This window comes from Halorubrum alkaliphilum, assembly GCF_017873815.1.
GTDB classification, from domain to species: Archaea; Halobacteriota; Halobacteria; order Halobacteriales; family Haloferacaceae; genus Halorubrum; species Halorubrum alkaliphilum.
This window is the reverse complement of record NZ_JAGGKQ010000003.1, coordinates 168,675-213,630: the sequence shown is the minus strand read 5'-3', so window position 1 is coordinate 213,630 and position 44,956 is coordinate 168,675. Positions and strand designations below refer to the sequence as shown.

Genomic DNA, 44,956 nt, shown 5'->3' with positions numbered 1-44,956 from the left:
TCGATATGAACCACGTCGGCATCTCGGATCTCTTGACGGATCTGCTCGTACTCACAGCGACCGGCGCGCGCAGCGCGCTCGGTCGCGTGCCACGCAGATGCACCCGAGAGTTTGAGTCCATGCAGCTGCTCGAAGCGGTCAGCGATCTTCCGGTAGGGAAGGCGGTGATCGTACCGTGACAGAGCTGATTGAGCGATGACGTTCACCCCGAACTGCCCCTCATCGGGGCAGTCGGGGTGAGCCGCAACTGTCTCTGTTCCACAGGAATCGCACTGGTAGTAGTGGCGGTTGTACCGGGTGATTTCTGGGGGCTGCGGATCAGGGATCTCCTCGACGAGTCGGGGGCTGACGCCCACCGACTCGTCGAAGTGGTCGCCACACTCAGGACAACAGTCACAGGTGACTTCGATTTCTTCGTCGGGATCAGCTGTAGAACGCCACTCCGGATCGTGACCGTCCTTCCGACCGGGAGTGCCGCCGTCAGTTCGGACATCGTCATCTTCGTCATCCTGCGAGGTCGGGGACTCGTCGGTCCCCGACCGTCGCTTGCTGGGTGGAGTGTGTGGATTTTCGTACTTTCGGAGGCGTGTTTCGAGTTCTTCGATCCGCTCTTGCTGCTGCTCTATTCGTTCGTTCTGTTCCTCGATCCGCTCATTTTTCTGGTTGAGCTTTTCTTCCAACTCGTTGATTCGCTCCTCCATCTGGAGAAACCGCGAGAGAAGTTCATCCTTGGTGAGATCGTCCCAGCTCATCGATCCCACCTCGGAACGGCGACAGCAGGGCCAACGGGATGGTCTCCGCTGCTCGGAGACCATCCCTGAGAAGGCATTCCCGATTCCTGCTGACGGACCATGTGTCCCCCGCGTGTCTCTATCTACGAGACAGTGACGAAATCAGCCCGGGCTAAACACGTACACCGATCCGAAAGCGCGAGTAGCTCGTCACGATCGATCGTTCGTACGTGACCCGAGTCAATGAGACGGTGAAGGACCGGCGGTGCGAGGAGCTTTCGCGTCGCGAACTCGGCCGAGGAACGGAGCACGTCTCCGGCCCCGTCCTGTTCGTACTTTCGAGCGAACTTTCGGTAGGAGAAGTCACGGGGAGCCCACATCGATTCCGTTGTCGCAGTCCGTTCAATTAAACGACCCGGAAGTCGGCCGCGATGCGAAACGCTATACGACCGGTACTGGAATCAACGGTACGACAGGATGGTCTCCGGATCGCTGAGGCGTTTCATCGATCTGTTTCGACGCGGCGTTGATACCGTGTCGAACGAGGGCGTTGATCGAACGGCTCTACTGGTCGTTCGATACGTGAGCTGGCGAGTTCGGTTTCAAGAGCGGGTGGCAGATCTCCCACCACGGCTCAATCGGCTCGTTGTAGCCGTCGTCATCACGTGGGTTCGGTGGACGACGAGGGTACTCCGAAGGATACTGCCGGAGAAGTACACGGACGCGGATCCGTACGCGGTGTTATACGTCGACCCGGACCGGATAACACGAGTTTCCGGCCTCCATGACGAGAAACGACGCGGCTGGGTCGTCGACGGGGAGTGGGACGAGACGCAGGAGCGCTTCCAAGACCAACCCGTTCCGACGGCGATCAAGCAGCGTTTCGAGGACGGGTTGGAATGGAAAGAAACGGCCCTATGGGCGGAATACGACGCTCCGGAACGGTTCGAGCGCGAGTGCGCGAGGATCGAGCGGCTTCACGACCGGATCGCCACCGACGGCTATCGGAGCCAACGAGAGCTACTCAAGACGGATCCCGAGGCCGCATGGTCGGGAGTCAATGCGACGCTCACGCCACTGACCAACGAGGTCACGGTTGATATCGGAAGGGACGGGAGAATGCTCTGGAACATGTTGGGAAAACACCGTCTGTCGATCGTGAAAGTATCCGACGTGGAGACGATCCCCGTGTTAGTGTTCAGCCGGCATCGCGACTGGCAGCTGGTTCGCGAGGAGGAGATCGCTGGCGGGGAGGACTCCACGTCGTCTCGGACGCATCCCGACCTAATCCCTACCGCTGAAACCGATGGCAGTGACGAGTGATGACGATTTAAGACGGATATCGGAGATATGAGGACATAGGAATGCGCCTCGGGCAAACATCCGTCGTCTATCTCGTCTCGAAGTTCGGCGGGTCGATCCTCGGCTTCTTTGCGACCATCTACTTCACTCGGACGCTCGGCGAGGAGATATACGGCTTCTATGCCGTTACCCTCGCGCTCGTCTCGTGGCTGGGGATCGTCAAAAGCGTCGGCTTCGGGCAGGCGATCGTCAAGCGGATGAGCGAGGAGGAGGAGCCGGACGCGTTCCTCGCGGCCGGGACCGCAGTCAAGACCGCGCTCACACTGGTCGTTGCCCTCGGCGTCCTCGTCTTTCGAGGTCAGGTGAACGCCTACGTCGGCCAACCCGTCGCCGAGTTCGTCGTGTTGTTGCTCGTCGTCTCGATCCTCAGTGGTCTCGTTAACTCCGCGCTCAAGGGGAGCCACCGCGTCCACGTGTACGCACCGCTCAGTACGGCGAAGCAGGGCATACAGAGCGTCGTCATGGTCGGGCTCGTCTACGTCGGCTGGGAGCTCTCCGGAATGCTGCTCGGTCACGCTATCGGTGCCGCACTGATCGCCGCGGTCGGCCTCTGGTTCGTGAAACCTGCGTTCGTCGTTCCGCGATGGCGACACGTCGCTAGCCTCTTCGAGTTCGCGAAGTTCTCGTGGCTCGGCAGTATACAAAAGAAGACGTTCAGCGACATGGACATACTCGTTCTCGGTCTGTTCGTCCCCTCGGGGCTGACCGGGATCTACGCCGTCGCCTACGCCCTCTCGGAGTTCCTCGACATATTCAGTAACGCGATCCGGAACACCCTGTTCCCCGAACTCAGTAAACGCGCTGCGGACGACGACGACGACATGATCCGGATGCTCACCAACGACGCGCTCTCGTACGCCGGACTCTTTCTGATCCCAGGGATCGTCGGCGGTACGATTCTCGGCGACCGACTGCTACGTATCTACGGCGACGGATTTGCGGTCGGCGCACGGGTCCTCCCGATCCTTCTCGTGGGCGTGCTCGCGTATTCGTACGCCAAACAGCTTCTCAACACGCTCAACGGGATCGACCGTCCCGACCTCGCGTTCCGGGCGAACGCGGCGTTTATCGGCTCCAACCTCGTTTTGAACCTCGTTTTGGTCTACTCGATCGGGTGGGTCGGCGCGGCGATTGCGACCGCGACCTCCGCTGGGGTCGGTCTCCTGTTCGGGTTCTACTACACACGACAACACGTCTCGTTCACGATCCCCACCGGCGAGATCGCCCGACAGTGGGTGGCTGCACTCCTCATGGGTGGGGTGGTCTACGCCGCACGCTACCTCGGCGAGGCGAACTGGGCGTGGATAGCCGACTACAACGCGGTCTTCGTCGTCGGACTCGTCGGGCTCGGCGCCGTCGTCTACTTCGCGATCCTCTTCGGTATCTCGACGGAGTTCCGTACCACCGTCGCGAACAACCTCCCGTTCGAGATCCCGTACCTCAGGGACCACGGCGACCGGTAGCACGCGCGATCCGCATACGCGAAAAGGGTTTTATCCCGCTGTGAACACCTGCCGATATGATCCGGGGCGACTGTTTCCACTGTGGGGAGGCGTACACCAAACACGGGATGTCCCGCCATCTTCGGGCCTGTCTGCCCGAGTCACCGGGTGAATCGACGCTCCATCTCCGGGTCGCCGGCGCGAGACGAACCGACTACTGGCTCCACCTCGCGGTCGAAGCGGACGCGACGCTTGCGACGCTGGACTCGTTCCTCCGCCGGTTCTGGCTCGAGTGTTGCGGCCACATGAGCGCGTTCACGGTCGGCGACACGTGGTACGAGAGGCCGTACTCGGACGACGATCCCCCGATCGGGTCGGGAACGACCCGGCGCTCGATGGACGTCTCGATCGGGTCGGTCGCCGGATCGGCCGACGGGGAGTTCGACTACGAGTACGACTTCGGCTCGACGACGGCACTCGAGATCCGCGTCGTCGATGCCGACGGCTGGGCCGTCGAGACGCTCGCGGACCGGGTAGCCGACTCAGTCGCAGTGGACGACGAGAAGACGACCGACGCCGGAACGAGCAGCGTCGGAGAGGCTGACGACGAGATCGTCTTGCTCGCCCGCAACCGGCCGCCCGAGATCGACTGCGGATCCTGTGGCGCCCCGGCGACGAAGGTCTGCGAGACGTGCCTGTGGGAGCGCGGTCCCGACGCGTGGCTGTGTGAGGCGTGTGCGAGCACCCACGAGGACGACTGTTCCCGTCCCTCGTATCTTCCATACGTTAACTCGCCGCGAGTCGGTGTCTGTGGGTACACCGGATAACGCTCAGTCGTCCGTCGACGCCTCGGCGTCCGTGCTCTCTCCGACGTTCGAATCCCCCCCGGTGTCTGCGCCCTCCTCGACCTCCTCACGCAACACGTCACGCCGCGCAAGCCCGTACAGATACCCGAGCCCGACAGCTCCCGTGAACACCAGGATCGCCACGAACTGCTTCGCCTGACTCAGCGACGGCCCGAACACTGCCCTCCTCGCCCGAGACGGTAGGGCCCTCGTGAACAGGTCCTTCAAAAAGGCGCTCTCGTTTCCCTGCGCTCCGGGATACAGTAGCTCCATTACGCGCTTCGAGAAGCCCTGCCAGAACGACCGAAACAGGAGCCACCGGAACTCGCCACGATACTCAAAGAGCGTGTGGTGGACCACGGCGTCCTCGACGTAGGTCACGCCCTTCCCGTACTCCTCGCGGATCCGAATGCCGACGGGAGCTTCGTGCGCTTGGATGTGTCGGTCGCCTTTCCGACCCGTATTCACGTCGTAGCCGCCGACATCGAGAAAGACCTCCCGCTTGTACGAGACGTTCGAGCCGTAACCGTTGCGGATCTCCTCACCGTCCTCCGCGAACCCCAGTTCCGTACAGCCGACGAGCCAGTAGAACTCCTCGGGGAAGAAGTCGGGCTTCTCGGTCGTCCAGTCGGGCGCGACGTACCCCGCGACCGCCACGGCGTCCGTCTCCGCGTACGTCTCGACGTGGGTCGCGATCCAGTCCTCCTCGGCGACCCCGTCGTCGTCGATGAACGCGACGATCTCGCCGGAGGCCAGCTCCGCACCCTTCGTCCGGCTGAACGAGATGCCGCGGTTCTCGTCGTTGTCGTGGATCACGACGTTCTCGTGTCCCCCGAAGTCGTCGACTGCGCGTTCATACACCCGTGGGTTGCCGTCGATCACTAACACGACCTCGATCGGGTCGTGTGTCTGCGCGAGTGCGCTCTCGACGGCCGCAGTAAACACGTCGTAGCGCTCCATCGTGTACGTACAGACGACGACGGAGACGTTCATGATCGGGAGTTGACCGAAACGGCGAATAAGGATTGTGTTTCGGGGAGGGTCGTCGCTCTCGTGACCGCCGGCTTGGCCCGGTGACACGATCCATCGATCCGGGAGCGCTGCTCCCGCCACGACGCTGACGCCGTCGATTACGGCGTCGTTCGGCTCACTCCTCGGCCGGGGATCGGTTCGCGATCCGCGAGGCGAGTTCCCGTGCGGCCGCGACGTGGTCGTCGGCCTCGCGGTCGCCCGTCCCGTCGATCGCCGAGAGCAACTCGCCGATCTCGCCCGCCCGCTCCCGGATCACGTCGTCGTCGAGGTCTCCTGCCGCGATCTGGCCGGCAAGCGCCTGTGCCTCCCCGAGCCGCCAGCCCGCCTCACGCTCGACCGGACGCTCCTCGGTGGCGACGAGGTGGTCGTGAAGCGAGGCGATCGGGTCGAAGTCGTCCCCGCCCGGCGGGCCGTCAGCGATGTCGTCGCCGCTCTCCTTCTCAGTCATTCGTCATGGATGAACACGAGGCGCTTCTCGTCGGTCGTGGCCAAACAGAGTTCGATCCCGTCTCTGGTCGCGCCGATCTGTTGCCAGCCGTGGTCGCTGACGAACAGCGTCTGGAACACGCCGAGATCACAGTCGGGGTTCGGACAGCCGACGCCGGCCGCGTTCTTGTACACGGTCGTCCCGCCGCCCGAGCCCTGTCGAACCAGTCCGTCGGTCAGCGATCGCAACTCCTCGTCCGACATCGGCCCCTCCGTGTCGTGTTCTCCCATACATTCGATTTCGAGGTCGGCGGTATAAAAACGACCCGCCGGTTCGGCGGCGGTCGGGAAACGATCGCCGGTTCGGAAGCGGCAGCGGAGCGGTCGCCGGTTCGGAAGCGGTAGCGGAGCGGTCGCCGGCTCACCGACGGTCCCGCGTCGGTCAGTGGCCCCAGCGCCGCCCGTCCTCGTCGTACCGGGCGTCGGTGATCCGGTCGTGTTGGCCCCGCGTCATCGAGACGTCGGCCGCCCCGAGGTTCTCGTCGAGCTGGTCGACCGTCCGCGCGCCGACGATGGGCACGCAGGTGAACTCCTGCTGGTCCATCAGCCAGCGCAACGCGACCTGTGCGGGCGTGGCGTCGAGTTCGTCTGCGACTGCGCGGACCTCGTCGAGCACCTTCCAGCCGCGCTCAGAGAGGTAGAACCGCTCGAAGCGCTCGTCGAAGCTGCCGCGGGAGCCGTCCGGTGCCTCCACGGACTTCGGGTCGTCGGGGTCGGCGCGGGTGTACTTCCCGGTGAGAAAGCCGCCCGCGAGCGGCGAGTACGGGCAGACCGCGAGGTCTTGGTCGGCGACGACGGAGAGGTACTCCTCGACGTCCTCGTAGTAGCCGGCGTGGAACAGCGGCTGTGTCACCTCGAAGCGCGCGTAGTCGTTCACGTCGGACTGCCAGAGCGCCTTCGTGAGCTGCCACGAGGCCATCGTCGACGCGCCGAGGTAGTTCACCTTGCCCTCCTCGACGAGGGCGTCGAGCGTCGCGAGCGTCTCCTCGATCGGGGTGTTCTCGTCCCAGCGATGGATGTAGTACAGATCGAGGTAGTCCGTGTCGAGTCGGTCGAGCGTCCCCTCGATCTGGTTCCGAATGTGGGTTCGCGAGAGCCCCGAGCCGTTCGGGTTCGAGTCGTCGAAGCCGAAGTACACCTTCGAGGCGATCACGTACTGCTCGCGATCGCGCTCGGCGAGCCAGTTCCCGATGTACTCCTCGCTGGTGCCGTTCGGATCGCCGTAGACGTTCGCGGTGTCGATGAAGTTGCCGCCGCGGTCCGCGAACGCGTCGAGCAGTTCGTGGGCGTCCGCCTCGTCGGTTTCGAGGACGCCGCCCGTCCGCCGGCCGAAGCGCCACGTGCCGAAGCAGAGTTCAGACACCCGCGTGCCCGTGGAGCCGAGCTGTCGATAGTCCATATCCGGTTCGACTCCACCCGTAAATAAAAGCGTAGCCGTCGGTGGGGATCTCGCCGGTGGATCAGTCCTCGCCGGGTAGCCGGCGTTTCACTCGGTCGGCGTGGGCGTCCGCGAGCCGTGTCGGCTCGGGGAGCTTGTAGCCGGCACAGGTTGCGGCGACGAGGTCAACGGTGGTTTCCGCCGACACGCGATGCCCGGGACTCACGTACAGGGGGTTCACCCGTCGGCTGTTCGGGTACTGCCGGGACTGATACGCGTGGCCGATGACCGTCCCCGGCTCCGCCGTCTCAACCCTGTTGTCGGCGCGTATCGGGGTTTGCCAGTCTGCTGGGCGCTCGTCGACCGACTCCACGGGCTCGCCACAGAGGAGCCGCTTTGCGACGCCGAGGCTCGGCAGATCCCGAATCACGCCGATATGCGTCGCGATCCCGGCCTCCCGGAAGTGGATCCGACCGGAGCCATCACAGACGAGGAGGTCTGGTTCCACGGAAAGCGCGTCGAGCGCGTCCAGCATCGGCGCGCCCTCCCGAAAGGCCAGCAGTCCCGGGACATACGGGATCGAGAGCGGCGTGACCGCGTGAGCGTACTCGATCACCGCCCCGTCGCGGATCGCCACGGCTGCGGAGACGGCGCGGTCGTGATCGGTGGTCCCGTCGTCTCCCGCTCCGTCGTCTCCCGCTCCGTCGTCTCCCGCTCCGTCGTCCCCGGCCTCGTTTTTCGTCTCTCCCGTGAGAAACGCCTGATCGATCCCGACGACGACCGGCGCGTCCGGATTCGACCCGTCCGACTCCGGCGTTGCCTCCGGCAGCCCCGTCGTCAGGTCGAACGCGTCGTCAATCGCGATGTCGGCGGGCTCGAACCCGAACTGGTCAGTAAACGCCGCACTGGCTGCTATCTCGCGCTGGAGTTCCGTCATCGACTCGTGGGAGAGCGACGGATCGGGCCGAAACTCGGGTCGCGGCGTCCGGGCCATCTACCGCCGACCCGGGCCGCCGGGACCGCCGGGGCCACCCGGACCGCTGGGACCACGGATCCCGCCACCCGATCGCATCCCACCGCGGCCGCGCGCGGAGTTCGCGAGGCTCTCGTTTCGTCGACCGAAGGCGAGGCCGACGACGAAGCCGAGCAGGTGTGCGAGGTGGGCGATGCCGCCGAGTCCCACGGCGGCGGCGAGGCTCGGGTCGACCACGAACGCAACGGAGATCGCCGCCGTTCCCCACGTGAGGTATTTGAGCTTCATCGGGATGATGAAGAACAGCAGGATCTCGAGGTTCGGCCGCCAGATAGTGAGCACGCCGAGGATCGCGAACGTCGCGCCGCTGGCCCCGAGCACCGCCACCGGCGCACCCGTGAGCACCCCCACCAGCGCATGGCCGATTCCCGCAACCACGCCGGCAACGAGGAAGAAGCCGAGAAACTTCTTGGATCCGACCGCGCGCTCGACGAGCGGGCCAAAAAAGAACAGCACGATGCTGTTCGCGATGATGTGGAACAGTCCAACAGGATCGTGCGCGAACACCGCCGTCACCCACGTCCAGACCTGCCACAGTGCGTTCGACTCGAGGACGAACAGTTGGTTGTGAAGCTCCCCGCCGCCGACGGCGAGCGCAACCCACTGCCCGACCATCGTGAGCCACATAGCCGCGAGCAGAACGTACGTCGCGTTTCCGCGGAAGTACCCGACTATCCCGCCGGTGCTCGTCGCCCGACTCGCGCGGCGCTTCACGCGCCCCGCGATCCCATCGGTATCGGCAGCGCGGTTCCCGCCCTCAACGCTGTCGTCGAAGCCGCTGTCGAAGACGGCCTCGGGATCGTCCCACTCGGAGAGTCCGGGACAGTCGTGGTTCTCCGGCAGCCGATGCTCCCCACAAAAGGTCTTTCCGCACCGCTTACACTGGTACGGGAGGTTCTCGTACTCCCCACACTCGTCGCACGTCGCCATTACCCGGAGTTACGGGGGCGCTCGTAAAGCGGTTTGGCTCTCGGATGACGGTGCCAACACTCTATACGCTTCGCCTTCCTCAACCGAGTAGCGATGCTCATCGGGATCGTCTCCGACACTCACGACGACCTCGCCGCCGTCGAGGCGGCAATCGACCTGTTCGAATCGGCCGGCGTCGACGCTATCGTCCACTGTGGCGACTTCGTCGCACCCTTTTCAGTGACCCCGTTCGACGTCGGCGGCGACGACGCGCCCGACTTCTACGCCGTCCGCGGCAACAACGACGGCGAGTGGGCCGTCGAGTCGACCGTCGAGTCGTTCGGCGAGTATCTCGGCGAGGCGGGAACGCTCTCGTTCGAGACGGACGCGCGGGTCCAAGGTGGGAGCGAGGGGGACGCGGTCGAGATCGCGGTCACCCACGGCACGAGTTCCGTCGTCGTCGACGCGCTCGTCGACTGCGGCGACTACGACTACGTGTTCCACGGCCACACCCACGCACACGGGGTCGAGGAGCGTGACGGCACCGTCCGCGTGAATCCGGGCGGGATGCTGATCCCGGTCGAGGGCGCGGACGACGCGTTCCACGCCGCGACGCTCGACACGACCGTTTCCGGCGTTGGGGCGGTCGAACACCACCAGTTGGGTTTATAAAAGGAACGCGGGCGGTTCGTCTGCGAGTCCTGCCCGACTACCCCTCGTGCCCGGCCATCTCCATCAGATCGGCGAACTGCTCGGTGTCGAGCGCATCCTCGTACACGATCCCGGTGAGCATGCCGCCGGGATACGTGTCACCGTTCATCACGTGGTTCACCTTGTGACAGTGCATCGCGTAGATGCCCGGGTCGGCGTCAGCGGTGAACTCAAGCGTCTTCCGTTCTGCGGGCGACAGCGGAACGACATCCTCCTTGTGTCGGGTCGCCTCCGGAATCGTGCCGCCGTCCTTCTCGACGACCTCGAACCGGTGGTTGTGAGTGTGCATCGAGTGGGACTGATAGCCGTTGTTCGTGACGTGGACGCGGACGCGGTCACCCTGCTCGACTATCATCGGTGAGCCCTCTTCGGGATGGAGACTGTAGGGGGCACACCTGCCGTTCACCGTGAACGCGTCGGGGTTGCGGTCGCGGTGGGAGAAGTCGACGTCGCCGCCGGCGGTCGACGCCGACAGCCGGGTGTCCCAGTCTTTCACCGTCATGAAGAACTCCTTGTCCGGCGGCTCGTAGTCGACGGGGTCGACGCGGAGGATCCCGTACATCCCCAGATCGAGGTGGTTCTGCGTCTGGAAGTGGCAGTGGTAGAGATGCGTCCCGGGGACGTTCGCGGTGATCTCGTAGGTCTCCGACTCACCCGGCGCAACCTGTCTCCCCGTCGTCGTCGGCGCGCCGTCGTCCATCCAGCTTTTTTCTAGCGCGTGGACGTGGAACGTGTGGGGACGGTTGTGCTCGGAGTTATCGTAGGTGATCTCCATCTCGGTCCCTTCCGTGACGCGGAGTATCGGGCCGGGGACGCTCGGCTCCGTGTCGGTGGTCTTCCATCCCCACACCTCGGGGAGCTCCCACGGTCCACCGCGAGCGTCGTTGCCGAGGAGCTGGTGACGACACGGTTCGGTCGAGAGCGTTACCGCCCCGTCGGTCTCGTCGAGATCGATCGTCTGCGGCGGCGCGGTGTACGAATAGTCCGTCTCGACGGCCGTCGAATCGCCGGCCGACCAGTCCGAAACCTGCTCGACGACCGTCTCCTCGCCGCCGCCCGCGTTCGCGTTCGCGTCGCCTCCGTCCCGGCCGCTCACCTGCGGTCCGGTACATCCCGCCAGTCCAGCGGCTCCGACCGCTGCCGCCGCCGAGAGAAAGCGCCGTCTGGATACAGTACGTCGATTGGACCCGTTCTCGTTGCTCATTACGGTCCGAGATGCGAGCCCAGTGCGGTTAAAAAGGGTTCAGGATGCTCTCCACGTAAGAACGCGGGTTCGAGGCGTAGTGTTTATCCTATCCAAATGCCAACTTCACCGTCACCGTTCCTCACGGAGGTCGCCACCGTTTCTCACAGACGTATGGGACGGACGCCCACGACGCCAGTCGTGGGTCACTGACCCGGAGCTTTATCGCTCTGCCGACGAAGCGTTCCCCATGAGACACGCGCAGGGGCCGCTCCTCACGATCGACCTGACAGAACGGACGGCCACGACGGAGCCGATCGACGACCGTCTCGCCGAGTTCGTCGGCGGTCGAGGGCTCAACACCCGGCTCGCGTACGACCGGATCCCGGCCGACGTCGACCCGCTCGGCCCGGAGAACCGGCTGTTCCTCTCGACCGGTCCGATGCAGTACTCGACGACTTCCTACACCGGGCGGATGGCGGCCACGACAGTCTCGCCGCTAACGAACGGGCTCTGTTCATCGAATGCGGGCGGGTTCCTCTCGCGGAACTTCGTGGGCGCGGGCTACGGTGCGGTCGAGATCGTCGGCGAGAGCGACGAACTCCTCGCCGTCCACGTGCGGGAGGCCGACGCCGACGGAACGCCGACCGTGGAGTTTGAGGCGGTCCCGGACCTCGCGGACGCCGAGGTCCCCGCCGTCTCCGACCGGTTCGCCGACACGCACGGACTGGAGGCGGAACACGTCGCCTGTATCGGTCCGGCCGGTGAGAACGAGGTCCGGTTCGCGTCCGTCATGACCTCGGACACGCGGGCGTTCGGCCGCGGCGGCCTCGGCGCGGTGTTCGGCGCGAAGGACCTGAAGGCGATCACATTCGAGGGTGACGGCGTGGCGCAAAGCGCCACGGGCAGCCGGACGGCGTCCGGCGACGCCGACGCCGACATCGATATCGAGTGGCCCGACGACGCGGGAGACGTCCACCGGGAGGCCGCGACCTCCGACTCGATCATGAAGCGGCAGGGGACCGCGAGCGTCACCGAGCTCGCCAACGAGGTGGACGCGCTTCCCTCGTACTACTTCTCGGAGACGTCCTTCGAGGGTGCGGCAGGGATATCCGGGGACCGCGTCGAGGAGAAGAAGTACAAGAAGGGGACCTGTTCGCAGTGTGCGTTCGCCTGTAAGCTTCCGACGCGCGACGAGGTGCGGGGGATCGAGACGGAGGGCCCGGAGTTCGAGACGGTGATGGCGTTCGGTAGCAACGCCGGCGTCGACGACGTCGTCGACGTCATGCGCTCGAACGAGCTGTGTGACGAACTCGGGATGGACACCATCTCCTGTGGCGACGTCGTCTCGATGTACCTCGAATCCGAGGGCGAGTTCGGCAACGCGGAGCTGGTCCACTCGCTCGTCGAACGGATCGCCCATCGTGAGGGCGTCGGGGACGTGCTTGCCGAGGGCGTCCACCGCGCCCACGAGGCGTTCGACGTGGACGACTGGACGGTCAAGGGGATGCCGTTCCCGGGACACGACGGTCGAACGTTGAACGGACAGGGGCTCGGATTCGCGACCTCGAACCGCGGTGCCGACCACATGTACGGCGAGTTCTACCCGTACGAGTACCCGCTCGTCGGCAAGGACGAGGCCCTCGATCCGACCGGGCTGGCGGGGAAACCACCTAAACTCGTGGCCAAGGAGAACCGGAACGCCGTGCTCGACTCCGCGGTGATCTGCAAGTTCTCGCGAGGGGTCGTCACCGACGACCGGCTCGCCGCCCTGCTCGACGGAGACTACGAGGACCTACTTGAGCTCGGCGGCCGGATCGTCCAGTTGGAGCGCGCGTTCAACAACGCCCGCGGCTTCGACCGCGGCGACGACGAGCTCCCCTACGACATCGACGGGTTCGACGAGGCGCTGTCGACCTACTACGAGATCCGCGGTTGGAACGACGACGGGACGGTCCCGGGATACGACGACGGCGCAGTGGCCGGGGTCGCGGACGACTGACGGGCCGTGCCTCCGCCTCCATTGAGAACGGCTGACGAGGAGGTTCGCGCCGGTGACGAAAACGGCTCTTTGTGTCACCCGTGTCCTTTTGCGGGCCCCGGTACAGCACCCGAGCATGGACAGACGTGGGGTTCTCGTGAGGGCCGTCGGGGCGATCAGCGGGGCCGTCACGCTCGCCGGGAGCGGTGGCTGCGTCGAGCGGATCGGCATCGTGAACCCGTCGCTTGCCGAGCGTGAACGGCCGGACCGGCCGGAGTCGCTCACCGAGTCATCCGTCGTCGGGTACGTGGCCGAGTTCGAGGCGGCGCGTACGCACAACGTCTACGCCGACGCCGGGGCGACGGCCGTCGACCTGACGACGACGGCGACGTTCGACCATGAGACCGACGGCGGCTATCACGTCACCGCACGACACGTCGGGACGGTCCATCGTGAGGAGGACGGAGGCCACTCTGCCGACGAGATCCGTTCCCCTCCCGTCCCCTATCGCGTCACCGACGAGGAGACGATCCGGCTCTCCGTCGAGCGCGAACGTGTCGAAACGAGCGCAGTCCCGGAAAGCGCGGACGACGCAGTCCCGGAAAACGAGGCCGAGGGGGGGTCCGAGGACGGCAACGACGCGAACGCGGAAGACGGAAACGACGAAACCACCAGTACGCCGCTCGGCGTCCGCCTCTGTAACGTTCTCGACCGCCCACGCGAGATGGACGTCGAGGTGATTCGTCACGAATCGTCGGAAGCGGTATCACCACTCGTTGACGGGGCGACCATACTGGACGCAACCCGGACGGTCAACGCACGGCGGGCGATCGAGTTGCGGGGGATCACGGCGGTACCAGGGACGTACCGCGTCATCACGCGCGTCTCGGAGGACGGTCTGACCGGCGAGGGGCGGATCGACGTCGATCTCCCGGGGGTCGATCGGGAGCCGAACGTCGACGTGCTATCGAGCTCCGAGGGACTGTCAACGCGGCCGCTCGCGGCGTTCGACTCCGATTTGTCCTAGGCGTTCGACTCCGATCTACCCCCCCGAACGTCCGCGATCAGCGTCGATCACCTCGCTATCGTGGAACCGGAAACACGCCCCCCCGTCGTCGCTCTCGACGATATCGACGTTCCAGCCGTGTGCGTCCGCGATCTCCGCGACGATCTTCAGGCCGAACCCGGTCCCGTCGTCGTCGGTGGTTACGCCCGCCTCGAACACCTCCTCGCGTCGATCCGGGTCGATGCCCGGGCCGTCGTCCGCGACGTAGAACCCGTCGCCGTCCGGGAGGGAACCGACCGTGACGACCACGTCGTCGCCGGCGTGCCGGACCGCGTTTCCGAGCAGGTTCTCGAACAGCTGCGCGAGTCGACTTCGGTCGGCCGAGACGATCACGTCGTCCGCGACGACGATACGGTCCGGATCCATGCCGACGGTCGTTCGCACCTCCTCGACCAGCGTCGCGAGCCGAACCGGCTCCGCTTCGTCGACGACGTTCCCCTGACGAGCGAGCGTCAACAGATCCGCGATGATCGCCTCCATGCGGTCGAGCGCGCTGGCGACCGTCGCGAGCTCGTCGTCCGCACCGTCGGTCGTCTCGCGAGCGATCTCGACGTGCCCCGCCGCGACGTTGAGCGGGGTCCGGAGGTCGTGAGAGACGAGGCTCGCGAACTCCTCGAGCCGGTCGCGCTCGCGAGTGACGTCCGCCTCGCGGGCGCGGAGCTGTCGTTCCCGCTCTATCCGGACGAACACCATCGTGACGCTCGCCCCCCATAGCCTCGCGACCGTCCGGTCGGGCGCGTCGAGCGCGTCGGGCTCCGCCGACCCGACGTTCAACACCCCGTACCGACCGAGCGGGACGATCAGCTCGCTTCGGATCGGCGTGTCGGGATTGTGACGGTCGGGATCGTCGTGTACGTTCGGGACGTATCTGGGTTCGCCCGTCTCGAACGCCTCCCACGAGAGGCTGTTCTCGCCGGCGGTATACGTCGGGTGTTCTCCGATCAGGTCGTCGGACGCGTCCGTCCACGCCGCCGGTTCGAGGGTGTCCGTCTCCTCGTCGTGAAGCCAGATGGCGGCGATCGAGAGACCGAGCACGCCGTCGATGTACTCGACGGCTGCCTTTGCGGCAGCCTCCCTGTCGGTCGTTTTCAGCAGTTCCTGTGTCGCGCCGTGGAGCGCCGTGAGCGTCTCGGTCCGACGGTGGAGCTCGACGTTTCGGGCACGTTCGCGGCTGAAGTCCACGACGGTCGTGACCACCCGCGTCTCCCCGTCGAGATCGACCGGCGTTAACCCGATCCGAACGGGGATCGTCGCGTCCGCGTCGGCATCGTCGCTCTCATCGATATCGTCGTCCGCATCGGTATCGGCTCCCTCGCGGTGACTGGCATGACGGGCGTACAGGTCCGGCCCGTCCGCGATCGACACTGCAGTCGGGTCCCGAAAGTACCGGTCCCACGAGAACTCGTCGGGATCCCCGGAGTCGACCAGCACGTCCGCGACGTCCCGTCCGACCAGAGCCTCGCTCGGCCGGCCGAACACCGCCTCGACGTGCCCGTTCCCGGACTCGATCGTTCCGTCTTCGTCGACGACCAATGCCGCATCCGAGATGGCATCGAGGATCCCGGCATCGTGATCGGGTGGCACGGTCAGTCCTCCGTCGGTTCGTGGACGTGGCCACACTCCGGACAGCGGACCTCCTCGCCACGGAGATCGGCCGAGGAAGCGCGCACCTCGCGCATCACCTCGCTGATCCGGTCCTCGGCCTCCAGTTCGTCGGCGACCGCGAGGTCGACGCCCTCGACTTCGAGGAGGAACTTCGCGACTTCGGTCACCTCGTACATCATTTCGTCGAGGTCCTCGGCGGTGAAGAAGCCGGACATCGCGCCGTAGAGGAACGTCGCCCCGGACTTGGTCACCTTCTCCTCGAAGGAGTATCGAGCCTGATTGACCGCCTGCGGAGTGTACGTGTCCGTCATGAAGGGAACGAGTTCCGGGAGGTTTTCGCCGATCTTCGTCATTTCGACGCCGGTCTCCGTCCGGAAGTCCGCACAGAGCCGCGCGATGGCCCACTCCCGGGCCGTAACGTAGGTTCGGTCCCGGAGGAAATCGTTAACGCGCTCGTAGCGTGCGCCGTCCATCTTCTTGAACCGCTCGTACTTTCGGACGTCCGGCGGGAGATCGTCGCCTCCGGTTCCGTCCGCCTTGCCGGCCTCGTCGACGCCGCCGTTCTCGTCCGCGTCGCTCGCGTCCGCCACGTCCGCGTCGCTGCCGGCCCCCTCATCGTCGGGGACGTCCGCCGGAGAGCCGGAGGAGTCGTTCATATCGACACCACTCGGCGTGTGAACAAAAGGGTTGTCGGTGCCGCCGGCGAACGCTTTTCTTCCCCGGCCGTGAGTGGGTGCGTATGAAGGTACTCTGTGGGGTCGGCGGAAGCGACGACTCGATCCGCGCCCTCGATCGGGCGGTCGATCGGGCCGCGCTGGCCGACGACGATCTCACCGTCGCGGTCGTCGAGAACCCCGACTCCTCGACCGATACCGATGACATGGTCAAGCGTGCGGAGGAGGCGATCGCCGAAGCCGGGATCGACGCCGAGGTCCGCCGAGTCGAGGGTGATCCCGGTAGCCGACTGGTCGAGATCGCCGAGCGCGAGGCGTTCGACGAGGTCGTCCTCGGAGGCGGCACCACCAGTCCCATGGGAAAGATCACGATCGGGCCGATAGCCGAGTTCGTCCTGTTGAACGCCAAAACCTCGGTCACGCTCGTCAGATGAGCGACCGACGGTATCCGGACGAGGTGACGGAGGACTTTCCGGCACCGCCGGTGACGTTCGTCGACCGTGAGGATCGGGAGATCGAGGTTCGCCCGTACGACGGCTCGGAGGCAGCCTACGAGGCGCTCGTCACGATGTACGACTCCTTCGATCCGGCCGACCGAGCGCAGGGGATCCCCCCCGGCGGCGAGACGCGGATCCGCGACTGGTTGGACGCGATCCTCGCCGAGGACTGCCTCAACGTAATCGCGTGGTGTGGCGACGACGCCGCGGGCCACGCGACGCTCGTCCCCGACGAGGCGGCGGTGTACGAACTCGCCATCTTCGTCCACCAGACCTACCAACGCGCCGGTATCGGGACGCATCTCATCCGTACGCTGCTGGGCCACGGACAGACCTCAGGAATCGAAAAGGTGTGGCTCACCGTCGAACGGTGGAATCGGGCCGCGGTCTCATTGTACGAGAAGATCGGCTTCGAGACCTCGAACGCGGAGAGCTTCGAGTTGGAGATGGCGCTCCGCCTGAACGACGCGGAGTGAGCGAGATGTGGAGTGAGCGAGACGGGAAGGATAGCCGGCTCGGGTCCCGATCGAACGAGCCCGTGCCAACCGGCAGTCGTTGGCGGCGATCTTCAAGGCTTTACGTGCGGGCGGCGAGCGCTCGAACATGAGTCATCGGATCCTGCTGTTGGGCGCGCCGGGCGCAGGTAAGGGAACCCAGAGCAAGAAACTCGCCGAGGAGTACGGGATCGATCACGTCACGACCGGCGACGCGCTCCGCGCGAACAAGGACATGGAGACCGAGTTCGGGACGCCCCGCTCGTTCATGGAGGCGGGCGAACTCGTCCCGGATCCGGTCGTCAACGAGATCGTGAAGACCGCGCTATCGGACGCCGACGGGTTCGTTCTCGACGGCTACCCGCGGAACCTCGATCAGGCCGAGTACCTCTCCGATATCACCGACCTCGATGCGGTCGTCTTCCTCGACGTGGACGACGAGGTGCTCGTCGATCGACTAACCGGTCGACGGATGGATCCCGAGACGGGCGAGATCTATCACGTCGACTTCGACTGGCCCGACGACGAGACGATCCGGGAGCGACTCGTCCAGCGCGAGGACGACCAGGAGGACACGGTCCGCGATCGGCTGGAGGTATACCGGGAGAACACCGAACCCGTCATCGAGCATTTCCGGCAGGAGGGCGACCTCGTCGAGATCGACGGCGAGGCGACCCCCGAAGAGGTCTTCGACCGGATCCGCGACGTCATCGAGCCATAAGGCAGTCATCGGGTCACAGGATCGAGCGGGTCGATCTATGATACCGACCGTGTAGACGACGATCCTACAAGGTTCTTAACCATCGGCTACGAACTGTGTTGTAATGAGCAAGGTCGAACGGCGGGTTCGGTCGCTGGTCCGGGAGGACAGCGAGATGCGGGACGCACTCGGGGTCGTCCTCGATCGCGCCGACGACGGCGAGGTCCAGTGGGTGGACGTCCGCGACGAGATCACGAGCGGGCAGTGGGGCCGGCTCATCGAGAAGGAAATCCTCGTCGACGGGGAAACCGGCTTCGCGATCGCCGACCTCGACGGGATCGAGGAGGGGTTGGAGGAGGACGACGACCTCACGAGCGGCGGCGACTTCGAGACGCCCGAGACCACGTCGTGGACGAAGTGGGACAAGCTGGCGCTGGTCGCGACGCTCGGCGCGTTCGTCGGCTACGCGGTCGCGCCCGTCCGGAACCTGATAGCCGGCTCCATCGACCTCGTCTTCGGGCCGTTGATGGGGATCGTTCCTTTCTACGTCGTCATCATGGTGCTCGCGCTGGCGACGGGGCTGTACTCGACGCTTCTGCGCGCCGGCCTGATGGACATGGAGAAGATGAGCATGTATCAGGACCGGATGAAGGACATCCAAGAGCGCCGCAAGGAGGCGAAGGAGCGCGACGACGACGAGGCGCTCGACGCCATCCAAGAGGAGCAGATGGAGGCGATGGGCGATCAGCTCGGGATGTTCAAGGAGCAGTTCCGCCCGATGGTGTGGATCATGTTTCTCACCATTCCGGCGTTCCTCTGGATGTTCTGGGTCGTCGGCTACCGCGGCGCGGAGGCCGCCTACCCGGCGATCGCTGCCCAAGAGCTCGTCGTCCCATTCGCCGGAAGCATCACTTGGGAGACGGGGATCATCGGGCCGATCCAGATGTGGATCGTCTGGTACTTCTTCTGCTCGATGGCGTTCACCCAGCTCGTTCAGAAGAGCCTGAACATCAGCATGTCGCCGACGTCGTCGTAACGAGCGGACTCGGTTCGACGGCGTTTATGAGCCTGCGTGGCTTCGTTGAAAACCCGTTTTCAGATACAATACTGTCTGAAACACCCGTTCGGTGACGAGTGCGTAGTGATCGATTCCGGGAGTGGGTCTCTCAAATCGGCAGCAACGTGATCGTATTTAAAAGGACTGTGAGCGGCTGCGACGATCGTTTATAAATGAACACCGCGGTGGCGCGCCGGCTGCCAGAGAATCTTCGATTCTCGCTGGAGCCCGGAACGGCGCTTTAAGCGCCGTTCCGGCGAGGCTGGGGAGGCGTGAGGTGCGGGTGCTGTGCGGGGTGGGGCTCAAAGGGGCAGCCTGCTCCGGGAAGACGGGTGACGCAAGCACTCAAAAGGGCGAGCATAGCGAGCCCTTTTGAGCGCGCAGCGAGCCCCTCGACCGGAGCAGGCTGGGGCTTTGGAAGTCTTCACCGACGATTTGTCGCTAACCGCTTATAAATGAACAGCTGGAGAAGCAGAGCCGCTCACCACAGCACCATCTACTTATAAACAGCCGCCAGCAACACCAGTACCCCACTTATAAACACCTACCAAACCGTATTGCGAGACCCACTCCCGCCATCACTCACGACCGCGTCTGTACTGGCCGCAGGGAGAGAGAAACGTCACTTTCTACTGATTTCAACGGAGCCACCTGATCGGAACTTCACACCGTCGGTCACGGATCGCCGCTGACGACACGAACACGCTCAATCGACCTCTCGTATTTATAAGCGCTAGCGGATCTACGTCGACCGCGGTCGGCCGCTACCCGTCGTCGTCAGGGATATCGTCGGTCTCTCCGGCGGCGACCTCCTCGGCGACCGCCTCGAACGCGGCGAGGATCACGCGTTTACAGGCCTGCCCGTCGGTGGTCCAGTGATGGGCGTAATCCAGCATATCGTCGTAGATATCCGGCTTACAGCCGGCCGCCTGCGGGTGGCCGCCGCCGTTCACCTTGTCGGCGACCTCGTGGGCGTGCTGGAAGTCCTCCGATCCGCGGATCGAGGCCGAGCCGGCGGGTTTGACGATCACGGCGGCGTCGGCCCCCTGCTCGCGTAACGTCTCGGCGACCTCGTTCTGTGAACACCGGCCGTACGTCACCGCGACGCGCCAGTCGCCCACCTCGTGAGTGATCGCTCGGTCGACCGCGGCATCGATTCGGGCCGCCTTCTCGACCCGACGGGACTCGACGTATTCGAGAACCGTTTCCGGGAGGTCCGCGCCGTACGCGCCGACGACGGTCGCGTACTCCTCGCTGCCGGCCCAGTAGGAGTAGTCCGCGAGGTCGTCCGAGCGGGGGTCTTCCTTGATCCAGAGGTCGTGGTCGCGCGTGACGACGGCCAACTCGCTCCATCGGTCCTCGAACTCGTACGGGAGCGACCGGAGCGTCACGTCCGCGGTACACTCCTCGTCTGACTCGCCGATCGTCAGGTCGACGCCCGCCTCCCGAACCGCGTCCGCGACCGACTCGTCCCACTGGTGGTGGTCGAACCACCGGATCGACGCGGTCGAGCCTGCGAGTGATTCGAGTTGGTCGGCTATCAGCTCGAACTCGTCGGGACAGAGGTCACAGACGTACAGATCGATGTCGTCGTCCGCGTACGCGACGACGCGTTCGAGCGCGGTGTCGAGCGAGTACGGCCCCGCCGGCACCAACCCGACCGAGGAGAGCGTGTGAGGGTGTTCGGTGGGATCGTCGACGTTGCTTTCGGCCCCCGCACCATCATCCTCGTCGTCCTCAGTTCCTACACCATCATCCTCGTCGTTCCTTTCTTCCTCGTCCCCGTCAGCCAGTCGCTCGGCGATGGCTGCCTCGAACGCCTCGACGTCGAGCGCGGCGTCGTACGTCTCGCGGATCATCGCCGCACAGGCGAGTCCGTCGGCGTCGCCGTCGGCGATCACGACCGCCTCGCTGCCCTCGATGGCCTCGCGCGCGCGCCGCTCCGCACGCTCGTCGTCGAGCGAATCGGGATAAAAGAACCCCTTGCCCGGGAGGCGGGTGTACCGCGATCGGGCCATGCCGGCCTCGTCGATGAGATCGTCGTCCATACCACCAGCGCGGGCGGCAGGCGGAAAACTCCGCCGCTCTCGGTCGACGAGGGGGGTTCGGTTACCCCGTCCGTGTGTCGGCGGGTCGCTCTCGCGCGCCACACGTGAACGTCGTCGTGTCGGGGCGGGGCCCCGAGCGCCCCGCCGCCATCGGGACCGCTGTCGACGCAGCCGTCCGTCCGCGCGTCCGAGCAGAGCGGCGAGCGGCGTCTGTGGACTCGCTCGCGAATCGATCGTCGGCGTTCGTTTCGGCTCGGTTCGTCGTGTCGGTTGGTGCCGGGTCGGTCGGTGTCGTGTCGTTAGGTGTCATCATCCGGTCGTATGGGTGGTCGTGGTGGTGGTCCCGCGTTCGATCCGTTCGTCCGTCGAGTCGCCGTGCGCCCGCGTACTGGTACTGACATCGTAACCGGAACGTCCGGCGACGGGATAATAAACATAACGATAGATCATGATAATGTACGATATGTTGTCTTATCTCCTTAATTGGTTGGTGCTACCGCGAACCACACTTGCTTTCGGTCGAGCGTCCTCGCGGACCGATCCGTTATATTCGTGCGGGTGCCGTGCGTTCCCCCGTGAACGAGCGCGACGCCCTTCGACGACTCGCCGCCGACCTCCCGCACGCTGGCGACGACGCGGCCGTCGTCGACGACACGGTGATCACGACGGACATGCTCCACGAGCGAACCGACTTTCCGCCCGGGTCGACCCGGTACACCGCCGGTTGGCGCGCGGTCGGCGCGTCCCTCTCGGACGTGGCGGCGATGGGGGCCGAAGCGACGGCGGCGGTGGCCGTCTACGCCGACGAGGCGTTCGACCCGACCGAGCTGGACCGGTTCGTCGCCGGCGCGGTCGACGTCTGTGAGACCGTCGGCGGCGAGTACGTGGGCGGCGACCTCGACACCCACACGGAGTTCACCACCGCGACGACCGCGATCGGATCGGTGACGGCGGCGGGAGCGGTGTATCGCTCCGGGGCGAACCCCGGCGACGCGGTCTGCGTCACCGGGGAACTCGGGCGGTCGGCCGCGGCGCTTCGGCTGTTCGAGCGCGGAACCGAGGCCGCGGTCGACCGTGCGAACGACCTGTTTCGCTTCACGCCGCGGGTCGCCGACGGTCGCGTCCTCGCCGGATCCGCGACGGCAATGATGGACTCCTCGGACGGCCTCGCCCGGTCGCTTCACCAGCTCGCGGAGGCGAGCGAGGTCGGCGTCTCGCTCGACCGCGACGCCCTCCCGGTTCATCCCGCCGTCGACGACGTGGTGGAAGGAAGCGGCACCGACGACGCCACGAGCGACACCGCCGACCGGTTCGAGCTGGCGGCCCATTTCGGCGAGGACTTCGAGCTCGTCTGTACGGTCCCGCCGGACGCCATCGAAAGACTTCGCGAGACGTGTCCCGCGGGTCTTACCCGAGTCGGGACTGTCACGCGTGCCGATGGAGGCGTCACCGTCGACGGTGACGCGCTCCCCGATCGCGGATACACGCACGGCTGATAGTCGGGAGCGACGGGACGCGATCAAAACCCGGTATCAGCGTCTCAGTTTCGTGGCTCGTCTGCGTCGACTTCCGACTCCTCCAGCTCCACGTCTGTTTCGACCTCCTCGTCCAAGTCGATATCGAGATCGTCGTCCTCGAGATCGGCCTCCAGATCCGACTCGTCGAGGTCCGTCTGGAGGTCGTCGAGCTCGGCGTCGATCTCCTCGTCGGTCGCGGATTCGCTCTCCCCGGTGTTCTCGGCCGGCGGGTCCGCCTTTCCGAGCTCGCCTTTCAGCGTCTCCAGCTCGGAGTCGACCTCGCTGTTCGTCGTGAGCCCGTCGAGCTCGCGGTCGATGTCGTCCTTGTCGGAGAGCGCGTCCTCGAAGGCCCCCGAGTCCTGAAGCTCGTCCATCGCTTCCGCGCGCGCCTCCATCTCCTCGGTCCGCTCCTCGGCCCGTTCGATGGAACGGCCCACGTCCTCCATCTCGTCGCCGACGCCGGTCATCGCCTCCGAGACGCGCGAGGAGGCCTCGGCCGCCTCGTAGCGGGCCTTCATCGTCTCCTTTTTGGTGCGGAACTCCTCGATCCGGTTCTGGAGCTCGTTCTTCTTGTCGACGAGCTGTTCCTGCGTGCCGTTGAGCTCGGCTATCTGTCCTTCCAGCTCCTCGATCTGGCTCATCTTCGATTTCTTCTTTTCGAGGGCCTTCCGCGCGAGGTCGTCCCGGTCCTGCTGGACCGCCTCGCGAGCCTGTCGGTTGTGCTTCTCGACGTTCTCTTCGAGCTTGCGCTTCTGGATCTCCAGCCGCTTCTTCTGGGTCGTCAGGTCCGCGATACCCTGTTTGACGTCCTGGAGCTCGTCGCGCATCTGTTCGTACGAGTAGTCGAGCGTCTCCGTCGGATCCTCCGCCCGGTTGAGGAGGGCGTTCATCTTCGAGCGGATGACGTAGGAGGCGCGCGAGAGGATTCCCATACCCGTCATACACGCTCCACCCGTTAAAACCTCATGTGGTTCGTCCGCCGGAGACCGTGGATCGTGCGGGATCCGAACGTCCGGATCGAGAGAGCCGGGAAACTACCTGAACACTTATTCGGCCGGTTGTCCGATCCCCGGGTATGGACCTCGGCGTACTAACCGTTCCACTCGGCGATCAGTCGATCGACCAAGCGTTCGCGTACCTCTCCGACCTCGGGGTCGACGCGGTCGAACTCGGCGTCGGCGGCTGGCCGGGGGAGGGACATATCGACCGTCAGGCGTACCTCGACGACGACCGCGCGCAGGCGGAGCTCGACGAGCTGCTCGATGAGTACGACCTCCGGATCTCCGCGCTGGCGACCCACAACAACCCGTTACATCCCGAGGAGGAGCGGGCCGACGATGCCGACCGCGAGCTGCGTGAGGCGATCGAGCTGGCCGACCAGCTCGGCGTCGACACGGTCACCTGCTTTTCCGGGTTGCCGGCGGGCGCACCCGGCGACTCGACGCCGAACTGGATCACGGCCCCGTGGCCGAACGAGCACGCGGAGGCCCACGAGTACCAGTGGGACGAGGTCGCGATCCCCTACTGGGCCGACCTCGCGGAGCACGCCGACGCCCACGGCGTCGACGTCGCCATCGAGATGCACCCGAACATGCTCGTCTACGAGCCGACAGGGCTGCTCGCGCTCCGCGAGGCGACCAACGAGCGGATCGGCGCGAACTTCGACCCCTCACACCTCTACTGGCAGGGCATCGACATCACCGAGGCGATCCGCTTTTTGGGCGAGCACGACGCGATCCACCACTTCCACGCGAAGGACACGAAGGTGTACGAGTCGAACGTCCGCCTGAAGGGGGTTCTCGACACGACCGTGTACACCGACGAGCCCGACCGGTCGTGGCTGTTCCGCTCCATCGGCTACGGTCACGACGAGAGCCACTGGAAGGACGTCGTCTCGACGCTCCGGATGGTCGGCTACGAGGGGGCGCTCTCGATCGAACACGAGGACTCGCTCACCTCCTCGCGGGAGGGACTGGAGAAGGCGGTCGACGTCCTCTCGCGAGCCGTCTTCGAGACGGAACCGGGTGAGGCGTACTGGGCATGATGATGACCGACACACCGCTGAAGGTCGGCGTTCTGGGGTATCGGTTCATGGGCAAGGCGCACGCCAACGCGATGGCGCGGCTCCCGATGTTCTTCCCGGACGCGCCGGCGATCGAGCGGCACACGCTCGTCGGGCGGGACGAGGAGGCGCTCGCGACGGCGGCCGACCGGTTCGGCTTCTCGCATACGGCGACCGACTGGGCGGACGCCATCGAGGACGTGGACGTCTTCTACAACCTCGGGCCGAACCACGTCCACGTGGAGCCCTCGGTCGCGGCGCTCGAAGCCGGCGTACCCGTCCTCTGTGAGAAGCCGCTCGCGCCCACGCTTGCGGGTGCCGAGCGGATGCGCGACGCGGCCGCGGCCGCCGACGTGCCCGCCGGCTGCGCGTTCAACTACCGGTTCGTGCCGGCGATCCGATACGCGCGGGGCCTGATCGCGGACGGCGAAATCGGCGAGATCCGACAGGTACGCGGCCGATACCTCCAAGACTGGCTCGTCGACCCCGAAGCGCCGTGGGCGTGGCGAATGGACGAGGAGCTTGCGGGCTCCGGCGCGCTCGGCGACCTCGGCGCACACACCATCGATCTTGCCGGGTTCCTTCTCGGCGACGCGGTCGGCGGGATCGATCGCGTCTCGGGACACCTCACGACGTTCGTCGACGAGCGCCCCGTGCTCGGCGACGACGGGGATATCGAGGAGTATCGTGACGTGACCGTCGACGACGCCTTCAGCGCGCAGGTCGCCTACGAGTCGGGCGCGACGGGGACCTTCGAGGCCTCGCGGTTCGCGACCGGTCACAAGAACGACCACACGATCCACGTCCACGGCTCGAAGGGCAGTCTGAAGTTCTCGCTCGAACGGCTCAACGAGTTGGAAGTGCTCCACGAGGGAACCCGCGGCTACGAAACCGTCCTCGTCACCGACGAGACGGACCCGTACGTCGACCACTGGTGGCCGCCGGGCCACGTGCTCGGCTGGGAGCACACGTTCGTCCACGAGAACTACGAGTTCCTCTCGTCGGTCGCGGAGGGCGAGGAGTTCTCCCCCTCCTTCGAGGAGGCGTATCGGGTCCAGTGCGTGCTCGACGCGATCGAGCGCTCGGACGAGCAGGGTGAGTGGGCGTCGGTCGAATAGCGGGCGGGACCCCTCGTGGTCCGTCTCGCTCCGATCGAGGGTCGTTCAGTCACTCCGTGAGACGCGTTCGAGCACCAGATGGGCGACGACGCCGACGAGGAAGGCGATGCCGAGGTTCGTGAACAGGGTCAGGAGTCCAATGCTCGCTGAAAGCGCGAGGTTCGAGGAGCGCACCACGCTCTTCCCGAGCGACACCGAGACGACCGCGAGCAACACGCCGAGCATCGCCAGCGGGAACGCTCCCAACAGTGCCGTCGTCGCGACGAACACGGCACCGAGATAGAACACGCCCAACACGACGTTGGCTCCACCGGTCCGCGCTCCGAACTCGTGTTTTCCGGCGACGCCGTCACAGCCGTGACACATCGGGATCCCCCCGATCGGGACCGCAACGAGGTTCGTTACTCCCATGCTCGTCGATAGGTCGTCCGGAGAGACGTCCTCGTCGAACAGGTCGGCGAACAGTAGCGAGGTGGCGAGCGCCGCGTTGCCGATCGTCATCGCCAGCTGTGCGAACACGCCCTCAACTGTTCCCCGCGTGAACCCCTGGGCGATCGGTGGCACCGGCGGGAGACCGGGCCACTGTGGCGACGGGAGCCCTGCCGTCCCGACGGCGACCAGCGCACCGGCGGCCAGAACTGCCAACGCGCTGGCGTTCCGATGGCCGACGAGGACGGTCACGGCGGCGATCACCACTCCCACGCCGGCGAGAAACGGGTCCTCGCCCGCGAGCCGGAGACCGGTCTCCAACAGGAGCAGCCCCACGGCGAACTGGACGCCCCGGACGACGGGTTCGCCGATCCAGCGCTCAAGACTCGCCAAGGTCCCCGTGAGTCCGATCGCGAGGAGGACGACCGCCAGAACCAGTCCGGCCAGCGCGAGTTCGGCGTAGGTGAGAGCTCCGGCGATGGCGAGCGCAACCAGTGCCTTCATCGGCTCCACCGAGATCGGCAACCCGTACGCAACCCCCCAGACGATCTGGAAGACCCCGAACGCGAACAACACGTGTGGGAGCGATACGTCTGTGAGGAGCGCGAGCGCGATGACCAGCGGGAGAACCGTAAGCGAATCCCCTATCGCCCCCGTTATCTCCTTCGAGCCGAATTCGAGACGACGGGAGGAAGAGAGATCGGAAAAAAACGGCATCTGAACGGGGTATGGGCCGTACCGACTTGAACGCGTTCAGAAATCTCTCACGGCTTCGCGAACGATATTTGTAACTAGATACGGTTATGAGGTTCCTTCGCCGCTCAGTCGAGCGGGTCGGAGCCGAGGGGGTCTGCCTCGTCCCAGCCGTCGGTGTCGACGTCGTTCTCGCTGTAGCTGGCGAGCGTCTCGGTTCGGGCGAACGCAACGGGCTCCCACACTATCTCCAGATCCTCGTTGCCGGTCGCCTCGGGAACCGTGATCCGATCGCCCGGCCGTACGACGCCGTCGCCGGGCCATGCGCCGAAGGTCACTTCCTCGTTCGGGTCCTCTCCGCGGACGTACAGTTCCTCGGCGGGGACCGGATCGGGGCCGAGCGCGGTGACGACGATGTCCCCGCTCTCGTGTTCGACTTCGAACTCGGCGTCGGGCGGGGCGACCCCGTCGATGAGTCCGAACACCGCGGCACCGACGACGGCGAGCAGCAACACGACGACGCCGACGAGGACGCCGCTTCCCGCCAGCGGGGTGAAAGCGCGGTCGTCGACCCGGAACCCGTTCATTCGTGGGCAACTCCGTCCGGGCTCGTATAAGGGTTTACCCGCCGACTATCAGCACTGATATCAGTCGTTCCGAGAGCGTCTCGGGGGAGCCGTGGGAAGGTCGTCCGGGATCGGAACCCCGTTATTCCGGGCGGTCCTATCGGGAGACGTGACATCGTGGACGACCGATCCGGAGGGAGGACGCGCCCGCGGCCCCCGTGGGTTGACTCGCGCGTGGATCGAGGTACTGGTTCGCCCGCGCCGGTTCTTCACGAACGGAGTGGGCCCCGGGGACCAGGCGCCCGGGCTGACGTTTGCCGCGGTCGTGGCCGCCGCCTACACGATCGGCTGGGTCCTCGCGGATCCGGGCATTGTGCCGGCGATCGCCGAGTCAGTCGCCCTCTCGGCGGTCGTCGTCGTGCTGGTCGTTACTGCGCTGGCGGCTCCGGTCGGACTCCACCTGACCGCGGCGGTGGCGACGGTGTCGTTGATCGTCGCCAGCATCGACGTCGGAGATCGATCGCCTTCCCGGGACCGCGGGGGCGTCAGCGAGACCGTGCAACTGGTCGCGTACGCGAGCGCACCGATGGCGCTCGCCGGACCACCGATCCCCGCGCTCCGGATCGCCTGTGGCGTCTACGCGGGACTCCTGTTGTGTCTCGGCGTCAGCGTCGTCCACCGGACCACCCCGATCCGGACGCTGATCGCCGCGGCCCCACCGGCGGTGCTCGGCTACGGAGTCGGCTATCGAGTCGTCGCCGCGGCGCGAGGGCTGTTCGGCGGGTGAACCGCGTCTCCGACTGAGGGGGACCGGTCGACTTTCGACAACCGTTTTAGGCGTGACCTTCTGGGTACACATAAATGTATCAGCGCGCCATTCGCAGCGTCTCCGTCCGCGATCGTCCCCGTGACAGTCACGAGGAGAACATCGCGTCCGAACGCCGAAACACCGAATCGACCTCAGCGACATGAACTGGGACAACTTACACGACCAGGACGTCGTGTACGACTTCCGTGGAGACTCGCCCGACCAACTCGTCGCCGACCGTTTCTATCGCGGCGTCGTCGACGGATACGCCGAGTTCGGCGTGTTCATCGATCTGGCACCCGGCGTCACCGGACTGCTCCACCGCTCGGAACTCGACCGCCGTCTCGACAGCTTGGAGTGGGAGCCCGGAGACGAGGTGTTCGTTCAGGTGAAAGGCGTCCGTGACAACGGAAACATCGACCTCGCGTGGTCGATCCGACAGACCGAACGCGAGTTCCGCGGCGTTCTGATCCACGACGGCGACACCGAGTACCCGCCGGAGGCGGACGACGAGGGTGACGGATCGGAGACCGACGAGGAGTCCGGTGCCGACGCCGCCGGGAGCGACGACGAAGCGGACGCCGACGCGACAGAGAACGAGGTCGACGCCGAAGCCGGCACTGACGACCACGACGCCGAAGCCGGCACTGACGACCACGACGCCGAAGCCGGCACTGACGCCGAAGCCGGCACTGACGACGAGGACAACCACGAAATCGAAGCTGACGCTGACGACGAGGACGCCGACATCGCGGTCGCTGATGACGATGTCGACGCCGGAGACGAGGACGACGAGCTCGAACGCGTCGCCATCGAGGCCCTCACCGACCGCGTCGGCGACGCGGTTCGGCTGGAGGGCGAGGTCGTGAGCGCGCGTCAGACCGGCGGTCCGACCGTCTTCGAACTCCGAGACGAGAGCGGCGTCGTCGACGCCGCCGCGTTCGTCGAGCCCGGCGTCCGCGCGTACCCCGACGTCGAGATCGGCGACGCGGTCCGGATCGACGGCGAGGTCGAGCGCCGCCGCGGCGACCTTCAGGTCGAGACCGACGCGCTCGCCGTCCTCGACGGTGAGGCGGCCGAAACGGTTCGCCGACGACTCGCGGAGGCGCTGACGGCAGAGGCCCGACCGGAGGGGCTCTCGCCGCTCGCCGGCGACGAGGCGGTCGCCGAGCTCGGCGAGGGGTTGTTGGACGCCGCGGAGGCGATCCGGCGTGCGGTGCTCGAATCACGCCCCGTCGTCGTCCGACACCCCGCCACCGCCGACGGCTACGTCGCCGGGGCGGCGGTCGAGCGGGCCGTACTCCCGTTGATCCGCGAGGAGCACGCCAAAAGCGACGCGGAGTACCACTACTTCACCCGTCGTCCGCTGGAGGATCCCGTCTACGGGATGAACGACGCGACGAACGACGCCACCCGAATGCTACAGGACCGGGATCGACACGACGAGAAGCTCCCGCTGTTCGTCCTCGTCGGAACCGGTTCCACGGTCGAGTCCGCGGACGGGCTCGAACTGCTCTCCGTCTACGGCGTCGACGCGGTCGTGGTCGACGCCGCCGTCGCCGACCCGGAGACCCGCGAGACGGTCGACACGCTGGTCTCGCCGGAGCTCGAATCGGTTGACGACGACCTCTCGACCGGCGCGCTCGTCGCGTCGCTCGCGTCAGCCATCAACGACGAGGTCCGCGACGACCTCGTCCACCTCCCTGCGGTGAGCTACTGGGCGGACACCCCTGACCGCTACGTCGACCTCGCACGCGACGCCGGCTACGACCTCGAACGAGTCGCCGAGCTCCGCGAGGCGGTCGCGCTGGAGGCTTACTACCAGTCGTATCAGGACAAACGCGAGCTCATCACGGATCTCCTGTTCGATGACGGCGGCGACCTCGCCGCACACGTCTCTGAGCAGTTCCGCGAGAAGCTGGAAACCGAGATCGAGACCGCGAGCGCGAACGTCGTCACCGAGGCGGTCGACGGCGTGGAGTTCGCGCTCCTCGACACCGACAGCTACACCCACCGATACGACTTCCCGCCGACGCCCCTGCTGCTCGACGACCTCCACCGTCGTCACGCCGACGGTGAGCCGCTCTCGACGGTCGGGATCGGGACCGACGAACTGTACGTCCGCGCGACCGCGGACGTCTCTGTCCGCGCGATCGCCGAGCGTGCCGCTGAGATCGCACCCGCTGCCGACATCTCCACGGCCGGCCTCCGCGAGGGGAAGATCGAGTTCCTCTCGGGCGAGCGTGACGCCGTGGAGGACGCCGTCGTCGCCGCGGTCGCCGAACAGTTCTAAGCCCGGGCGCGGCCACAACTCTCTCGTTCACGGCTGGCGTACGTCGGGTAATGTCATCTCATGACGCTGAGCTGGTGATAGAGACGTGGCAGCTTCGCGAACGGGTCCTCCCCCGAGTCCCGCCGAGCGGGTGGGGGACGGTCGACCGACTCCGCGAGGCGGTGTGTCTCGCGGTGGCGTGTTCGGTCGACGGCGTCGAGCACGTCGAACCGTTCACGGGCCGGGCCACGGAACGCGAGCGGTTCGATGCGACGGTGACCGCGGAGTCGCTCGACGCCGAACACGTGCGCGTGGTGACGCCGACGTCAGAGCCCGCATCAGCGGAGCCCGCATCCGGCTCGGACGCGACCAACGCCTCGGAGGTGGCGAACGGACGCACGGACGACTTCGCCGAGACGACGGAGCAGTTCGACCTCGAGGAAGCCCTTGACCGTCTGTGACCGGCTCGCGGCGAGCAGTGGGGACCGATCGCTACTCGTTCATCGATGACGGCACTCGCACCACCTGCTTACCGATGTTGTCGCCCGAGAAGAGACCGAGGAAGGCGTCGGGTGCGTTCTCCAACCCCTCTACGACCGTCTCGCGGTGTTCGAGATCGCCGCTCGCGACCCACTCCGTGAGTCGCTCGCTCGCCTCGCCGAACCGGGTGGCGAAGTCGCCGACGAGCAGCCCCTCGACCCGCGCTCGAACGGGAATGATCTGCGGAAGCTTCCGCGGCCCGGTCGGAATCTCCTCGTCGTTGTAGTGGGCGATCTGTCCGCAGACGGCGACCCGCGCGTCGAGGTTCAGCGTCGTGAACACGGCGTCAGTGATCGGTCCGCCGACGTTGTCGAAGTACACGTCCACGCCGCCGGGTGCGGCCTCGTCGAGTGCGGCACGGTAGTCGTCGGTCCGTTTGTAGTTGATCGCGGCGTCGAAGCCGAGTTCGTCCGTGAGCCACGCGGTTTTCTCGTCGCTGCCGGCGAACCCGATCACGCGGCAGCCGTTCCGCGTGGCGATCTGGCCGACCACCGATCCAACCGCCCCCGCCGCCCCCGAGACGACGACCGTGTCGCCCGGCTTGGGCTCCCCGACCTCTAGCAGACCGAAATAGGCGGTTCGCCCGGGCATGCCGAGCACGCCGAGGTACGCCTCCGGGTCGGCGACTGCGGGATCGACCGGCGCTACGTCGTCGGCGTCGAGAGTCGCGTAGTCGGCCCATCGTCCCTCGCCGGTCACGAGGTCGCCCGCGTCGTACGCATCGCTCGCGCTCTCGACGACCTCGCCGACGATGCCGCCCTTCAACGTGTCGCCTACGTCCCACGGTTCGGCGTACGACTCGACGTCACGCATCCGGCCACGCATGTACGGGTCGACCGAGAGGTACCGGGTTCGGACGAGGAGTTCGTCGGGAGCTGGGTCGGGAACGTTCGTCTCACGGAGTTCGAAGCAGTCCACGTCGGGCTCGCCGTCCGGCCGCTCGGCGAGAAGCCACTCGCGGTTGGTGTTCGTCACGCCGTCCGTTCGCGGGCGTGTCTCAAGAGGGTTCGGACATCGGATATCCACACGGATCCGCCAGTGGGCGACGTGCCTCCGACATCGCTCACACAGGCGTTCGCGACGTACCCCCGAACCGACCGAGAAACTGCCGCCACCGAGCTTCAGTACTCTATCGTCCTCGAGTATCGGTTCAACACGAGGACCACGGCTGCTCCGCCGACGGCCGCGGCCGTGAACCGCGGTGCGGCGGCCCGCCACGATTCCCCGCTCTCGGCGAGTCGAAGCGACACCTCGACGAGCGGGGCGCGGAGCGCGCCGACGACCAGGCTGACGAGGAAGGCGACCGTCGCGGCTCGGGCGCGAGCGAGCGCGTACTTCACGGCATGGGCGATGGAGAACACGCCGACGATACCCCCAACGAGAAACGTTGCTACCGGTGGGCCCGTCGCGACGAGCACGTCGGTGCCGCTGCCGAACGCGAGCCCGGCGAGTCCGCCGACGAACTCACGGACGGCACCGGCCATGTAGTCGTACTGACCGAGCACAATCAACAGCAGCGAGCCGGAGACGCCCGGTAGGATCATCGCGCTGACGGCGACCGCGCCCGCAAGGAAGACGACGGGCAAAGAGCTACCGAGCGCGGTCGAGGCGTAGCCCGAAGCGAGAAACGCGAGCAGGAACCCGGCGACTGCGGCCGCCTTCCGGCGAGGCGTGTCGAGTTCGACGCCACCCAGAAGCACCGCCGCGCTCGCGGCGATCAACCCGAAAAAGAAGCCGTACGTCGCGACCGGTCGGGTCATAAGAAGGTAGTCGACACCGGTCAACACTGCGACGACGGCGGTACCGATCCCTGCGACGAGCACGACGAGAAACGCTCCGTCGATCTCGTGAAACGCGGCGCGGGCGTCAGGAACGTTCCGCGGACGGATTCCCGCGAGAACCCGCCCGATCCGCTCCGGGTTGATTGCGGTGACCGCGGCGATGAGCCGTTCGTAGATACCGATTATCAGCGCGATGGTACCGCCGGATACGCCGGGGACCGCGTCCGCAGTCCCCATCGCGACCCCCTTCAGATACAGTGCGACCCACTCTCGGACGTCACCCATCGCGGTAGGAGGTCACACCCGAGGCGAACTCGTCGAGACGCCGACCGTCCCGGCAACGGTCGCGACTCCCACGGACGCCGACGCGTCGATCGCGGCGGCGTCATCCCCGCTCTCGTCGGCTCCGTCCTCGGTCTCGCTTTCGTTACTGTCGTCACCATCGGTTCCGTTCCCTTCGTCCTCCGAATCGATCGGGCAGTCCGAATCGCCGGCGGGGCAGTCGAGGATACGCTCCTCGAGTTCGACGGTCGGTGTCGTGTCGTCCTCACCGATGACCTGTCCCTCGGTCACGTCGACCTCTCCGACACGCTCGGTCGTGTACAGGTCGTCATCGGTGGTCGGCTCCGTCGTGATCTCGTAGGGGCCGGCCGCCCGTACGCTTGTGTTCGTGTACCCCTCGTCGGGCCCCCACTCGTCGTAGCCCGTCGTGGAGTACGGGAGCGTCAGCGTGAACTCGCCGTCCGCGTCGGCCTCGGCGAACTGCGTGTACTCGAACGTCTCGTCGGAGTTCGGCATCTCCATCTCGACGGTCGCCTCGACCTCCTCGTTGGGCTCCGCGCCGCTCCCCTCGACGCTCGTGGACGGAACGCGCTCGAACGTCTTCACCCAGCTCGGCGTGGTGTCACGGAGCTCGTCAGCCCCCAGTCCGGTCGCCTGCTGGTCCTGGAACACCCGCTGGAGGTATCCGGGTGACTCCATGGCGCTGCTCTCCGTCGCGTGAACCAGCCGGTAGTTCTCCAGCGCCTCGACGCGCTCTTCGGGATTCGATCCGACGCCGCCGATCTGTGCCGTACCGCCCTGCTCGTCGACGAACGCCTCCGCCTCCTCCATGGTATCGAACTCGATCACGGACTCCTCCTCGGGGGAGGCCGGGGTCGTCCGCAGGTCGACGGCCTCGCCCGTCTGACTCCGGAACTGCTGGTCATCCCAGTTGACGACGATCGGCTCCGGCTCGGCCGCGCTGCCGTGATACTCGTAGAGTCGGATCATTTGGCTCTCGTAGTAGCGCTGGGTGCTGATCTCAGTGAGCGGCTGTGCGCCACCCTCGACCTCCTCGTACAGCAGCCAGTTGAAATCGTCCTGCGCGACGTCGTCGTCGGAGTAGAACGTGACGGGCGCGTTGAACTTCGCTCCCGGCGTCACCATCTGCCAGTCGACCATCACGTACCGGGTGTCGCCGCCCTCGTCGCTCTGCCGGTTCAGGACTTCGGCTGCTCCGGCCTCGTCAGGTGCAAGCAGATAGTTTGCGGCGTCAGTTGCCCCTTGTTGGAACGGATTCGCGTTCGGTATCCGTTCCGCTCTGGTGGTGATCCAGTGACCGTAGTCCCACCACGACTGGACGCCGTAGGCTCCTTCAGGGTACTCGAAGTCGTCGTCCGCCGGGCGTTCGTACGTTCCGTAGTACTCCATCGGCTCGCCAGCGCCCTCCAGTTCGCCCGGATGGGGCGTCTCGTCGTTCATCCACTGGAGGCTCTCGTCCCACTGGACGACGTCGCCCGGGCCGGTGCCAGCGCCCGCGGCCCAAACCGGAGTCGCCATGAAGAGGAGCGGCGCGACGAGCACGACGAGCACGGCCCCTACCGTCATCACCTGCCACCCCTCGATGTCGCGGAGGTTCCGGATCGACGGGAGCGAGAGCGTGTCGATCACGATCTGAAGGAAGTACGCCGCGCCGATCGCGACGATGACTGCGAGATAGTAGTTGAACCGGACCTGTGTGAACGCCATGCTCGTGATGAACGCCGCCCAGACGACGAAGTAGAGCTCCTCCGTGTCATAGCGGACGAGGAACGTCGCACCGACGATGAAGGCCGTCGCGATCAACAACCCGAGCAGCTGCCAGCTGATGCCGACGACCCCGCCGAGGACTGCGTAGAGGTTCGGCACCGCGTACACCGAGCCGACGACCGCGAAGGCGGCGACCGCGTACAGCGTGTGATTCGTCTCGTCGCTTCGCACGAGCGGACGCACGAGAACGAAGAGGACCGCAAACAGCGCCAGAAAGAAGACGAGGCCGTACTGTGAGAGAACGAACTCCGCGAAGCCGCTGGTCTGTAGCGGCGGGGCGGCCTCGCCGATGGTACGGGTGGTCGCGCCCGCGCCGAAGGCGATCGTGTTTTCGATCTCGCTCGTGACCGTGTCCCAGAGCGGCGTCAGAACGACGGCGACGAAGCCCATCGACACGAGAAGGAGGCCGCCAACTGCGGGCGGGTACGTGTCGACGTCGAGCTCTCGGGAGTCCCACTGTCGTGCGAGCCACGCGAGGAACACTGCCCCGAGCGCGACGCCGAGGGGGAGCACGACTTGGGTGAGCGAGTAGTCAGTGACGCCGAACGAGAAGTCGTCAAGCGGGATCAGCTGCATTAAGCCGGCGACGGTCATCGAGACCGCGGCCGCGAAGGCGATCGGCTCCGGAGTCCGACCGTGGGAGACGTCACTCGTGATCTTGATCGCGACGAAGATCCCCGTGAAGCCGACCATGAGAACGCCCGGCTGCCACGTCCACATATAGAGGCCAAGCGAGCCGCCGGCCGCGACGGCGTAGGCTGCCGGCTTCTTGAGAGCAGCCCAATCCCGGTCGAGGAACAGTTCCCACACCGGCGTCTCCCGTTCGGCCACGGCGAAGGCCGCGAGGAATGTCAACACGGCGAGCACTTGGAAGAAGATCTCACCCGCGTGGTGATCGTTGAACCCGACGAGCGTGTAGCTGAAGAACGTTCCCGGGAGGAGCGCGAGGACCGCAACTCCCGCGACGGCGGCGAAGCGGTCGACGAACCGCCGCGCGATGAGATACGTGGGGACCGCAACGAGGGTGCCGACGATCGCCGACATGAGGAGCATGACACGCATCGCACCTTCCTCACCGCCGCCCGTGATCGGCGTGGCGGCGAAAACGAACACCGCCGTTATCTGGTCCCACAGCGTCCCGAACTGACCGACGTGACTCCCGAAGGGGAATCCCGTCCATGCGTCGAACGGCATGGTGTTCGGGTAGTTCTCGAGGAGATACATCGTCTCGCGGTAGTGATACCACGGGTCGTTTCCGCGGAAGTAGACCTCGCCGTCGACGATGAAGTTGCCGTACGACTGGACCCGTGTCAATAGCATGAAGGCCACGATCCCGAGGAGGGCCGGGACGTGGTACCACTTTTCGAGCAGACCGAGCGCCGAGTCGCTCGATCCGTCGCTCGAATCGCGTTGCTGGCTCATTGTACGATGTGACTGCTAAAATCGCAATAAGCCTTGTTATATATTCGGAGAGCGTCGGTTGGCTGGAAGGCGTTTCCGATGACGTCTCCACGGGTTCAGCCGTCGGTGTCGGAGGACTCAGGCGTGTCGGCGGGAGTTCAGCGGACGGTTTCGATGGTGGCGAAATCGTTTTTTGTTTCGGCCGAGACGCGTCACGTATGTCTCTCGCCCTCCCCTTCGACGCCGAGGACGCCTTCAACGGAGTGTTCCTGTTCGTTACGACTCTCTTGGGGTTCTTCGGAGGCGGGTTTATCGGACTCCTGATCGGGTTTGCCGCCGGATACACCTACATCGACCTGACGCGTCGTGTCGCCGATCTCGAAGCGACGGTCAACGCCCTGATCAGGGAGAAGGAGACGCTCCGGCAGCGACTCGATGAGGTGGACGGCGATCGCGTCGGCGGTGCGACCGACGGCGGCGTCGACGTGACTCGTGAGGGCGTCGCTCGATCGGAGGACGAACGGTCCCGGTAGATATTTGAATCGTCTCCCGTAACGGTATATAAATGCTCAGCGACGTGATGGAGGACTACCTCAAGGCGATCTACGTCCTTCAGGCCGAGGAGGGGCCGCCCGTCTCGACGTCCGCCATCGCCGAGTACGTCGACAAGACTCCACCGACGGTGACCGATATGGTTTCCAAACTCGCCGATCGCGACCTCGTCCACCGCGAGCCATATAAAGGGGTCGAGCTCACCGCCGAGGGCGAGGCGGTCGCGCTGGAGGTCGTTCGGCACCATCGCCTCCTTGAGGCGTTCCTCGCGGACCAACTCGACTACGACTGGAGCGACGTCCACGCGGAGGCGGACGCGCTCGAACACCACATCTCCGAGGAGTTCGAGCGCCGGGTCGCCGAGGCGCTCGGCGACCCCGAGTTCGACCCCCACGGCGACCCGATCCCCGGCGCGGATCTGGATCCGATAGACGAGGGAAGCGGTCTCCGGCTATCGGATCACCCGGAAGGGGATAGACTCGTCGTTACGCGCGTTTCCGACCGCAAGGAGGCGGAGTTGGAGTACCTCGCCGCCGCGGGGGTCACGCCGGGAACGACGATCGAGGTCGTCGATGTCGCCCCGTTCGGCATGATAACCGTCCGAACTCCCGAGGGTGAACAGAGCCTTCCGACCGAGATCGCCCGGTCGATCCGCGTTGAGGACGCGCAGGACGCACCCGACGAGAACGCCGACCCGACCGGGGACGACGCCGACGTCCGGGACCCCGCCTGAGTCGACTGCGGCCTCTACCGAGTCCGTCGAGACGCCTTCCGATCCGTTTCGACACCTAACGTCGTACATCAACGCGGAACCGTCAACAGTGTTCATCACCTTCCGTTCGCGAGCTTTTTCACCGAAACGGGCGTCAGGACGGGTGTGAACACGGTCGGAACGATCGCCGTTGGAGCGGTGTTCGGGTTGGCACTCGCCGCGCCCCCGGGGCCGATGAACGCGGTCATCGCCGAGGAGTCGGTGTTGCGCGGCTGGGTCGCCGGCGCTCGGGCGGGACTCGGCGCGGCGACCGCCGACGTGGTCTTCTTCCTCCTCGCGTACGCCGGCGTCGTCTCCCTCATCGAGTCGGCACCGAGGGTTCAGGTACTCATGATCGCTGCCGGCGGCGTCCTCATGTGTTACTTCGCGATCGGTGCGGCCCGCGGCGCGCGGGCGTCGTTTCGCCCCACGAGCGGCGAGGATCCCATGGTAACGGACGGGAAGGGGTTCCGCAAGGCCCTCGTGTTGGCGCTGACCAACCCGTATCAGGTGCTGTTCTGGCTCACCGTCGGCGTCGGGCTGCTCCGTCCCGGCGACCTCGACGTGCTCGCGCCGCTGCCACTCGTCGGCGACGGGCTGGCCGGAACGCTCGTCGTCACTACCGGCTCGCCCGCGCTGATCGTCGGGTTCTTCCTCGGCGTGCTGGGCTGGGTGACGCTGTTTCCGGCCGGGCTCGTGCTCGCCGAACGGCGCATAGAGGCGTTCTCGCCCGTCGTTGCTGTCGGATCGGCGCTCGTGCTCGCCGGGTTCGGCGTCTACTTCCTCGTCGACGCCGCGACGACGATGCTGGCGTGGTGAGGGGCACCATCCGACATGGATAACGGCTTTCACGTGGCGGCGTGAGGAACCGGTATGTTCGAGAAGTCGACGTGGATCAAGCTCCCGCGAAACGTGCTCGTCGGCCACGGCGTCATCGAGGACCTCGGGGCGGCGGTCGGCGAGCTGTACCTCACCGGGCGACCGCTGATCGTGACGAGCCCGACGCCGAACGAGATCGCCGGCGACCGGGTGCGCGCGCAGTTCGACGACCCCGCGACCGCCGTCGTCGAGGAAGCCTCCTTCGACTCGGTCGAGAAGCTGATAGAGCGGGCCGAGGCGGTCGATCCCGGCTATCTCATCGCGCTCGGCGGCGGCAAGCCTATCGACACCGCGAAGATGGCCGCCGACCACCTCGACGTCGGCTTCGTCTCCGCCCCGACGGTCGCCTCACACGACGGGATCGTCTCCGGTCGCTCGTCGATCCCCGAAGGCGACACCCGGCACTCGGTCGCCGCCGACCCGCCGCTCGCTGTCGTCGCGGACACCGAGTTCCTCGCGAACGCTCCGTGGCGGCTCACCACCGCGGGCTGTGCGGACATCATCTCCAACTACACCGCCGTGAAGGACTGGCGACTCGCCCGCCGGCTCCGCAACGTCGAGTACAGCGAGTACGCGGGCGCGCTCTCGGAGATGACCGCCGAACTGCTCGTCGAGAACGCCGACATGATCCGGCCCGGGTTGGAGGAGTCCTCGTGGGTTGTCGTGAAGGCACTCGTCTCCTCGGGGGTCGCGATGTCGATCGCGGGCTCCTCGCGGCCCGCCTCCGGCGCGGAACACCTCATCTCCCACCAACTCGACCGGACCGCCCCCGGGAAAGCGCTCCACGGGCATCAGGTCGGGGTCGCGTCGATTCTGACCGAGTACCTCCACAGCGGCGAGAACGGCGAGTGGCGGGCAATTCGGGACGCACTCGACTCCCTCGACGCGCCGACGACCGCCGCCGAACTCGGGATCGACGACGCGGAGCTGATCCACGCGTTCACCCACGCCCACGAGATCCGCGACCGGTACACGATCCTCCAAGGCGGGATAAGCGAGGAGGCGGCGATAGAGGTGGCGACATCGACGGGCGTCATCGAACGATAGCGCTGTCCTCGTTCGGACCCGATCGATGGGAGAACCCGAAGCCGACTTATCGCTCCGCTCCCTCCGTCCGGTATGTCCGCAGCCAGCGTTCGCGAGCGCGTCAAGCGCCGCCCCGCCGCGACCGTCGCCCTCCTCACCGTCGTCGGCTACGGCGCGGTGCTCGGCGCGTTCCTCGTTCCCGGTTTTCAGGCCCTGTTCCCCGACCTCTCGCGGTCGACCGTCGATGTCATGACGCACGCGATCGCGGCCGTCAACTCCCTCACGGTCCTCACGCTGTCGCTCGGGTGGTACTGGATCCGCAACGACGAGGTACGGAAACACGCCGCCGCGATGGCCACGTCGTTCGCGCTCATCCTGTTGTTTCTCGCGATCTACGTTCCGCGCGTTGCTGGCGGCGGAACGAAGTACTTCGACGGGCCGGAGCTCGTCGGCACCGTCTACCTCATCATGCTCGCGATCCACATTCTGCTGTCCATCGTCGCCGTCCCCGTCGTTCTCTACGCGCTCCTGTTGGGACTCACACACTCGGTGAACGAGCTTCGAACGGAGACGCCACACGCCACAGTGGGCCGGATCGCCGCCGGGTCGTGGCTGCTCTCGCTCGTGCTCGGCGTGGTGACGTACGTTATGTTGAACCACATCTACGGGTTCACGTACTGATCCTCCGTCGAACACGACGCGTCTTGACGCGCCGCCGGACCACGGAACTGAGCGCGGGAACCGGCCGGGGTTCCGCCATCGAACCGCTTAACGCGCTCCCGAGAGCAGGGGAACGCATGACCGAGTGGATCGGCGACACGTTCACGAGCGACGTCGGCTGGAACCACCTCGAAGCTCTCGCCGACGTCGGCAACCGGATGGCCGGCTCCGACGGGGAGCGCGCGGGGCTCGAACTGACGCGTGACGCGTTCGCCGCGGTCGGCGCGCGCAACGCCCGGATCGAGGCGTTCGAGATACAGGGCTGGGAGCGCGGCGACAGCGCCGTCAGCCGGGACGGAGATACCCTCGCCGCGGGGGACGGTTCCTGTATCGCGCTCCCGCGAAGCCCGGACGCGACCGCGACCGGCGAGCTCGTCGACGTCGGCTACGGGACTCCCGAGGAGTTCGAGTCCGCCGCCGCCGAGATCGAGGATTCGATCGTCGTCGTCTCCACGACCGTTCCCGACGAGTTCGACCGGTTCGTCCACCGGCGCGAGAAGTACTACCGCGCCGTCGACGCGGGTGCCGCCGGGTTCGTCTTCGCGAACCACGTCGAGGGGGGCCTTCCACCCACGGGGAGCATCGGCAGCGAGACGGAACCGATCGGCGCGATTCCGGCGGTCGGCGTCAGCAAGGAGGCCGGCGCGCGACTTACCCGGCGGTACGAGGGCGAGGAAGTGACCGTCGACATCGACTGTGCGACGCCGGACGCGACGAGCGGGACCGCGTTCGCCGAACTCGGTCCCGACACCGACGAGTACCTGCTCGTCTCCTCGCACGTCGACGCCCACGACATCGCGGAGGGAGCGATGGACAACGGGGCCGGCACCGCGACGATAGTCGAGGTCGCTCGCGCGCTCGCGGACCGCGAGGGAGAGTTGGAGACGCGGGTTCGGTTCGCCGCCTTCGGCGCGGAGGAGGTCGGCCTCGTCGGCTCCTCGAAGACGGCCGACGGCGTCGATCCGGGCGCCGTCGGAGCCGTCGTCAACGTCGATAGCAACGTGTTCGGCCGCACCCTAAAACTCGACCATCACGGTTTCGACGAGCTGGAAGCCGCCGGCGAACGGCTCCGTGAACGGTTCGACCACCCGGTCGCGCTCGGCGGGGAGATCGTTCCCCACAGCGACCACTGGCCGTTCGTCCAGCGGGGGATCCCCGGCTACATGGTGTCGGGCGAGACCGAGGACCGCGGACGGGGATGGGGTCACACCGCGGCCGACACCCTCGACAAGCTCGACGTTCGGAACCTCCGGGAGCAGTCGATACTCCTGACTGCGCTCGTCGTCGACCTCGGCCGTGAGGGGGTCTCGGTGGACCGGGGTGACACGGACCGGATCGCGGCGGAACTCGAGTCGACGGGGGCGGCCACGGGAATGAAACTCACCGGCGACTGGCCCTTCCGATCGAAATAGAAGCGACGGACGCTGCCGCCGCAAGCAGTATATAACTGTTCGCGGTCGTACCGAGACGGTATGACCGAGCAGCTACACCTCGACGACGACTCGCTTCTGGATTTCCAGGCGACCGTCGAACGAGCCCTCAACGACCGGGTCGTCCTCGATCGAACGGGCTTTTATCCGACCGGCGGCGGGCAGCCGCACGACACGGGAACGCTCCGCGCCGTCGACGATCCGGACCGGCGATGGCGGGTCGTCGACGTCGAGAAGACGGACACCGTGTATCACACGCTCGAACCCGTTGGTACCGACGAGTCGGCGCTTCCCTCGCCCGGAACCGTGGTGGCCGGCGAGGTCGACTCGGACCGTCGGTCCGCACACGCTCGGTACCACACCGCACAACACCTGCTGTCGGCGCTGCTGCTCGACGCGTTCGACGCCAGAACGACCGGAAACCAGCTGTACGCCACCCACGCCCATCTCGACGCCGCCTACGACCGGTTCGATGACGAGGATCTCGGACGGATCGAGGACCGTCTCAACGAGCTCGTGGACGACGATCGGCCCGTGAACAGCTACACGATGGACCGGGCGGCCGCGGAGGAGTCGCTCGATACCGACCGTACCCGGATCGACCTCCTCCCGGACCCGATCACGGAGCTCCGGATCGTCGAGATCGGCGACGCCGGAGGCGATTCCGCCGGGGAGCCGTACGACCGGACCGCCTGTGCGGGGACCCACGTCGGATCGACGGGCGATATCGGCGAGGTCGTGGTCACGGGACGTGAGACGAAGGGGAGCGACGAGGAGCGGATCCGGTTCGTGCTCGCCGACCACGTCTGAGGGCGGCGACCCGGCCACGCTCGCCCATCCGACGTGGCGGGTAACACGCGCCGACATCGGATCCCGCCGCTTATGTATCGGCCGTTGTAGGTTCGGCCATGAAGTTCTGCGACGAGTGCGGTTCGATGATGAAGTCCGGCGAGGGCGAGGACCACTGGGTGTGTGGCTCCTGTGGCTACGAAACCGGCCGCGACGCCGAGACGGACGCGTGGATAACCGAGTCCCAGGAGGAGTCCGAGATCATCGACGTCAGCGATGCCGAGGACAAGGGACTCCCGAAGACGACGGCCCACTGTCCGGAGTGTGGCAACGATCAGGCGTACTGGTACATGCAACAGATACGTTCGGCCGACGAGTCCGAGACCCGCTTTTTCGTCTGTACCGACTGCGAGCACAAGTGGCGCGAGGACGACCACTGACGCGAACGCCGGCACGAGTGACGACGCGATCCCGAACCACCCACGCTATTTAGTCGCAGTCATCCGAAACGGGGCGTATGCACCCTCCGATCATCCCCACGGATCGGCTCGACGGGTGGCGACAGGTCGAGCGTACGACCGAGCGGCCGTTCGCCGCCGGTCCCGTCTCGGTGACGGCCGGAACCGTCAGATACGAGCGCACGGACCGCGACGAGCCGCGCCCGTTCTTTTTCGCGAGTCGACTCCGGATCCGTCCGGGCGGAACGCCGAACCCCGCGCTCACCCGCCTCGTCGAGAACCGCGCACGAGCGGGGTTCCGCGACCGTCTCGGCGACCGTGACATCGAGGCGGTCGAGACCCGCAGCGAGCGGTCGATCCGCGTCGACGACCCGGATGCCTCCACGGCAACGCTCGTCACGTACCGCGCGCGCTGTGTCCTCCCCGCAGGAGGCGTCCCGGTCGAGGCATTGCTCGCGGTTTGGGAGTCGGGCGAGTATCTCATCGCCGGTGGCGCGTATCGAGTCGACGAGGGCGACGACGTCGATGCCGACGACGCTCGCCGGGAGCTCCTCGGACTGGTTCGCGGCGTCCGCGCCGACTGACCGGGACTGGACTTCGGCGCCGACGGTCTCGATCTCACGGTCGCGTTTCCGGAGCGGACGCTTCTGGAGGCGACGATCCACGCGACGACGAGGGTCGCCGACGCCCACGAGGCACTCCGCGAGTCCGGCGAGCCGCCGGAGACGACTCCCGACTAACAGGGAACCGTTCCCGCCGCCGACCCCACCGGCGGACGGTCCTCTCGGTGTTCGGAGTCGCCGACGACACCGTCGAACATCGGTAGTCGGAGCTCGTATGCGTACAGGAGGTCGAACGCCGCGAACGGGTTCGTGCCGTTGGTTATCAGTCCCGGCGCGTCGACCCGAACGCCGGCGGCGAGCGTCACGAGCGGGTCGCCGTCGAGCGACCCCGCGAGTTCGACGCCGAACTCGTCGCCGGCGGCTGGGTCGGTGAGCACGGAGGCGTGAACGACCGCGTCGATCGTCGCCGATCCGTTTCCGATGGAGAGGGGGTACCCCTCGCCGACGAAACACGTTGTGGGCGGCACACTCGCCCGCTGTGGATCCCCGACACCGCCGTCGGCCGTCCCGCCCACCGCGGATCCGGTCCCGGGCGTGGCGGCGACTGCCCCGATACCCGAGGTCGCCACGAGAACCGAGAGGAGCACGGCAAAGACGAGCGTCGTCGATCCGCCCGATCCCGACGCGTCACGTCCCGGATCCCCGAGTCCCATCGCCCGTGACTACGCGACACCGAACATAAACCTCGGCACCCGGTTATCCGTCCTGATACTCCCCGTCCGCGAGCGGCGACTCGTCGTCGATCAGGTCGTCGTTGACGGTGGTGTCGCCCTCGAGGAGCCCGTCGACGAGCAGCTCCGCCGACGCGAGGTTCGTCGCGACCGGGACGTCTTTCACGTCACAGACACGGAGCAGCGCGGAGATGTCCGGCTCATGGGGTTGTGCGGTGAGCGGGTCCCGGAGGAAAACGAGCCCGCCGATCTCGCCGTCGGCGACCATCGCGCCGATCTGGAGATCGCCGCCGAGCGGTCCGGACGCCTGCCGGTTCACCGGAAGCCCGGTCTCCTCGGCGATCCGTTTCCCGGTGGTACCGGTCGTTATCAGTTCGTGGTCGACGAGAGTGTCCCGGTGTGCGTTCACGAACGCGACCATCTCGTCTTTCAGTTCGTCGTGGGCGATAAGCGCGATCCGCATACGCCGCGTACCTCGCCGCACGACTTAAAAGGTGAGTCGAGGAAGCGCTGCTACCGGAGCCTGAGGCGTTCCACGCGCGGTGTGTGTCGACCCGCCTCGATCG

General features: G+C 66.3%; 44 protein-coding genes. 25 read left to right on the top strand and 19 right to left on the bottom strand.

Annotated elements, in window-relative coordinates; all coding sequences use genetic code 11:
* On the bottom strand, positions 1–752 hold a 752-nt coding region (locus J2751_RS03525; RefSeq protein ID WP_209483199.1), incomplete at its 3' end, for an IS66 family transposase.
* A gap of 561 nt (positions 753–1,313) precedes the next feature.
* On the opposite strand from J2751_RS03525, the gene J2751_RS03520 reads away from it, so the two are divergent.
* The 3 genes from J2751_RS03520 to J2751_RS03510 are packed head-to-tail and all read left to right on the top strand — an operon-like array spanning position 1,314 to position 4,362.
* Positions 1,314–2,054: a hypothetical protein gene (locus J2751_RS03520; RefSeq protein ID WP_209483197.1), complete on the top strand. Its 741-nt coding sequence runs from the start codon at positions 1,314–1,316 to the stop codon at positions 2,052–2,054.
* 41 nt (positions 2,055–2,095) lie between these two features.
* On the top strand, positions 2,096–3,556 hold the full coding sequence (locus tag J2751_RS03515; protein WP_209483195.1) for a flippase: 1,461 nt from the start codon (positions 2,096–2,098) through the stop codon (positions 3,554–3,556).
* A gap of 56 nt (positions 3,557–3,612) precedes the next feature.
* Complete coding sequence (locus tag J2751_RS03510; RefSeq protein WP_209483193.1) at positions 3,613–4,362, top strand: IS1096 element passenger TnpR family protein; 750 nt, start codon at positions 3,613–3,615, stop codon at positions 4,360–4,362.
* Between the two features lie 3 nt (positions 4,363–4,365).
* Here J2751_RS03510 and aglG read toward each other — a convergent pair whose 3' ends face one another.
* The 6 genes from aglG to J2751_RS03480 all read right to left on the bottom strand — a co-directional run bounded on the left by aglG (position 4,366) and on the right by J2751_RS03480 (position 9,239).
* A complete protein-coding gene (gene aglG, locus J2751_RS03505; protein WP_209483191.1) occupies positions 4,366–5,373 on the bottom strand; it encodes a glucosyl-dolichyl phosphate glucuronosyltransferase in 1,008 nt (335 codons plus the stop codon).
* Between the two features lie 154 nt (positions 5,374–5,527).
* Positions 5,528–5,860: a hypothetical protein gene (locus J2751_RS03500; protein ID WP_209483188.1), complete on the bottom strand. Its 333-nt coding sequence runs from the start codon at positions 5,858–5,860 to the stop codon at positions 5,528–5,530.
* Complete coding sequence (locus J2751_RS03495) at positions 5,857–6,129, bottom strand: DUF7385 family protein (RefSeq protein ID WP_209483187.1); 273 nt, start codon at positions 6,127–6,129, stop codon at positions 5,857–5,859. The genes J2751_RS03500 and J2751_RS03495 overlap by 4 nt, the downstream gene beginning before the upstream one ends.
* A gap of 151 nt (positions 6,130–6,280) precedes the next feature.
* Entirely contained in the window at positions 6,281–7,297 is a 1,017-nt protein-coding gene (locus J2751_RS03490) for an aldo/keto reductase (protein WP_209483185.1), read from the bottom strand.
* Positions 7,298–7,358: 61 nt separating this feature from the next.
* Positions 7,359–8,270, bottom strand: coding sequence for an endonuclease V (locus J2751_RS03485; RefSeq protein WP_209483184.1), 912 nt, complete (start codon positions 8,268–8,270; stop codon positions 7,359–7,361).
* Positions 8,271–9,239: a rhomboid family intramembrane serine protease gene (locus tag J2751_RS03480; RefSeq protein ID WP_209483183.1), complete on the bottom strand. Its 969-nt coding sequence runs from the start codon at positions 9,237–9,239 to the stop codon at positions 8,271–8,273. It abuts the gene before it with no gap.
* 93 nt (positions 9,240–9,332) lie between these two features.
* Between J2751_RS03480 and J2751_RS03475 the strand changes: the two genes are divergently transcribed.
* Positions 9,333–9,890: a metallophosphoesterase gene (locus J2751_RS03475; protein ID WP_209483182.1), complete on the top strand. Its 558-nt coding sequence runs from the start codon at positions 9,333–9,335 to the stop codon at positions 9,888–9,890.
* Between the two features lie 37 nt (positions 9,891–9,927).
* Here J2751_RS03475 and J2751_RS03470 read toward each other — a convergent pair whose 3' ends face one another.
* On the bottom strand, positions 9,928–11,133 hold the full coding sequence (locus J2751_RS03470; RefSeq protein WP_209483181.1) for a multicopper oxidase domain-containing protein: 1,206 nt from the start codon (positions 11,131–11,133) through the stop codon (positions 9,928–9,930).
* A 229-nt stretch (positions 11,134–11,362) separates the two neighbouring features.
* Here J2751_RS03470 and J2751_RS03465 point away from each other — a divergent pair, with 229 nt between their 5' ends.
* Positions 11,363–13,114 carry an aldehyde ferredoxin oxidoreductase family protein gene (locus J2751_RS03465; protein WP_209483179.1) on the top strand — a complete coding sequence of 584 codons (1,752 nt, stop codon included), beginning with the start codon at positions 11,363–11,365 and terminating at the stop codon, positions 13,112–13,114.
* A gap of 115 nt (positions 13,115–13,229) precedes the next feature.
* Positions 13,230–14,120 carry a hypothetical protein gene (locus J2751_RS03460; RefSeq protein ID WP_209483177.1) on the top strand — a complete coding sequence of 297 codons (891 nt, stop codon included), beginning with the start codon at positions 13,230–13,232 and terminating at the stop codon, positions 14,118–14,120.
* A gap of 15 nt (positions 14,121–14,135) precedes the next feature.
* On the opposite strand, the gene J2751_RS03455 is transcribed toward J2751_RS03460, so the two are convergent.
* Positions 14,136–15,743 (bottom strand): sensor histidine kinase, encoded by a 1,608-nt coding sequence (locus J2751_RS03455; RefSeq protein WP_209483175.1) that lies wholly within the window; start codon positions 15,741–15,743, stop codon positions 14,136–14,138.
* A 2-nt stretch (positions 15,744–15,745) separates the two neighbouring features.
* Entirely contained in the window at positions 15,746–16,420 is a 675-nt protein-coding gene (locus J2751_RS03450) for a DUF5806 family protein (RefSeq protein WP_209483173.1), read from the bottom strand.
* A gap of 83 nt (positions 16,421–16,503) precedes the next feature.
* Here J2751_RS03450 and J2751_RS03445 point away from each other — a divergent pair, with 83 nt between their 5' ends.
* The 4 genes from J2751_RS03445 (at position 16,504) to J2751_RS03430 (ending at position 19,165) form a co-directional block, all read left to right on the top strand.
* Positions 16,504–16,872, top strand: coding sequence for a universal stress protein (locus J2751_RS03445; RefSeq protein WP_209483170.1), 369 nt, complete (start codon positions 16,504–16,506; stop codon positions 16,870–16,872).
* Entirely contained in the window at positions 16,869–17,411 is a 543-nt protein-coding gene (locus J2751_RS03440) for a GNAT family N-acetyltransferase (protein ID WP_209483168.1), read from the top strand. Before J2751_RS03445 ends, J2751_RS03440 begins: the two co-directional genes overlap by 4 nt.
* Before the next feature lie 127 nt (positions 17,412–17,538).
* Entirely contained in the window at positions 17,539–18,150 is a 612-nt protein-coding gene (locus J2751_RS03435) for an adenylate kinase (protein WP_209483166.1), read from the top strand.
* A 103-nt stretch (positions 18,151–18,253) separates the two neighbouring features.
* Positions 18,254–19,165 carry a DUF106 domain-containing protein gene (locus J2751_RS03430; RefSeq protein ID WP_209483164.1) on the top strand — a complete coding sequence of 304 codons (912 nt, stop codon included), beginning with the start codon at positions 18,254–18,256 and terminating at the stop codon, positions 19,163–19,165.
* 785 nt (positions 19,166–19,950) lie between these two features.
* Here J2751_RS03430 and J2751_RS03425 read toward each other — a convergent pair.
* Positions 19,951–21,234 (bottom strand): DHH family phosphoesterase, encoded by a 1,284-nt coding sequence (locus J2751_RS03425; protein WP_209483162.1) that lies wholly within the window; start codon positions 21,232–21,234, stop codon positions 19,951–19,953.
* A gap of 575 nt (positions 21,235–21,809) precedes the next feature.
* Between J2751_RS03425 and thiL the strand changes: the two genes are divergently transcribed.
* Positions 21,810–22,730, top strand: a complete 921-nt coding sequence (gene thiL / locus J2751_RS03420; protein ID WP_209483160.1) for a thiamine-phosphate kinase — start codon at positions 21,810–21,812, stop codon at positions 22,728–22,730.
* 44 nt (positions 22,731–22,774) lie between these two features.
* Here the strand turns inward: thiL and J2751_RS03415 are convergent, their stop codons facing one another.
* Entirely contained in the window at positions 22,775–23,683 is a 909-nt protein-coding gene (locus tag J2751_RS03415; RefSeq protein WP_209483158.1) for a PspA/IM30 family protein, read from the bottom strand.
* 143 nt (positions 23,684–23,826) lie between these two features.
* Here J2751_RS03415 and J2751_RS03410 point away from each other — a divergent pair, with 143 nt between their 5' ends.
* Positions 23,827–24,795 carry a sugar phosphate isomerase/epimerase family protein gene (locus J2751_RS03410; RefSeq protein ID WP_209483156.1) on the top strand — a complete coding sequence of 323 codons (969 nt, stop codon included), beginning with the start codon at positions 23,827–23,829 and terminating at the stop codon, positions 24,793–24,795.
* A 2-nt stretch (positions 24,796–24,797) separates the two neighbouring features.
* Positions 24,798–25,931: a Gfo/Idh/MocA family protein gene (locus J2751_RS03405; protein ID WP_209483154.1), complete on the top strand. Its 1,134-nt coding sequence runs from the start codon at positions 24,798–24,800 to the stop codon at positions 25,929–25,931.
* 45 nt (positions 25,932–25,976) lie between these two features.
* Here J2751_RS03405 and J2751_RS03400 read toward each other — a convergent pair whose 3' ends face one another.
* Both J2751_RS03400 and J2751_RS03395 read right to left on the bottom strand, forming a co-directional pair.
* Entirely contained in the window at positions 25,977–27,077 is a 1,101-nt protein-coding gene (locus J2751_RS03400) for a putative sulfate/molybdate transporter (RefSeq protein ID WP_209483152.1), read from the bottom strand.
* Positions 27,078–27,181: 104 nt separating this feature from the next.
* Positions 27,182–27,640, bottom strand: a complete 459-nt coding sequence (locus J2751_RS03395) for a type IV pilin (protein ID WP_209483150.1) — start codon at positions 27,638–27,640, stop codon at positions 27,182–27,184.
* Positions 27,641–27,788: 148 nt separating this feature from the next.
* Here J2751_RS03395 and J2751_RS03390 point away from each other — a divergent pair, with 148 nt between their 5' ends.
* The 3 genes from J2751_RS03390 (at position 27,789) to J2751_RS03380 (ending at position 31,160) form a co-directional block, all read left to right on the top strand.
* Entirely contained in the window at positions 27,789–28,406 is a 618-nt protein-coding gene (locus J2751_RS03390) for a YIP1 family protein (protein ID WP_209483148.1), read from the top strand.
* 181 nt (positions 28,407–28,587) lie between these two features.
* Entirely contained in the window at positions 28,588–30,720 is a 2,133-nt protein-coding gene (locus J2751_RS03385) for a DHH family phosphoesterase (RefSeq protein ID WP_209483146.1), read from the top strand.
* 50 nt (positions 30,721–30,770) lie between these two features.
* Positions 30,771–31,160: a hypothetical protein gene (locus tag J2751_RS03380; RefSeq protein WP_209483144.1), complete on the top strand. Its 390-nt coding sequence runs from the start codon at positions 30,771–30,773 to the stop codon at positions 31,158–31,160.
* A gap of 31 nt (positions 31,161–31,191) precedes the next feature.
* Here the strand turns inward: J2751_RS03380 and J2751_RS03375 are convergent, their stop codons facing one another.
* The 3 genes from J2751_RS03375 to J2751_RS03365 form a co-directional block, all read right to left on the bottom strand.
* Entirely contained in the window at positions 31,192–32,214 is a 1,023-nt protein-coding gene (locus tag J2751_RS03375) for an NADP-dependent oxidoreductase (protein ID WP_209483142.1), read from the bottom strand.
* A gap of 146 nt (positions 32,215–32,360) precedes the next feature.
* Positions 32,361–33,305 (bottom strand): DUF368 domain-containing protein, encoded by a 945-nt coding sequence (locus J2751_RS03370; RefSeq protein WP_209483140.1) that lies wholly within the window; start codon positions 33,303–33,305, stop codon positions 32,361–32,363.
* Between the two features lie 12 nt (positions 33,306–33,317).
* Entirely contained in the window at positions 33,318–36,512 is a 3,195-nt protein-coding gene (locus J2751_RS03365; protein ID WP_209483138.1) for an oligosaccharyl transferase, archaeosortase A system-associated, read from the bottom strand.
* Positions 36,513–36,709: 197 nt separating this feature from the next.
* Between J2751_RS03365 and J2751_RS03360 the strand changes: the two genes are divergently transcribed.
* The 9 genes from J2751_RS03360 (at position 36,710) to J2751_RS03320 (ending at position 43,680) form a co-directional block, all read left to right on the top strand.
* Entirely contained in the window at positions 36,710–37,024 is a 315-nt protein-coding gene (locus J2751_RS03360; RefSeq protein ID WP_209483136.1) for a hypothetical protein, read from the top strand.
* 32 nt (positions 37,025–37,056) lie between these two features.
* Positions 37,057–37,776, top strand: coding sequence for a metal-dependent transcriptional regulator (locus tag J2751_RS03355; RefSeq protein ID WP_209483134.1), 720 nt, complete (start codon positions 37,057–37,059; stop codon positions 37,774–37,776).
* A 144-nt stretch (positions 37,777–37,920) separates the two neighbouring features.
* On the top strand, positions 37,921–38,613 hold the full coding sequence (locus tag J2751_RS03350) for a LysE family translocator (protein ID WP_209483132.1): 693 nt from the start codon (positions 37,921–37,923) through the stop codon (positions 38,611–38,613).
* Between the two features lie 54 nt (positions 38,614–38,667).
* A complete protein-coding gene (locus J2751_RS03345) occupies positions 38,668–39,720 on the top strand; it encodes an NAD(P)-dependent glycerol-1-phosphate dehydrogenase (protein WP_209483130.1) in 1,053 nt (350 codons plus the stop codon).
* 72 nt (positions 39,721–39,792) lie between these two features.
* A complete protein-coding gene (locus J2751_RS03340) occupies positions 39,793–40,380 on the top strand; it encodes a DUF420 domain-containing protein (protein ID WP_209483128.1) in 588 nt (195 codons plus the stop codon).
* A 116-nt stretch (positions 40,381–40,496) separates the two neighbouring features.
* Positions 40,497–41,831: a M28 family peptidase gene (locus J2751_RS03335; protein ID WP_209483126.1), complete on the top strand. Its 1,335-nt coding sequence runs from the start codon at positions 40,497–40,499 to the stop codon at positions 41,829–41,831.
* A gap of 60 nt (positions 41,832–41,891) precedes the next feature.
* Positions 41,892–42,659, top strand: coding sequence for an alanyl-tRNA editing protein (locus tag J2751_RS03330; protein WP_209483124.1), 768 nt, complete (start codon positions 41,892–41,894; stop codon positions 42,657–42,659).
* A gap of 98 nt (positions 42,660–42,757) precedes the next feature.
* Positions 42,758–43,078: a transcription factor S gene (locus J2751_RS03325; protein WP_209483123.1), complete on the top strand. Its 321-nt coding sequence runs from the start codon at positions 42,758–42,760 to the stop codon at positions 43,076–43,078.
* 77 nt (positions 43,079–43,155) lie between these two features.
* On the top strand, positions 43,156–43,680 hold the full coding sequence (locus tag J2751_RS03320; protein WP_209483121.1) for a hypothetical protein: 525 nt from the start codon (positions 43,156–43,158) through the stop codon (positions 43,678–43,680).
* A gap of 152 nt (positions 43,681–43,832) precedes the next feature.
* On the opposite strand, the gene J2751_RS03315 is transcribed toward J2751_RS03320, so the two are convergent.
* Positions 43,833–44,372, bottom strand: a complete 540-nt coding sequence (locus tag J2751_RS03315) for a DUF7332 family protein (RefSeq protein ID WP_245202576.1) — start codon at positions 44,370–44,372, stop codon at positions 43,833–43,835.
* Positions 44,373–44,415: 43 nt separating this feature from the next.
* Positions 44,416–44,853, bottom strand: coding sequence for a methylglyoxal synthase (locus tag J2751_RS03310; RefSeq protein WP_209483119.1), 438 nt, complete (start codon positions 44,851–44,853; stop codon positions 44,416–44,418).
* Positions 44,854–44,956 lie beyond the last annotated feature (103 nt).

Bases quoted from the DNA above. Each gene is read 5' to 3' on its own strand.
- J2751_RS03515 (WP_209483195.1), top strand. From the start codon at position 2,096: ATGCGCCTCGGGCAAACATCCGTCGTCTATCTCGTCTCGAAGTTCGGC.
- J2751_RS03510 (WP_209483193.1), top strand. From the start codon at position 3,613: ATGATCCGGGGCGACTGTTTCCACTGTGGGGAGGCGTACACCAAACAC.
- aglG (WP_209483191.1), bottom strand. From the start codon at position 5,373: ATGAACGTCTCCGTCGTCGTCTGTACGTACACGATGGAGCGCTACGAC.
- J2751_RS03500 (WP_209483188.1), bottom strand. From the start codon at position 5,860: ATGACTGAGAAGGAGAGCGGCGACGACATCGCTGACGGCCCGCCGGGC.
- J2751_RS03495 (WP_209483187.1), bottom strand. From the start codon at position 6,129: ATGGGAGAACACGACACGGAGGGGCCGATGTCGGACGAGGAGTTGCGA.
- J2751_RS03490 (WP_209483185.1), bottom strand. From the start codon at position 7,297: ATGGACTATCGACAGCTCGGCTCCACGGGCACGCGGGTGTCTGAACTC.
- J2751_RS03485 (WP_209483184.1), bottom strand. From the start codon at position 8,270: ATGGCCCGGACGCCGCGACCCGAGTTTCGGCCCGATCCGTCGCTCTCC.
- J2751_RS03480 (WP_209483183.1), bottom strand. From the start codon at position 9,239: ATGGCGACGTGCGACGAGTGTGGGGAGTACGAGAACCTCCCGTACCAG.
- J2751_RS03475 (WP_209483182.1), top strand. From the start codon at position 9,333: ATGCTCATCGGGATCGTCTCCGACACTCACGACGACCTCGCCGCCGTC.
- J2751_RS03470 (WP_209483181.1), bottom strand. From the start codon at position 11,133: ATGAGCAACGAGAACGGGTCCAATCGACGTACTGTATCCAGACGGCGC.
- J2751_RS03465 (WP_209483179.1), top strand. From the start codon at position 11,363: ATGAGACACGCGCAGGGGCCGCTCCTCACGATCGACCTGACAGAACGG.
- J2751_RS03460 (WP_209483177.1), top strand. From the start codon at position 13,230: ATGGACAGACGTGGGGTTCTCGTGAGGGCCGTCGGGGCGATCAGCGGG.
- J2751_RS03450 (WP_209483173.1), bottom strand. From the start codon at position 16,420: ATGAACGACTCCTCCGGCTCTCCGGCGGACGTCCCCGACGATGAGGGG.
- J2751_RS03445 (WP_209483170.1), top strand. From the start codon at position 16,504: ATGAAGGTACTCTGTGGGGTCGGCGGAAGCGACGACTCGATCCGCGCC.
- J2751_RS03440 (WP_209483168.1), top strand. From the start codon at position 16,869: ATGAGCGACCGACGGTATCCGGACGAGGTGACGGAGGACTTTCCGGCA.
- J2751_RS03435 (WP_209483166.1), top strand. From the start codon at position 17,539: ATGAGTCATCGGATCCTGCTGTTGGGCGCGCCGGGCGCAGGTAAGGGA.
- J2751_RS03430 (WP_209483164.1), top strand. From the start codon at position 18,254: ATGAGCAAGGTCGAACGGCGGGTTCGGTCGCTGGTCCGGGAGGACAGC.
- J2751_RS03425 (WP_209483162.1), bottom strand. From the start codon at position 21,234: ATGGACGACGATCTCATCGACGAGGCCGGCATGGCCCGATCGCGGTAC.
- J2751_RS03415 (WP_209483158.1), bottom strand. From the start codon at position 23,683: ATGGGAATCCTCTCGCGCGCCTCCTACGTCATCCGCTCGAAGATGAAC.
- J2751_RS03410 (WP_209483156.1), top strand. From the start codon at position 23,827: ATGGACCTCGGCGTACTAACCGTTCCACTCGGCGATCAGTCGATCGAC.
- J2751_RS03405 (WP_209483154.1), top strand. From the start codon at position 24,798: ATGACCGACACACCGCTGAAGGTCGGCGTTCTGGGGTATCGGTTCATG.
- J2751_RS03400 (WP_209483152.1), bottom strand. From the start codon at position 27,077: ATGCCGTTTTTTTCCGATCTCTCTTCCTCCCGTCGTCTCGAATTCGGC.
- J2751_RS03395 (WP_209483150.1), bottom strand. From the start codon at position 27,640: ATGAACGGGTTCCGGGTCGACGACCGCGCTTTCACCCCGCTGGCGGGA.
- J2751_RS03385 (WP_209483146.1), top strand. From the start codon at position 28,588: ATGAACTGGGACAACTTACACGACCAGGACGTCGTGTACGACTTCCGT.
- J2751_RS03380 (WP_209483144.1), top strand. From the start codon at position 30,771: ATGTCATCTCATGACGCTGAGCTGGTGATAGAGACGTGGCAGCTTCGC.
- J2751_RS03370 (WP_209483140.1), bottom strand. From the start codon at position 33,305: ATGGGTGACGTCCGAGAGTGGGTCGCACTGTATCTGAAGGGGGTCGCG.
- J2751_RS03365 (WP_209483138.1), bottom strand. From the start codon at position 36,512: ATGAGCCAGCAACGCGATTCGAGCGACGGATCGAGCGACTCGGCGCTC.
- J2751_RS03360 (WP_209483136.1), top strand. From the start codon at position 36,710: ATGTCTCTCGCCCTCCCCTTCGACGCCGAGGACGCCTTCAACGGAGTG.
- J2751_RS03355 (WP_209483134.1), top strand. From the start codon at position 37,057: ATGCTCAGCGACGTGATGGAGGACTACCTCAAGGCGATCTACGTCCTT.
- J2751_RS03345 (WP_209483130.1), top strand. From the start codon at position 38,668: ATGTTCGAGAAGTCGACGTGGATCAAGCTCCCGCGAAACGTGCTCGTC.
- J2751_RS03340 (WP_209483128.1), top strand. From the start codon at position 39,793: ATGTCCGCAGCCAGCGTTCGCGAGCGCGTCAAGCGCCGCCCCGCCGCG.
- J2751_RS03335 (WP_209483126.1), top strand. From the start codon at position 40,497: ATGACCGAGTGGATCGGCGACACGTTCACGAGCGACGTCGGCTGGAAC.
- J2751_RS03330 (WP_209483124.1), top strand. From the start codon at position 41,892: ATGACCGAGCAGCTACACCTCGACGACGACTCGCTTCTGGATTTCCAG.
- J2751_RS03325 (WP_209483123.1), top strand. From the start codon at position 42,758: ATGAAGTTCTGCGACGAGTGCGGTTCGATGATGAAGTCCGGCGAGGGC.
- J2751_RS03320 (WP_209483121.1), top strand. From the start codon at position 43,156: ATGCACCCTCCGATCATCCCCACGGATCGGCTCGACGGGTGGCGACAG.
- J2751_RS03315 (WP_245202576.1), bottom strand. From the start codon at position 44,372: ATGGGACTCGGGGATCCGGGACGTGACGCGTCGGGATCGGGCGGATCG.
- J2751_RS03310 (WP_209483119.1), bottom strand. From the start codon at position 44,853: ATGCGGATCGCGCTTATCGCCCACGACGAACTGAAAGACGAGATGGTC.